The organism is Leptospira noguchii serovar Panama str. CZ214 (assembly GCF_000306255.2).
Taxonomy (GTDB): Bacteria; Spirochaetota; Leptospiria; order Leptospirales; family Leptospiraceae; genus Leptospira; species Leptospira noguchii.
Genome location: NZ_AKWY02000019.1, coordinates 65,001 through 122,671 on the forward strand (window position 1 = coordinate 65,001; position 57,671 = coordinate 122,671).

The window sequence follows — 57,671 nt, forward strand, 5'->3', positions numbered from 1 at the left end:
TTTGGATATACGGTCATCGCAATGGAGTTGTTAGTCGCAAAACCAGCGCCTAACGTTTGTGCTCTTGAAACTCTTGTATTACAATAACCTCCAGTATAAAGTGGGTCCGCTCCAGCCGCTAAAATTTTAATATGAGTATAAGGCAAATACTGACTATTCGAAATTCCGCCAAAGGCATTGTTCAGCCCACAACCAGGATAAAAAGAAATTACCGCTTTCAATGGTCTTTGATTCTCAGAACGAAATTGCAAAGTAGAATTTGTATCCACTGTTGCCAATACGCTACTCCCTCCATGAGACCAGCCTAATAAAACGATTCGATCTTTATTAACAACCTTGGATCTTTTGACGTAAGAGAGCGCGGCATAAGCGTCTGTTGGTCTGTCAGTAACTTCGGACGTTCCAACACCGGCTCCGTTGTTACATTGATTTTGAGGAGCGTTTCTAGGTGTAAAACTATCGATCAAAAGAGTAGCATATCCTAAACTTTTACCTCGACCGGCCCATTCTATATAAAGAGAAGAGGGCGGTTTGGTAGTATCGCTGTTGGAATGGGCCCCAGCACATCCGTGCATCATCAAGATCAAAGGAAACGGGCCCATGCCAGCGGGTTTTGAAAAGTAAGCTTCTAAAGTCAGTTTTTGAGTCGGATTATAAAGTTTAAATTGATAGTTTGTAAGTTCCGTTTCTTGATCGATCGATACAGGACCGGACATTAAACTTTGAGCTTCAAGTTCTTGTGCAATGATTAAACCAACTCCCGCTAAAAGTAGAGAGTCTTCTTTGTCTGAATTTTTGCATTGTAAGATCAGTAAAAAAAAGATGAGTATTAGATGAATTTTAATCAACGACTTCATAAAATATATAACAACGTAGAAGTAAAATCTTTCTACTGAAAAGAAAAATTATTTTAGATGAAACAAATATTAGAGTTTTCGTTTCGGAATAAAAATTTTATCTTTACAGTTACGTTTTTTAAAATATGAAATTTCTATCTATAGTCTTACATCCAATTTTTATTTTTCCTTGGGGAATCGTAATCGCTTTTAGCACTGGTGGTAGATACGAACCTTGGCAAATTGCCACAGCCTCAATTCCTATCATATTACAGGGAGGAACGGATTGGGGAGGGTCTTGTTTGTTTGCCGGTTGGATGGCAAACTATCTGTTTTTTTCCTTTGCGGCTCCTATATACGCGATAATTTCTATCCCCGAAATTTCAAAAGTAAGTTTTATAAAAACTCTACAATCAGTAGTAAAAGAAATGAAAGGGTATATATTTTTCTTTTTGTTGTTGGGACCGATTTGGATTTTTGATGATACAAGAATTACTCCGAATGATCATAGAAATTTATTTCTTTTCTTTTTTGTTTATTATTCATTCTTAATATTTTATGTTTCTACACTTGTTTATTTAAAGATCCGTTTTAGGATAATAATCTGCGTTATACCTTCTTTAATTTTATTTTTACTGATGAGTGACGGAGTTACAACAAAGGCAGGACAATGGAACGCCTCAAATGTAGATCCTGAAATTCATGTGCGCGGTATACGCCATCGATTGTTTCTAGATTGGCATAAACTCTGTGATTTTATATTTGGAAATGTAAAAATGGACTTCTATTCTAAATAAGATAGAGATTCTCGATTTCAAAAAGCCGTTCGTAATGGCTACGAACCGCGCCAAAAACTTTAGAATAAATTATTTTTGAATCGTTCCTTTGATTACGAGTTGCTTACCTTCTTTTATTTCCAGCTCTGTTTTTACGAAAAGTATAACCCATGAAATCAGGAAGAGTAACAATAAGATTACAGAAACAAAAAATACTTGAAACTGCCAAAAAATTAGCGTTATAGAAGAAAAGACGGCAATGAGGAAACAACTTGAGTATGGTCGGTAAATCTTGTTTCTTATGATTCGAGTTTCATCACTTAGCAAATTTTCAATGTAATAAATCATTTTAATCCGAATTCTTAAACATACATTTTTCCCAAAGATCGAAATAAAGAAATACGTTTCCTGTATTGATTTCTTTGGGACGTTCGCGCTCGCTTAACCAATTGTGACTCTAAAAATTGTTTAGGAGAGGCAATTATATCGTTCCAGGTATGTCCTGGAAAAACCGTCAATTCATAATGGCTCATGTCCCAAGAACCATAAGTATTCAAGTCGGGTAACCAAACCAATATTCCATCGGGCTCATAGCTTGTTGATGCCAAAAGGATATCTAATGCAAGCAATTCATAATATCCTTCTTTTTCTTTGTTTGGATCTATTTTATGAATGATTTCTGCAATGTCCATTTCGTCACTGAAAGGGGAAACGAAAAGGTTGATCCACTTTAATTGTTCAATTTTTCTTAACAAAACAGTATCTGGAGCGTTAGGGGTATCGCCTAGGCTCCAAATAATATTATTATTTTTGCAAGTTTTTAAATATACAATCAAATCCGTTGGAACGTCAGGAAAAGATTCGCGATTTTTTGAATCATAAGCTGATCCGGAAAAGTAAATTATTTGGTCTTTAAAAGCCATGTTGGATCCGGATCAAGAATCACTGATAACTTTCAATCGGAAGACAAGAACAAACTAAATTTCGATCTCCGTATACGTTATCCACTCTTCCAACGTAAGGCCAAAATTTATGATCTTTTAGCCAAGACGCGGGATAAGCTGCACGTTCTCTTGAATACAAATGGTCCCAGCGATCCGAAGTTACCATAGCTGCAGTATGAGGAGAGTTTTTTAAAGGATTATCAGTTTTATCTAATGTTCCGTTTTGGACGTCTAAAATTTCTTGAAAAATCAGAAGCATTGCCTCGCAAAAACGATCCAACTCCTCTAAGGATTCGGATTCGGTAGGTTCTATCATCAAAGTTCCAGGGACAGGAAAGGACATCGTAGGTGCGTGAAAACCGTAGTCGATTAATCTTTTGGCAACGTCTTCCACTTCGATCCCCGCGGACTTTTTAAACGGTCTTAGATCTAAGATACATTCGTGAGCTACAAAACCATTCTTTCCTTTATAAAGAACAGGATACACTTTTTCCAAACGTTTAGCGATATAGTTCGCGTTTAAGATAGAATTGCGGGTTGCGTTCGTAAGACCTTCTGATCCCATGAGGGCGATATAAACCCAAGAAATCAAAATGATACTCGCACTTCCCCAAGGAGCTGCGGATACGGCTCCATGTTCGTTCCCTGTTTTGTTATCTACCAAAACGTGTCCCGGTAAAAATGGAACTAGATGTTTAGCGACTCCGATTGGACCGACACCTGGACCCCCGCCTCCGTGAGGTATGCAAAAAGTCTTATGTAGATTGAGATGACAAACGTCTGCACCGATTTCACCAGGACTTGTTAAACCGACTTGTGCGTTCATATTTGCTCCGTCCATATAAACCTGACCACCACAAGAATGAACAATCTGACAAATTTCTTTAACGGACTCTTCAAACACTCCGTGGGTAGAAGGATACGTAATCATCAAAGCAGCGAGATCTTTTTTATGTTCTTCTGCTTTTGCTTTTAAATCTTCTAAATCTATGTTTCCATTTAGATCACAAGAAACAACTACAACTTGGAAGCCAGCCATCGCGGCGCTTGCGGGATTGGTTCCGTGGGCAGAAATAGGAATTAGACAAACATTTCTATAAGATTCGTTTCTGCTTTCATGGAATTTACGGATTGCTAAAAGACCGGCGTATTCACCTTGAGAACCAGCATTTGGTTGTAAGGAAACTCCTGCAAATCCGGTAATTTCACAAAGCCATTTTTCTAGTTGTTCAAAAATGATTTTATAACCTTTCGTTTGGTCTGCAGGAGCAAATGGGTGAATTGCACCAAATTCCGGCCAAGTGACAGGATACATTTCTGTGGTCGCATTAAGTTTCATTGTACAAGAACCGAGAGGAATCATAGAAGTAGTAAGTGAAAGATCTCTAGATTCTAATTTACGAATATAACGAAGCATTTTCGTTTCGGTATGATGCGATTGAAATACGGGATGTGTAAGATAAGAAGTTTTTCTATTTAAAGATTCTGGAATATTTTGAGCGTCTGCGAAAAGTTTTTCTATGTCTGTATTCTTCACTTCAAAAATTTCTAATAAATCTTTTAGATCTTCGGAGTTAACTGTTTCGTCTAATGTAACTCCGATCCTTCCGCTTTTATATTCTCTAAAATTGATTTTTTTAGAACGGGCTCTGTTTAAAATTTCCTGAGTTTTGGTTCCGGTTTGGATCGTAATTGTGTCAAAGAAAGAATCGTTTGTAATTGTAAAACCCGCCGACTTCAACGCGTCTGCAAGGATTGCGGTGAATTTATAGACGCGCGTTGCGATATCTTTCAAACCTTCTGGTCCGTGATAGATCGCATACATAGAAGAAATGACAGCAAGTAAAACCTGAGCCGTACAAATATTACTAGTCGCTTTATCTCTTCGAATATGTTGTTCTCTGGTTTGTAAAGAAAGTCTAAGTCCTGGATTTCCTTGAGAATCTTTAGAAACTCCGATCAGTCTTCCTGGCATACTGCGTTTGAATTCATCTTTGGTGGCAAAATAACCTGCGTGTGGTCCGCCAAATCCAAGAGGAAGTCCGAATCTTTGAGAAGAGCCAACCGCGATATCTGCTCCCATTTCTCCCGGAGATTTAAGAAGTGTAAGGGCTAAAAGATCGGCAGCGATTGTAGAAAGCGCGCCTACGTTATGTGATCTTTGAATAAAAGAAGTATAATCAATTACTTTTCCGTTCGTCGCGGGGTATTGAAGTAGAACTCCGAAAAAATCCTCGTTGAGTTCGATAGATTCATGGTTTCCAATTTGAACTTCGATTCCCAAAGGATTAGCTCTTGTAACGACAACGTCTATGGTTTGTGGATGACAAAGTTCCGACACGAAGAATTTTTTAGCGGTTTCATTTTTACGAACAGAGTAGGCAAGAAACATTGCTTCTGCAGCTGCGGTTCCTTCGTCCAAAAGAGAAGCGTTAGAAATTTCAAGACCGGTCAGATCAATGATCATAGTTTGAAAGTTTAATAAAGCTTCTAGACGGCCTTGAGAAATTTCCGCTTGATAAGGAGTGTAGGCTGTATACCAACCCGGATTTTCTAAAATGTTTCTTTGAATTACACCCGGAATAATACAGGAATGATAACCCGCGCCGATGTAAGAACGAAAAACCTGGTTTTGAGAAGCAATTCCTTTTAAGTCTTGAAGAATTTTATGTTCGGTGGACGCCTTTGGAAGATCCAAAGATTTTTTCAGTCGAATACCAGCAGGAACAGATTTATTTATCAACTCTTCTACGAAAGAAAGTCCTAACTCTTTTAACATTTCGGCGGTCTGTTGTAAATCTGGTCCGATATGTCTTCTTGGGAAAGTATCCAAAGGATCTGCTCCTACTTTTTCAAGATTGGTTTTGGTCTGGTTTTGTAGAGTTGAGTTCATATTGCCTACTTCTAAATTCTTTATATTAGACTTTCTTGTTATTCTAATCCGGCTACAAAGGCCTTATATTTTTCTGGAGTTAAAAGTTTGTCCAGTTCGGAAGTGGAAAAACCTTTCACCTTAATCATCCAAGAATCGAACGGTTTAGAGTTAATCTCTCCGGGATTTTTAGAAAGAGTCGGATTGGATTCGATCACTTCACCGCCAATAGGAGCGTATAAGTCTTCTGCTGCTTTTACCGATTCGATCGTACCAAAAGTTTCAAATTGTTTTATGTTCTTTCCGGTTTTTGGAAGATCCACGAATACAATATCACCTAACGCGGATTGAGCAAAATCCGAAATGCCGATAAGAGCCGTGTCTCCTTCTATTTTCACCCATTCGTGTTTTTCGGAGAAAAAATAACCTGTGGGGGCCTGTGTTTCTGCCATAATTTGTTTTTCCTAATTTAGTTTTTTCTAATGCTACCTGGAATAAAAGGTTTCATCGTTACGATGGCTTGTTTTAGTTGTTCCCGGATTTCGATCTGAATTGGTTCTCCGTCTTTGATTTTTTCAGACCGGATTAAGGCCAAACCAATTCCTTTTTTTAACGAAGGAGAAAAAGTTCCCGAAGTAGTTTTACCAATTTCGTTTCCTTGAGAATCTAAAACTCGAAAATTTTCTCTTGGAACACCTGCTTCCGTTAATGCAAATGAAACGATTTTAGAAGGAACTCCGTTTTTCTTTTGAGAAAGAATTTTTTCAGAAGAAAAATAAGGGTTTTCTTTTTCCTTAACGATCCAACCGATTCCGGATTCAATCGGAGTCCATTGATCGTTTAGTTCGTGACCGTAAAGAGGATATTTCGCTTCGATTCGCAGGGTATCTCTCGCGCCAAGTCCACAAGGAAGTAGTCCAAAAGGTTTTCCGAATTCCAAAAGTTCATTCCAAAGTTTTAAACCGACAGGAACGGAAGAATAAATTTCAAAACCATCTTCTCCAGTATAACCAGTTCTAGAAATGATGATTTCTTCTCCTTGATAAGGAGATAACATAAAACGATAATATAGAATCGAATCCAAATCCCTTCTCAAAAGTTTAGAAAAAATTTCGTTCGCTTTGGGACCTTGTAAAGCAATTTGGTGCCATTGTAAACTTTGGTTATCTACTTTCACTCCCGATATTGGAAGGTGTTTGAGTAGGTGTTCTGTAACTGCTTCATAGTTAGAGGCATTAGAACAGATCATATATTTTTCGGAAGAGAATTTATAGATTGTTACGTCGTCAACAAGTCCGCCGTTTTGGTTTAAGATTGCGTTGTACTGAACTTGAAAATCGGAAAGAGAAGTGACCGAATTGCAAGTGATCGATTCTAAAAAAGAAAGGATCGATTTAGGATCTCCAGTAATAAAAATTTCACCCATGTGAGAAACGTCAAAAAGTCCGGCAGCCTCTCTGGTTGCATTATGTTCTGCAATGATTCCAGAATATTGGACTGGCATGTCCCAACCACCGAACGGAATCATTTTGGCGCCCAAATTGCGATGAGTTTCGTAGAGAGGTGTTTTTTTATCTTGGGACATAAGGTTTTCCATGTACCAATTTTTATCAGTTCCATACAGGGACAAATTGATTTTTAAAGAAAATTTCCGACTTGGAGTATAATTTTCAAACCTCGAAAGAACTATTAGATGAGTTTAACTCCGCATCATTGGACGACTTTTAAGACAAGTTTTTTAGTAAAGAACGCGATCTGTGTGAGTTCCCACAGGAGGTTCAGTCTGTGCTATTTTTAAAAAACTTTTTTAGTGTTAAATTTGATTTATCGTTCATATAAACGAATGTATAGAAAATTTTACAAATTGCAATAGTCTTTTTGAGAGGTCCTAAATTCTAAATTTTGAAACAAATTTATAGTATGGTTTTCATAGTAAGATCAAGTCTTTATAAAAAGATCTTGTTTAGTGATTACCATCTAAATAAAAATTTATTTGTAGTTTACTTTAGTTGAATCCACATTAGTTATAAATAAATAACTGATGTTATTTGTATCACAAATAAAACTTATCAAACAATCTATAAGTTCAATCGGTACATTTTTTATAAATCAGCTTTGGATAATTTTAGCGGAATGGATTGTTGAAAAATTCCATAGTGGCGATCAACAACTCTAATTTTTATGAGTCGGGTTAATCAGTTTTTTTCATAAAATAGAAATAGATGGAGAATTCATTTTTCAACAACTCTAATTTCTATGAGTCGAGTTAATCAGTCTTTTTTCTCTGGATTTATTTTTTATAGATAAATTAAAACCTAAATTGTTTATGTAAGTTCTTTTATAAAAAACGTGAGTTCGATGTAAGATATTGGGTTTTATAGAATCTAATTTTTCTGCAAAGATAACATGTGGGAACTCATACGAAATGTTTAAAAATTTGTAATGAGACTTAATCTATGGGAGCTACCACAAATTAAGATTTCGCAGTGAAACTTTGAAAAACTCAGCTGTTCCCAATCACCGGAGTTCGCGTTAAGAGCTTGTCTATAACCTCAAAGAATTTTACGCGATCATTCTTTAGAAATTTTTAATGAAATGTAATTAAGTCGCATTTGGCTATTTGCGAACTTTCGAGCAGTTCTAATCTCGTTAAATTTTCGTAATAGTTTCTTACATTTTTGTGAAACTAAAGCACCTCGCTTTTAAAGCCCCGTTCTTATATTTAAAGAATAAATGTAGCTCTCTTTTATTAAGAAGTTTTTCTAAACGGGATGATTCTATATTTTACGGTCACATGATTATGTCCTAATGGACTTGGATTTAAGACATTAAACCTAAAAAGTTCTGTAAAACAAATTCAAAAGGCGTTTCTATACAATCTTCTAAGAATTTAAATTTTATATTTCGAATTCTAATATTGTGATAATTTTATTGTATTAAAATCTCTGCTTAAATTATTGTATTTTTATGAAAAAATTTCATATATTTGTATTGGTTTTAGTTGCAACGTTATTCGCATCTCAGTGTTCCGAACTTTCCCCTCGTCAAAAATGTTACGAGGATAATTATTGTAAATCTGCAGATGCGGATTGTATTGCTGCTTCTTTATTGATTTCTTCGTTGTTTGAAAATAGTAACTCAAAAGGAAATAACGGTACAACAAACGGTGGTAATACAAATGGCAATGCCACAACAAATTCTAATTCTTCAAGTTCCTTATTGAGTCTTTTTTATAACCCTCTGTTTTGTATAGGTTCTAAGGCGTCTTGTGAAGCGGATTGTGATAAAAAACATCCGTATTGAACAAAGAAAACTTTCTTTTCTCTTTCTTAAAATTGGTGAGAGTGAAAGAACTACTCAGAGCCAATTATTTGGTATTTTACATTTAAATCGCGCTTTGTTATAACAATTCAAGGCGCTCATTTGTAGGTACAATAACTCAACAAGGTTTTCTATGAAACCCGAAGACTAAGATCTTAGTATTAAATTTCAATATAAAACCTCTGTTATGAAATAAAAAATTATTTTTTATATATTTAATATTCGTAAACAATCATATACAAGATACAAATAAGGTTTAAGTAGCTATGAATAGGAATAGTTTATTCATAGTTAGGCGATTTATAATAAAATAGTTTTAAAACTTTTTGTGTTACTATAAGTCAATCTCAAAGATATCTTAAAATTCGGTATTTAAGCAAAGATAAAGTATTTTTGAGATAGTTTGTAATCTCTATAAAATGGAGTGTCTTAAATTTTTATTAGAGTTGTTGAAAAATTCTATAGTTCAGTTTAACAAAATTGCTTCAATTGACCGCTCGCTCCCATCAAAGATAAACTGATGGAGAATTCATTTTTCAACAACTCTATTGTAAATACTCTTATTGTTTCAGGAAAAACATTAGTACTTTATTATATACCTCTGCGTCAGATTCTGCCCAACCCTAAAAGAACTATTGTGTTTTCTTTTAGAGTTTTTGAGGGCGAGTTTTTACTAAGGTTTAATTTTTTTAATCAGTTTCAAATCGGCTTTGTTAAAAACCGTAATCTGAATATTACCCGAACTTTCTTCTTTGCCGGTAACATAAATCTTTTCTCCGTAGAAAGTTACGTTCGAATTTGGACTAATTTCTTCGGAAGACTTTGCTTGTTTTTTAAGATCTTTGCCAAAACGAGAAAGATAATATTTCTCTTCCACTTCTTCGAACGCGTAGATCTCGTCTCCTTTGATGATCATAGGAGATCTCCAAAATATATTGTCTTCCGCAAATAAGACCGGCTTTAAAGTTTCTTGGTCGATTAAAATCAGTTTATGATTAGAAGAGTGACCGTCTTCGAAACCAATTACGAGAGCCTTTCCATCTACGATCTCAAACGTTCTACCACAGATTTTGTTAAAATCTCCTCTGATAATCGTGTCGTCTTTGGTAGGATCTAACACCTGTAATTCGTTGTTATAATGTCCTTTGTCTAAATACTTTAGAGTTTTTAAGAAAAGAATTTTTCCTCCGACGACGTTTTTATCGAATTCTTCTTTTTTCTTTTCTTCTTCTTTTTTTGTTTCTAATTCTTTTTTAGTATCTGCGAGTTCTTTCTTTAATTCTGCTTCTGATTTTTTGTCATCGGAAGAAGATTTGTTATCATTTCCCGATTTACTGCTGCTCGAATCACTTTTAGAATCGGATTTAGAAGAACTATTATTGTTTTTTCTTTCTTCGTCTTTCTTTACGACTTCCTTTTCTTTTTCCTTTAACTTTTGTTCTTCTTTTTTAGCGGCTTCTTTTTCTTTTTGAATCTGTTCTTTTTCTTTTTTCTTTTCTACGATTTGAGTTTTATTTTTTACTGGATCTTTATTGAGTTCTTGAAGTTCTTTATCTGTTTTAGTTTCCTTATCGGAAATTTCTTTCTGCTTATTTTGATTTTCTTCTTTTCTACGTTTCAGCTCTTCTAATTCTTTTTTATTCTTTTCGTTTTGAAGATCTCCGAATTTATCCTTTTCTGATTGTCCGTCTTTTTTCTTATCTAATTCTTTATTTACTTCGTCTTCCAATTCGTCCGTATGAACGTCCTTACCCAAGATGTCTTCTACAAGGGGAATCAAAATCTGAGTTTTTCCGGGCCATTCCGAATAACGTTTCGAAATTCCGATTGAATTGGGAGTTACGAACTTTATTACGGAATTGGAATATTTCTTGGAGATATAAGCCTTATCTTTTCTATGAATGGCGTTGTAATACAAAATGTAAGCGGCAAGAATATCCGAATTTTTATCATCATAACCAAAGTTGAGTTTTACAAAACCTGCCAGAATTCTCTGGATAGAATTGATATGACCAAAATCGGAATCTTCTAAAACCGCGATTACATCCGCTCCGAATTTTTTTTCTTCAGGTGCAATTCTGGTTACACTGATTCCACCTTGTGTATGGGTTTTATTGGGTTCCTTTTTTAGAATTTCTGCAAGTCCGGAGCCAACTTTTTCATTGGTTCCTCTAACTTCTTCTCCAGCTCGCGCAGAAGATCGATTGATAAATCGAACTCTTTGAGAAGATCGAATTTCTTTTTCTCCGAGTTTAGAATTTTCCTGAGAAAATAAGGATAAAGAAAAACCAAAACATAAAAATACGATCCAGATCCTGAGCATTCTAAAATTCTCCTTTTTATCTCTCTAAGTAAAGAGTCGTTTGACCCGGAAATAGATTATCCTCAAGCACTCTATTGAGACAAGGATTTTTCCCCGTTCGTAGTCTTGTTTGTCGGAAGAAAGTTGATTCCTCACCTCCCTTTTGCAACCTTATCCCTTATGTATTTGTTCCAAGAAAGAATCTACAATTTTGGCGCTGGGCCCGCGATGTTGCCCAATGAAGTAATGGAGATCGCAGCGGCTGAGTTTTTGAATTATAAGGGTTCAGGAATGTCCGTTATGGAGGTCAGCCATAGAGAACCACTTTTTGAAGAAGTAATTACGGAAGCGGAAATACTTTTACGCAAACTTCTAAATTTCGGAGAAGACTATTCGGTCGCTTTTTTTTCGGGAGGGGCTACGTTACATTTCTCCGCTCTTCCGCTCAATCTTTTGAAAGAAGGAGAAGGTTTTGACGTAGCTCATACTGGGATCTGGACTAAAAAAGCTTGGGAAGAAGGTCTTAAATTTAATGAAGTCAACGTCATCTATGACTCGACTAACAATCATTTTACGGATGTTCCAGTTCTAACCGACTCTAATTTATCCGGAAAAGGAAAATATCTTCATATCACATCCAACAATACGATTTACGGAACCCAGTATCCTGAAATTCCAACGATTAAACAAATTCCACTGGTGGCCGATATGACGAGCGAACTTCTTTCCCGTAAAATCGAAGTTAAAGATTTTGGGGTTATATTTGCGGGCGCTCAAAAAAACATAGGACCTTCCGGACTCAGTCTTGCAATCATTCGAAACGATCTGCTTGGAATTTCGGGAAGAAAAATTCCGGTCCTTTTAGACTATTCTGTTATGGTAAAGAATCGATCTCTTTACAACACGCCTTCCACGTATTCCATTTATATCGCCAAACTCGTGTTTGAGTGGCTTTTAAAGTTAGGCGGAATCGAAGCGATCGAAAAGGTTAATGAACAAAAGGCAAAACTAATCTACGATTTTATTGATTCTTCCTCCTTGTATGTTTGCCCGGTTCAAAAAAGAGCACGTTCTAAAATGAATGTGGTATTTTTACTCAAAGACAAAAATTTGGATTCTAAGTTTTTAGACGAGGCGGAAAAAAACGGCTTACACGGTTTAGGCGGTCATAGGTTGGTGGGAGGTTTTAGGGCTTCTATTTATAATTCTATGCCTCTCTCAGGAGTTCAAAAGTTGGTTTCCTTTATGAAGGATTTTGAATCTAAGATTTGATGAAATTTTCTTTCTTTAAAAAATTTTTCTTAATTTTGGTTCAGATTATTACGTTAGTTGGAATTGTATCCGGAGGTCTTTCGGCTTCGGGATTAAATTTTAATACACAACTTTCAATTAAGGAATGTTTTGCAAACGAGACAACTTCTTCCGAACTTTCAAATTTATACAAATCTACTCTTCCTCTGGAAGAAAAAAAAAGAATTGCGGAAACGATTGCATATAAAGAAGGAAAATCTAGGTTTCAGTCGATAGTTTGTATCCAGAATAAGAACCTGTCGGAAGACGATCATTCTCAACTTTTTATGGATTGGAACCGTCATATATTTACATATACGGAACTGAATTCTTATTATGAAAATTATGTTCTTTCGGATGAAAAAACGAGATCTCTCAATTCGATTGAGTGGGAACTTCTCACGACACATCTCAAACAAAAGAAGGAACTTTTAATCAGATTGAATGACGCTACTGGTTTTGCTCTGAACGGGGAAAAAATTTCCGAGGAAAATTTTTCAATGATCTATCTTTCGTTATTCCTCTTACAAGTTGAATTTTGGGATGCGATGCCTAAGACGTTTCGGGATTCTATTCTTTGAATAGATTTTGTTTTGTTAAATAAGGTTCTTTGCAAAATCTATTTTCTAAAAAATAAATTTTTTATTGATGATAGTCGTAAAACCTTATCTATACAGTTTTTTGATGTTACTTGTGGTTGGATAATAAATACCTAAGTCCCTACAAAACTCGGTCTGATCTTTGTCCTTTCTCCGCGAACTTATACTATTTTGAAATCTACTAAGTTTATTATCTAAGAATTAATGTGATGCGAAAGAATTCAGCAAACGCTTGGCAAATCTCCTTCTATTGAAACTAAAGACGATCGTTGTATCCTATATACGATTTATTGACCAGAGCTGGGAACCCGGGTACGCCTGCCTGAACAAGTCGGATTCGCCCAGATTTTTTTACGTCGAACTCACGTTAAAAATTAATAAGATTTAGATTTTATAAAGGTTTCAAAAATACATTATTTTTGCTTAAAATGCCGAATTCTAAGATATTTTTGAGATAGTGTAAGAGTACTACGTTTAATTACGAAATAAAAATTTTGTGAGAGTTCCTTCGAAAACTTTTTATTCAAGTTCATAAACCAAGTGCGTTTCAAATTATTTGCTTGAAACCTAAATCCAGTCGGAACATAACCAATTTAGATCATGAAAAAAATTGGAATCGCCTCTGATCACGGAGGTTTTGAGCTAAAGGAATTTCTTCGCAAGTCACTTGTGGGAGAATTGGAAATTATAGACTATGGAACCAAGGACGAAAGTTCCGTGGATTATCCGATTATTATCTCGGACGCTTGTAAAAAAGTTCTTTCCAAAGAAGTAGAAGGTTTGATCGCTCTTTGTGGAACCGGAATTGGCGCCTCCATCGCTGCCAATCGTCTGAGTGGAATTCGCGCCGCACTTTGCCACGATCAATTTACTGCAGAAATGTCTAAACGCCATAATAACGCGAACGTTCTCGTTTTGGGTGGAAGGATTATCGGTAAAGAGTTGGCTCTCAATATAGTTCGCACTTGGATAAATACTTCTTTTGAAGGTGGACGTCACGAAAGAAGAGTGAATCAGCTCGAGACTCTAAATTCTTAACAAACTGGATGAGATCGATTTCAATTTCTAAAAAGTTTGTTCTAAAACTTCAAAAGAAATCACGACTTATGATTTCAAAATTCTTAAAAAAATGTAATAGTTTCCACGGATTACGTAGTATTGCGGACAACATTTTAATGTTTGTGGATCGTGTATTTGTTGTTAGTTCCTATATTTTACGTAAAAATTTTGATTTTAGCAGTGGTTCTTACACTTTAAAACTTTGGGATAAAATCAAAATTTTCTTTTCGCCTACGATTTTATTTTTCTTTTTTTATTCTTTGCCTCTTTTTACAGAGACCAAAGTTCTTCCGTTAGACGATCTACAAAAAAGCGGATTGGAACTTTCTGGAAAAAATACGGAGAATAAAATTCTGAAATTGCAAACTAAGAATCGAAGTCTCGGCTCAGAACTTTATCTGAATTTTGAATCTGAAAATTCTTCTGATTTGAAGGATACATCAGGAAATTATAAAATTCTAATGTCTTCTTATTTGCCAGATTCGGAAAACGTTTTTCATTCTAAAAGAAGTGCGCGTTTTTCGGGTAAAAGAACCGGAATCAAAATCGCACATTCTAATTCCGGCCTTTTGACTTCCAAAGATCTAACAAAAGAATTTTACATCTCTTTTAGTTTTCTTCCTGGAACGGTCGAAAAAGACGCGACTCTGATTTCTAAAATTTATGAGACATCTGGAAATAGTTACGGTTGGGATTTAAAGATTACGGATGATAGACTCAAAGCAGGTTTTTATTCTTTTTTTGAAACGGAAGAAAAACGATTTCTTTCTTTATATCTGACTTCTAACACGACTTTGAAAAAAAATCAATGGAACCGGGTTCTTCTTTATTTCAATCCTAACGATCGGGAAGTTGTGCTTTATCTCAATGGAAAGGAATCGGCAAGAGCTGCTATTCCTGCCAATCAAAATTTGACTCGAATCGGTTTTCATTCCGACGATACAACTTCGTTTCGAATCGCGAGTTCTTATTACGGCTGGATGGAAAATTTTTCTGTCTTTCCGGGAAAACCGAATCCTAGTTCCGAAAATACTTCCTTTCCAAGCCAGAATTTTGATCCGGAAACTCATACTTCCGAATCCAAGTTCGGAATTGGAATTTCCCCCGTTTATAAAAGTAAGTATTCCAGTTCTTTTTTAGAAGAAGTTCAATTGAAGGCCGTAGTTCCGACTTCTTCCGCTATGGAACTTTATCTGAGGGTGTCTCCGACTCCGTTTACTCCAAATTCAGAATCTCCCGCCTGGATTGCCATTGACTTAAGAAAATTAGAAAATTCTAAAATAGATTCTCTTGAGCCAGATATTTATAGGGTCCCTTTAAAATATTTTCTAAAAAAGTTTTTGGGAATTACGGAAGACAAAATTGACCTTCTTCCGTTTCGATATTATCAATGGAGAGTTAAATTTAAATCCGATCCTAGTGGAAATAAAACTCCGGAATTAAAAAATATATCTCTGACCTTTAGAGAAACAAATCCTCCCGTACGTCCTCTCGGTTTAAAAGTTGCTGAAAATGGTTTCGACGATAACGGTCCGAGTGTTTGTCTAAATTGGAAATCCAATCCAGAAAAAGATGTTATTAATGGAGGTGGATATTTCATTCACTACGGAATTCATCCAGATCGAATGGTTGGAATTATTCGAGGAACTTTGTCCGAATCGGATGAAATGCCTAATAAAAAAAATCGTCCCAAACATCCAGCATCGGATTATCTAGATCCGATTTCTGGACTTCCTACAGGAAAAAATTACATTCATATTCAAGAATATTATAATAAACTTTCTACCTGTATTGATAATAGAATTATTTCTTTGAATTCGGAAATACTTTTAGAAAAAAACCAGTTATTTTTAAAGAAAGGAACAACTTACTTTTTTAGAATCAGCGCTTATAATAAATTTTACCATTTTCAAAATGGAAAAGACCAGGTTTCCGCTTTAAGTGATCCCGTTGAAGTTTATTTTCTGAGCGAGTAATACTTTGATCATTTTTTGATCCGGAAGATTTTTATCCACTGTAATAAAACCGTCCAAATCTTTTTGGATTGCGATCGATATTTCGTTCCAAACCCATTCTATGTTTCCAAACTCTTGGGAAAGTTTTTGAGCCAAAGAAAGGTTTTCTGTTTTAAAATCCAAAATTTCCAAACAGAGACGTTTGGTCTGACTCCAGATGATTTCCTTTTGGATCGGGTCTTTTTCTTTTTCTAACAAAGGAAGGATGGAGATCGTGCCGGTGTAAAACAGATGTTGTTCTTTGATCAAACCTTCGATCGATTCTACTACGATCGCTTTTAGATCGGAAGGATCTTGAACGATGATTTCCAATAAGGATTTAGAAAGATAGTATTTCATTTTGATTTTAAGTTCGAGAGAATTTTAAGAGCTTCTAATCTTTCGTAAGAATCGGATCTATATACTTCATTTCTAAAAGATAAACGCAACATTTCTCCCGCGGATAGATTTCTTTTTTCTGCTTCTTTTTTAAGAAGTTTTAATTCTTCTTCTGTCATTAGAAGTTGAAATCGTTTATCTACTTTTGCCATTAGTTTTCTTCTCTCATTTCTTTATCGTTTTTCAGATAAGCTCTAAAATAAATCTCTGCGTCCTTCAATTGACCTAAAGTTTGATAGATACATGCGATATTGTAATTCGCTTCGTTAAGTCGAAAATCGTATTTAAAAGATTTCTTAAAAACCTGGATTGCTCTATCTTCTCTTCCTGCGTACCATTCTGACATGGCCCAAAGAAAATGCCATTTTCCTAAATCCGGATCTCTAGGAGTTGCTTGAGAAATATATTTTAAAACTTCTTCAAACGTCTTGGCTGCTAAAAGATAATTCGTTTTGATCTTTTTTAGTTTTTCCGTTCTAGAAAAAATATCCTCTGAGTGTTCGGGGATTTCTAAGTCTTTTCGATAAAATAAAGCTCTTGCATACCAAAGTTTAACAGTCAAATCCGCTGGATTTTTTTCCACGAACTTTTCTAGATAAGGAATCGATTCGGTTTCTTCCTGGGCTTCGCTCATCTTGAGAATTTTTTCTTTGACGGCTTTGTTCCATTCTTTTCGGTTTTCCTCGGTCGCCAAAAGAGAAGAGATACAAAGTACAAAATATAAAAACCAAATTGATAAGCGAACAAAATACATGATAAAATTGGAATAAACTTTAGAGATATATAAATAGGTTCTTTCCGTTTTCTGGATAAATGTCTTCTATAAAATCGTAGGAGTTTCCAGTTTGATCTATTAAAGAACGAATTTGTTTTTCTAAATTTTTTCTAGTATGTAAACCAAAAGCACCGATTCCAATTCCGAAACATATATCTTCTGGGCCAATAATTTCAGAAATTTGGGACATCGTTTTTTTCCGAAGTGATTCGAGTGTTTTAAAATCTTTTCCATGAAATTCAATTTTAAAGGATCTAGCAAGTCCCCTTTCTCCGTCCGTGGCGATTCTCATTAAATGAATTCTGGAAGAAACTACGTCTCGTTTATCTCTGAATAGTTCTCCTAAAATTTTTCGATCGTATTCCTCAAACGCTGGAATTACCGGTTCCAAAGAATGAAAGATCAAGTTTTCTATTTCCTGAGCGTTTTCTTTTGTCAATGGATCTTTAAAAAATAGAAAAAATCGAAATGGAATTCCAAAATTGGACAATGGAATTGTAAGGATTGAATTGCAAGTTTCAAGATCGATTGGATCAAACTTTTTTCTGAAAAAACGATCCATTTTCCTCTCGTCCGTAATTTCTATAATAGAATACGTTCCGGATTCTTTTCCTATGTATTGATCATCGTATAAAAAAATCATGTTTCCAGAAGTACGTTCTCTAAGTCCGTGGGTTACAAATGGATTATAACTTCCGTTTCTTCTGTCGTAGTAATGGATTGCAAACCCCGAAAGTCTTAGATCTAAAAATACGGATATATAGTATTTTAGAATAAATGAATATTCTGATTCTAATCCGTAACGAAGTTCGTCTAATACTTCCAATATTTTTCTTCGTTCTCGGATTGGAAGAGTATTTAACCATTTCATATAACCAGGGCCTAATTCCGTACGATCTGTAGAAATCTGTTCTGATTTGATTTCCTGTTTGGCGATTGGTATATTCGGTTTTTCGCGAATAGGTTCGTTTACCTTGGATATTAAGTTTTGTAGTTCGGGAGTAAAAATTTCGGAACGTTTCTTTTCTATTTCTGGCGGTATTTGTTCTGGTTCTTTGAATTTTTCAGGGTCTCTTAAAAAGGCTGGAGAAACATAACCTTCTTTTTTTAATTCGAAAGGTAAAACAAAAATGGAAGGCCCGTCTTCCCGTTTCACTTCTTTCATTGGGATCGGAACACTTTGTAAATCGAAATCTACTTCTTCGGAAGTTAATGTTTGTATTTCTTCTACTTCGGTTTTTTGGCTCGATTCTATTGCTTTTTGTTTAGCGGTTTGAAGCGCGTCGATTCTTTTAGAAATCTGGGCAATGATTTCTTGGATTTCTTTTCCTTCTTTATGAGTAAAAAAATTTCGTTTGATTCTTAAGATTCGAATCATGAAGTCAATTAAGAACAGTAGGATTAAAAACCCAGAGAGAAATAAAAAGAAAAGTCCGTCGTTTCCAGGTTTTAAGATGAGAATTCCTTTTAAAAATCCATATGAGTTTTCGGGTGTCGCATAATAATATCCGATAAACGGAGAGGAACCGATTTCAATCCGATTGACGGCGTTTTCGGATCGACTCAATTCTTCTATCAATAGGAAAGAGATTCTTCCTTTGTTAAAACTTCCCGGTTCTGCATATCCTCCAAATTTTAAATCGGGAATTAGCATAGATTCTACACCCGAAAAAGAAACTCGAAATAGATCTTCTCTGAGTTCTGCTAAAATCAATTTCTTCTTTTCAGAATTGGGAAGACAAAACACTAGGGATGGTTTTAAGAAAAATAGACGACTGGTTCCATCTTTTAAAGTTTCTTTAAGTAATTTTCCTTCCGGATCTTTACGGGAAGATAGATCGGATTCTGTTACGAATTTTAAACCGGAAACAATCGGAAATTCCAACTGTAAATTTTCTAATTCCGAAGTTGAATTGATTTGTCCTAGTCCGATTTCAAGACGGCGGAGTTCTTCGTTTAGATTAGTAAAAGCAGAATTCATTCTGTTTTTATAATATACTCCGTCTGGAAAATACGGCACAAATCTATAATAAAAAAAAGAAAGGACCGATAAAATTAAAATGGCGATTCTTAACTTGAGTCCGGTCATGATAAATCCCTTTTTAAAAGTTGTATGATCCTAAGAAAGACGTCCCTCATTTTGAGAACTTTTTCTTTATGGTCGAATTCTTTTTCCACTATGATGGAATGTACCAAAGTAGAAGATAAGATTCCTAAACCGCAGGTTCCTAGTAGGAAAGACAAAAATCCAAATATCAGGATCAGTTGTTTGGTTCTAGAACCTCTATCATAAGAAAGAAAAATGGTATGATTTCCGATTTTATTTTTTTCCCAAAGCGGGCGTTCCTTCCAGCTGATAGTCGGTTTATTAAATTCTGCTAATATTTCTTCCAGGTTTTCCGGATAATTTAGAGATCTTAAATCGTTAGAACCGATTAAAGAATCTTGTCCTATTTTTTCGGATTCGAAAATCCAATAGATTTGTTTTTCCCTGATGTTAAAGGGAAGGGACACGTGTGTCCCCAAAGTAAAACCATTCATCCAGAGAAACCATTCTCCGTTTTTACTTCGATAGATTGGAATTCCAGTTGAATCGAAATTGATCCCGGAAGGTAAAATTCTCAGATCTCCTAAACGAAGATCTTTATTAAAAATTTCTTTTGTATTTTCGCTGGAATAGACTAGACGATAAGAAGAATCGTATATCTTGATTGACCTAAGTTCTAAATTTTGAAGTAAACTTTCGCTAAGTTCTTTGGCTTGTTTGGGTAAAGAAAAATTCCGAATCGAGTATTCTATTTTGGGGCCTGCTTCAAAAAGAGGGGCCTTTTTAATATCTGACCAAACTTTTAAAAAACTTTCTCGTTTTAAAATTCCTTCATTTCCGGCAGGGTTTAAAGAAAACACCATAGAAGATTCTTTCCATTCTTTATTGAAAAAAGGAATGGAAATAGGAATCAGCCCTAATAGAATCAGTGTTAAGGCGAAGGCGATTTTTCTGTAAAGATCGAACGTCACTGTTCTTAGTATCGGTTCTTTGGGTTCAACCGAGAAGTAGAAAACCTGCGACTTGTCTTAAAACTCAGGTCGTCTTTTTACAAAAGGTAGGAAGTTTCAATTATGATCTTCTATATGTTTATTGACGGGATTGGATTTGGTCCGGATGATCCGGAAACAAATCCTTTTTCCAGATACGCAAAGTCGTTTTTTTTACCACTCGCTGGAAAATCAATCCCGCAAAATGCTACTTCTTTTTTAAAAAACACGGTATTTCTAAAGACGGATGCAAGTATGGGAATCAAAGGCCTTCCCCAAAGTGCCACTGGTCAGACTTCTCTTTGGACAGGGATTAACGCTTGTAAGGTGCTTCAAAGACATCTAAGTGGATTTCCTACGTTTACTCTCAAAAAGATTATCAGTAAATATTCGATCATTCGAATTTTAGAAGAACACGGCTTTAAAGCTGATCTTTTAAATTGTTATACTCCTGCGTTTACGGAGTACGTTAAAAAAAATCCTCGCCACGTTTCTGCTTCTACTTTGATTCAGATGGCGAGTGATAAACCTCTCAAAGGAATGGAAGATCTTCGTCGGGGTAAAGGGCTTTACATGGACATTACTCACGAGTATCTGAAAGAATTTTCCAGAGGTTATTTAGATGAATCTGACGAATTGTTTCAAATTCGAGATCCGTATTTAACCGGGAAGTCCATTGTTCGGAATTGTAAAGAGGATGATTATACTCTTTGTATTTATGAGTTTTTTTTAACGGATAAAATTGGTCATAAAATGAATTGGGAAGCGGCTGAAAAATATATCGGCGAATTGGAATCTTTTTTAGCAGGAATATTAGAAGAATTGAATCCAGAAGAAGATCAACTAATAGTTACTTCTGATCACGGAAATTTGGAAAATTTGAGTGTGGACGTTCACACTCTTAATCAGGTTCCTACGGTTCTTTATGGAAAATATACTTCGAAGATGGAACAAAAAATTCGTTCGATCGTTGATATTCCTTCTGCGATCTACGGAGTTTTAGGAATCGATATTGAACTCAAAGATGAAGAATTTATTAAAAGTGAAGTAATTTAAATTGAATTAGGTGTAAGAAAATTGGGCGAATCTGGCTGCTACGGCCGGCCAGACCGGGTTCTCAGTTCTGGTTAATGAATTGCATGCAGGAAAATTTATATAATAATATTCTTTAGTTTTAATATAGAAGCGAGACGCTGAATTTGAGTGAGCGTTCTGCCGAGTTTGAAAGAGTGTTCTTCTGGGCTACCTTCGCATCGATCCCTTTCGCGTTTGTTTAAAAAATTAGAATTTTCCACAAAGGTTAAACAACTCTGAGACGAATTAATTTTTGAGAACTTCTGCATCTTTGGTAAAATTGCTTATTCATTTTGAGTACTATTTTTATACGCTTGAGTAGTATGCTATTGAATGAGACAAAATTTGTAGGAACTCTCACAATCTATATTTTACAGTAAAATTTTGAAATGTGGGAACTACTGCAAATTACGATTTTATAAACGAATTCTGAAATTTAGGAACTCCTTAGAAATTGAATCACTAAAAAATTTTTTCAAAAACCAGCAAATTACTGTAATACGACAAAATCTGTGGGAACTACTGCAAATTACGATTTTACGAACAAATCTTAAATGTAGGAACTCATATTTTTAAAAAATCTTTTCTTACGCAGAACTAATTCACGTTACTTTATATTGTCTAAATAAATTCTTGGATCTATTTAGACGATACGATTTAGCTTTGGGGCAAATTCTAAAAACTTCAGAAAATAAATTATTGGCAAACGGATCTCAATCCAATCTTTCGGTTTCCAGATCTTCTTTACTTTTTTCCTTATCTTCCTGTTTGTAATGAAGGTTATCTTCCACTTGATCCAAGGATTCTTTTTTCCAAGCGCTTGCCTTTCTACCAATTGGAGAATCCGGATATTTATCCGTGGCTTCTTGGAATAAGGCTGCAGCCTTTTCATACTTACCGTTTTTAAAGTAAATTGTTCCTTTCCGAAAAAGAGCCGTCTGGTCTAAGGAACCGTCTTGATTTCCTAAAACTCGATTAAGGTATTGAAGAGCGGAGTCGGGTTTACCGATTGCTTCATAACTTTCTGCAATATAAAACAAAGCTTGTTCTTCTGCTTTCGAACTGACACCCATATCAAGAGCCTTTTTGAAAGTATCGATAGCCCCGTAGTATTGTTTACGAACGTAGAGTTGCCTTGCTTTTTCTAAGATACCACTTCTAAACTCGGAACTTACTTTTTCTTTTTCAGGATCAAAGTAGAACCCGGCTTGAGCGTAGTCGTCATAGACGTCGTAAGCGGACCAATCCTTACCCATTCTACGTAAGGATTTACCCCAACGAACTCTGGCCTTTACATTTTCAGGATCTTCTTGAAGAGCAAGAACATAGTTTTTACGGGAAAGATCGTAATTTCCCTTCTTCATATAATAGTCTGCAATGGCAGATAACGCGTTGGAACGAAGTTTAGAATCTGCTGAAATTCTAAGGACTTCTTCTAAATGACCTTTTCCTTCTTCGTCTCGATTGAGTTGTAAAAGAAGATTTCCCATAGAATACGCAACTCTTGAGCGTTCGTCTCTGGAAAGACCTTCTTTCTGATTTAATTCTCTATAGATTCCGAGGGCCAAAAGGCTGTCTTGATTTCTTTCAAGCGCTCTTCCCATATCATATTTAACACGGAAAGAATGTTCTTCTGGGACTTCTCTCGCAGAAAGTTCCGAAAAAATATCCACGGCTTTTTCCGCAGCTTTTGAATTGGTCTGTTTTAAGTATTCTTCGCCTTCTTTGATTTTTTCCAGAACGTTTTTTCGTTTAGAGTCTTCATCTTGAACCGTGGTTTGATATACCGCAGTTAAAAGGCCGGCGCAGATAAATAAGAATCCTGTAATTAAAATAATAGAACGGTTCATGGATTTCCTCCGGAGATCCGAGACAGACAACGCTTCGACCAAAACTCAGAGCGTTCGGTATTGTAAAATTTACTATCTTTATTGATGAAATACTTAAGTGCTTCTTTGTAATTCCCTTTTTTGTAGTAGGAGAGTCCAGTGAAAAATTTTGCTTTTCCTTTCATGTAGACTGAATTTCCGTTTTTTGTATATGGCTTCAGATCTCTAATTGTGCGGGAATATTCTTTTTTCCAGTAGGTCTCTCTGAGGATTTTATCTAGTTCGTCATTATTTCCGGAAAATTCTTCTTCTTGTTTTGTATCTTTAGAAATCTCTTCACTTTTTTCCTGTTCTTTTTCTTGACCCGAAGAAGATTCTTCTTCCTGATTTTCCTGAACCTTCTCTTCCGTACTTTCTTCTGAATTTTCTTCCTTGGATTTCTTCTCTGGAGAAATTGCAACAAAAGATTCATTTTCCACAAGGTTGAAACCTTCTTTGTCCTTGTGTTTTACAGTAATTCCAAAATAAACTTTCGCATCCAAAGATTTCATTCGGATTTGTGCTTCGGTATCCGGGTGATTGATTTCTCCGAGTTTACGCACGTTTCCGCCTAAAAATGTAGCGGTTCCGCCGCTTAAAGGTTTTAACGCTTGATAGATCGTATAAACCGTATTAGCGTCCGCTTTTTCGGGAGCCTTCCAAGATAGTTTTACGTTCAGATCTTCCACTTCGGCGGTAAGATCTTTTATGCGCATTTCATCTTCTGAATATTCTGGATCCTTAATGTTTTCCGAGCCACTTTTGTTTGGGTTTCCGATGTAAAAATATCGGGTAAAAGATTGTCCGTTGATTAGAGGTAAAACTTCTTTAGCGCCGGAGCGAACGCTGACACCGTAGTAAATTGTCTGGGATTTGTTTAAATCTTGATCCAAAAAAGTGGATTCGGGATGACTGAGTTCGGTGAGTTTTTCCGCCTTTCTCATCAAAGATAAGGAAGACATAGGTTCCGCGGAACGGTAGACCGTATAAACGGTCGCGTTTGGAATCGCCTTTTCGTAGGGAGTCCAATTCAATCGAAGATATTTGCCTTCTTTTTTAACCGTCAGATCGATCACTCTTGCGTCGTCTGGGATTTCTGGGATTTTGTTTTCCGCAGGGGTTAACGCGTGTTCGATGACGACCGGAATTGTAGTGAAGTTTCTCCCTGGAATCAGTTTGACTGTACCATTTTTAACTCGATGAGCCAAAATGACCGCGTAGTAATAAGTTCCTGGTTTGAGGTTGTAGTCGAAGATCTGAGTTACTCCTCCGGCAATTCCGCTCGGATATTTTCCCAAGGAATCTGCAACCATACATTTTTCAGGAGTGTCAATCATGGAAGAGGAACGAGCGATTATAATTTCACCGGTTTCTTTTGGGGCGTCCCAAAAAACCCGGACTGAATTTTCATCCTTTTTTAAAATTTCTGCATGAATGGAATTTGCTATACTATAGTTTTCTACCTGATTTTGATTGAATGTATGGTCCTGAGCTCCCGGAAAGGAAACGAGTATCACCAAAAAAAATAAGAGTAATATCCGGGTACCAATTTTCATAGGATCAACGTCTTTGGTACTTACTATCGGCAATTTGTTTCTTGTTATTTAACATCAAATCGGAGAATGACTTATTACTCGGATGTATTGAAAAAGTAAGCTTGTTTCAAAATTTAGAATGTAGATCTCCTTCAAAAAAGCTGACAGTTCTGGATTAAACTCAATTTTTGAGAATTTTCGTATCTTTGGTAAAATTGCCAGTTAACTTTGGGTATCATTTTCATACGTCCGAGTGGTAAGTGAATTAAAGGAATTATTGTAGGTTAGATTCTATCTTAGAAATTAAAGTAGGAAGAGAATGAAATTAGTTTTAGGTTTTATCAAAGAAGCTAGACTTTTTTGTTAAAATGTGGGAACTATCACAATAAAGATTTCTGATTTGACATTTCTGAAAGAATAGATAGACATAATCCCAATAAGAAAATGAGCGAACTGGATTATTACGAAAACCCAGAATATCAGAATTTCCTGATTTCCAGTAAACGTAGAGAACTCACACCTCCAGAAATAGTATTCAAACATTTCAATTTAAAAGAAGTCATGAACCTAGTCGATTTTGGAATGGGACTAGGTTATTTTACTTTGGAACTTAAAAAACAATTACCCAAGGATGCTTGGCTTTGGGGGGCAGAGTATCAACAAGACTTACTTGATGAAGTGCTTCATTGGAAAAATAGAGAAGAGATTTCAAATTTTACGCCGTTCTTTATCGAAAAATCGGACCATCCTCTATTACCAGAATGGATACCAGCACCCGATGCAGTATTTGCGTCTTTGGTATTATCCACGTTTCCCGACCCAGGTCTTGCAATGGATGGACTGATACGTTCCATAAAGAAAGGAGGTAAGTTGATCGTATTAGATTGGATGAAAAATGAATATTCGATCGGACCGAAAATCAACGATAAGATTTCTTTAGACAAAATGAAATTCTTAGCCGAACTTTATCATTTAGATATAGTTAAAAACGTAAGAATTTCGGAACACGTATATGGTCTCGAAGTTGTAGCTGGAAAAAATTTCGAATATAGTTTTTATGATCTTAGAGAGGAAGAAGACACGACGGAAGAATTTATACGATCTTAAGAACAAATTTGTAACTTTAAATTTTAGGGAACTTCTATAAGATCCAAATACAAATATAACACTTTAAGATTTTATCGTAAAATCGCTATTTTACGACTAAAAGCCATCTCAAAAATACTTCATTTTTGCTTAAAATGCCGATCCGATGATTCTAATATATTTTTAAAGATAGCTTGTTAATCATTAGAGTTGTTGAAAAATTAATTCTCCAATTGTTTTCTATCTCATGGAAACGGTTGATTGAAGCAGTTTATTCAGTTGAACTATGGAATTTTTCAACAACTCTATTAAATAAAAATCGAATATATAAAAATAACTTTTCTAACATAAATTCTATCACATTAATTATTATAGAGTATAATAATTAATGTGAGTTCAACGTAAGAAAATCTGGGCGAATCAGGCTTGTCACGGGTAGGCAGCCGGGTTTTGTTTTGGTCAATAAATTACATATAGGAAACGTTATACAACACATCGTTTTTAGTTTCAATAGAAGCGAGACGCTGAGTTTTCTCGTATCGATGATTTCTTTCGCGTTAATTAAATTGGAATTTTTAGAAGGATCCATTTTTAATTAGACTCATTTTAAAATGTGCCAAAAATTATTTTGAATAGGGTCATAACCAAAATGGTTTCCGTATTGATCGGATATTTCGATAATTTGAGAATGTTCCCTATTGCTTTCGACAAAATTTACGCTTTCCCAAACCGGAAGCCAACTTTCTCGAATTCTAAGATCTACGTCCGCAGTACAACTACGGCGAATGACGAATAACGTTTTAGGATATTTCCCGATTGGATACTCGGTGATTTTATCTATGTTACATCTGGGATCTTCGGCTTCTCCCAATTCGTTTAAAATGAAAATGAAAGAAAAATAAAAAAGGCCCAACATAGTCAAAGGAATTATCAAACAAATCGTTACCAACTTGGATAATTTCCAAAAAACCTTTCCAACTTGAAATACAATATATGAGAATAAAATAATATTGATTATGAATAGAGAATGGTTAATCCATGTGAAAAAATTCTTCCAAGATGGGATGAAATGTAAAAAACGCAACATTATCATCATAAAAAGAAAAAATACGATCAAAACGATGATTATCTTCATTTTATGATCTTTCATACATACCTCAAAGGAAGGAAGAATTCATTTGGTCTTAATAATACAAAGTCGCTTAACAATACCGGGCGGGGAGTTGCCGGGATCTTAGTTGAATTATTTTAATTGAAAGAGAGTATTGAGCCCACTGCCCAAATACGTATCGGGATATTTACTGTTCCATTTTTTGATTCGTTCTATACCATCATCGGAGTGAAGAAGTTGATTCCTTCGCTGAGAATCCGGTCGGAAACAGAATTCAGATTTGTAACGACCCCTCTATTGACTAGTTCCGAGACAAACGAGTGGATTGAAGATCAAAACCAAGCCGAATTCCTTGTCTAATGTTTTTTAAGAAACGTCAAAACTTGTATTTATAATACCTCTTTAATTTTTGGATAATACATATGCAAATGATTCCAAAAAACGTAAACAAGTTTTTTTGATACGATTTAAAAAATTTTGGGCACCTTTATGAAATAATCTTTTAAATAAGAAATTCGTTTTAAAAGAATTAAATTAACCTAAGAGCCGGTCTCAAAACTACCTATCAAAAAAGTTAAAAGCAATGATAGAGCTTGCGAGATAAAGAGATGCAAGATAATTTTCAGATTTTCTTTCCCAACGAATTAGGATAGCCCTGAATCGATTGTGCCAACTGTTAGTTCTTTCAACGACCCAACGTCTAGGTTTTCCTTTATATTTACCGATGAGAGGCTGTTCACCTTTTTTCCGAATATGAGATTGAATGTTTCTTCTTTTGATTAAAACTTCTATATCTTTGAAATCATAACCTTTATCTAAACAAATATGTTTTGGCTTCTTTCTTCTTTTTCCGGAAAATATTAGGATTGAATTCAACGTATCTTTTACACCGTGTTTGTCATGAACGTTAGCTCCAGTCAATGTAATTGCCAAAGGAATTCCATTTCCATCTGTAAGAATATGCCGTTTAACACCTAATTTGGCACGGTCTGTAGGGTTTTTCCCAGTTAAGCTCCCCCTTTGGGAGCTTTAACCATTGCCGAATCCATCGAAGCCCAGTCCCATGCTATTTGATTCTTTACATCATAATATTTTAAAATAGATTTATAAATCTTTTTGAATACTCCTGCTCGTTCCCATTCTTGAAATCTTCTGTGACAAGTTTGGCCTGATCCAAACTCATTCGGAATGGCACGCCACTGACAGCCTGTTTTCATTCGATAGATGATACCTGACATTACTACTCGTGTTGGTACTCGATTGCGACCTCCTTTCGGATTTACATTTTCTTTCGGGATTAATGGGGCTATTTGTTTCCAAAGTGCATCCGGTATCTCTGAATAATATTTGTCCATTTCACATTGATATTATTACCCTTTCTCTCTACAAACAGTTTTGAGACCGGCTCTTAGTCTTAGATTTAAAAGTGTAACTTACCTTAAGTTTAGCTCGGGTTCTTAAAAATAAATCTATAGACCAATAATTTGAATATTATAATTTTCTTAAACACAGAGCAGTTTATACCCACATCTTTTATTTTGCAAATATTTTTCAAAAGTAGAAAAAATTCCTCCCAAAGAATTATATGGTTTAATATTACTAACGGATCTTTGTCCATTGATAACGAATACTAAATCAAACAAATAATTTTTTTCGTTACATATTGATTAAAGTTGTTGAAAAATTCTATAGTTCAGTTTAACAAAATTGCTTCAATTGACCGCTCCCATCAAAGATAAACTGATTAAGAATTAATTTTTCAACAACTCTATTATATCGTTATTCATTTTGTCTCTATTTTTCTAAGTTTTAGAAAGATGCCTTTTTTATAATTATTTTTATGAACGAAAGGTCTGGTTCAGTTTCCAATTCAGACCCTCAATGATAAATTCTTCAGTTGATTTTGCGATCTCTTGAAATTTCAGAAAAGTTTTCCAATTAGAAATTCCTAATATACGAAATGTATTACTATGATCCAAGATTACAGTAATACAAGCCGCAAACGCGACAAATCTCCATAACAATTTAAAAACTAATTTTGTAAAAATGTTTCTGACTTGAATTCTAAAAAAATTACCGTGAAATTTAAGATGTTTTTCTTCGTCTTTTACAATTTCAAGCAAAGCAGATTTTATAAATCCGTTCGGAATTTTTTCAGAAAGTTTTTTATAAAAACAGATTCCTACAACTTCTGCGGCAAGAAGAACCATTAACTTCAAACGAATTCCGAGCAACCTTCTACCAAGATGAAATAACTTTTCTGTCCAGTTGGATTTAATCAATTCTCCTTTGAGTGCTCGAATACATTCTCCTAAAATCCTGGCGTGCCTGCCTTCTTCTTTTACAAAAAGTTTTAATGCTTCTCTATAAAAATCGTCAATTCCAAAAAGAATTGTTTTATCTATTTCTTTTGCGATTTTACCTTCTCCAGATTCACCTAACTGAAATATGGCGAGGGAGTAGGCTATTGATCGCATTTCATTGGTACTAAGTTCTAAAATTTCGAAGTCGATTTTTGGCAAAGCGCGATTTTTGTTTCTTTTAAAATGATTTCTCCAATGTTTCCATTGAACTTTGTTTTTTCTAGTTTTAAGTTTTGATTTGAATTTTTCTCGGATTTTATTCTTACCAAATAAATTCATAACAAAAGTTGCTAGAACAATAAGAACGTCAAGACCCAGGTTTTTTGATTTTAAGTAAAAACGATCGAAACAAAAAGAAATACGTGCTCCCATACCGGAATACAACTGCGAAAGCCCTGTGATACCTGGAGGAATGGACCAACGCATTTCATGAAATTTTCCGTTCCAATTTAAACGATCTATGTCAAATTGTGTGAGAGGTCTTGGACCGACGATTCCCATGTCTCCGATTAAAATGTTCCAAATTTGAGGAACCTGTTAAATCAAATAACAAATCCCTTAATTTTAGATATTTGGACTAAATCTTTAAACTTAGCTTCATTTTCTAGAATTAGCTTAAAGTCAGAAAGTTTCATTTAACCTCAATAGATTTTATTTTACGATTAAACATATTTTTGAATATTCAAAAAGTAAAACTATAAAGAAGTTATTGTATTGAGTTTCACTTCGCCAAGATTTTATTACGTGGAACTCACGTTATTTTAAGACTGAATCATATTCCAAGGATGACGTAGTATAAACCAAAGCAAAAATTCGAAAATGACGACGAAAATAAAAAATATAAACTTCAAACGCAACGCTTTCTCCTTCCAAAAACCTTCCGTAAATAAAGCGAACAAAGTAAATCCACTACCAATAGGACCAAAAAAAATCGTGTTCAATGGAAGCCCGGATTTATCTCGTATTTCTCCGTAATAAAACGTCGATCCCCAATACATCTCAGTCCAGGGCAAAATCGCGGCTACAATGATAAAGACTTGCAACGTAAACTTTGGAAAATTCATACGATTTCTTATGGCAATTAAAATCGGTATGAAAATCGAAACTACGACGCTCAACCAGAACAACACAAGAATACCCAAGTTCTGAAAATAGATTGAAAATGGATCATTCCAATCGTTTTCTTTCCAATATCGCGCTATCCATAAAAACACAGAGGCAAAAATCAAAAAAAGACTAAGAGTTATTGTAATAGGATGAGATTTAGCCATGTTCTCGTAGATAAAAAGTCTTTTGGAAATTGAACGCAATAAAATAAGAGTTATACTAATTTACGGCGCGTTCCAGAACCTTATTTTACTTTTCAAAAAGATCAAGCTGTAAGGTTATATCCCTCATCACTTAGTGAGGGCTTGCAGTGTTAAAAATGATGAGGACAGGTTCTTATAGTAAATATTCCGATCTAACGAAACACACGTCCGAAAAACATTCCCTCTTTATCCGGCTCGCTTTCGTATTCTAAAAGTTCCACGTTTAAAAACTGACCTACTTTGAGATTTCGTAGTTCGGCTTCTTCTAGTTTTACTTTGAGATAATTATCGGTTACAGCAACGCCGCCTTGTTCTAAAATCGCTTCCCTTACTTGGCCGATCATTGACAAAGAATAATTTTTATGAAGTTTTTTCGAAAGAGTATTTAAGGTTTGAACTCTTTCCTTTTTGATTTCCTTACTTACCGAATCTGAAAACGTTTCGGCTAACGTGTTTTTTCTTACGGAAAATGGAAATGCGTGAATTTTGGCGAATCCTAGATCTTGAATCATTGTTACAGAATCTAAGAACATTTCTTTGGTCTCACCAGGAAAACCTACAATTACGTCCGTTCCTAAAAACAAATTTGGAATTTTTTCTTTGGCAATTTCCACACGTTTGCGAAAAGTTTCTGGGGTATAAGTACGTTTCATACGCTTGAGGATTTCCGTGCTTCCACTTTGTAACGGAATGTGCAGAAACGGAGTAAAACGAGGATGGGCCATTAAATCCGCGAGTTCTTTTCCGACGTCTGGAGGTTCAATGGAAGAAATTCGAATTCTTGAATATTCTAAAATACTTAATATTTCTCCAAGAATTTTATTGAACGCCTTTTTGTTTTCGGAATCTCTATACCAACCAAGATTAACACCGGTCAAAACAATTTCACCAACGCCGTTATCCTGTAGAAAACGAACCTGATCTAAAACGTCTTGATAATTGCGGCTGACTCCTAGTCCACGAGCTTGAGGAATTTTACAATAAGAACATTTACGATTACAGCCATCTTGGATTTTTAGATAAGCGCGTGTATGACCGTTTGGTAAAACGTCAGAATAAGAAAAACGATCATAAGAAACACGGATCAATTCTTCCGAATCGATCAGACCTTTTTTTTCCAAAATCATCGCCGGAAGTTTGGACTTTTCCGTATTTCCTATAACACCAGCTATACCTGGAATTGCTTCGATGGATTCCTTGTCCGTTTCCGCATAACAGCCAGTAACCCAAATCTGAGAACCTGGGAATTTTTTAATCGCGTTTCGAATTGTATTTCGATTTTTAGAATCTGCTTTGTTAGTTACCGTACACGTATTGATGATTACTATTTCGGGATGTTCTTCCGATTTTGCGGAACGATAACCGTGTTTAGAAAGAGAAGCGAACAAGCCGTCCGACTCGAAAAAATTAAGACGACATCCAAGCGTATTGAATAAAACGGTTTGTTCAGCTATTGGAGAGCGCATTGAGTTTGGCTTCGATTCTTCTTAAATTATCTTTAAAATGAGAATTTTCCGGCTCTAGTTTTAAGGCAGATTCGATCTGTTCTTTTGCGGAATTCAAAAAATTCTTTGCGTTTCCGTATTTGCCTTTTTTATTTTCTTGATTGGAGGCCTTTTCGTAAACCAAAGCGAGATTGTTCAACACGTTTGCGTTATTCGGAACAAGAGAGTTGGCCCATTTCAAACTGACTTCTGCTTTTTCTATATTTCCGAGATAATAATAAATCTGACCTTCTAAAACCAAAGGGCGATAGTCGTTGGAATCCTCGGCTTTTAATTTTTCGGTGATGTTCAAAGCGTCTCTTGCTTTGCCATTATAAAGAAGAGCCGTTCCAAAAAGAAGACGAATGTCTTTATTTCTCGGATTGAGTTCATACGCGCGAGCGATTACTAATAGACCGTCGTCTTCTCTTCCGTTATTTAAAAGAAATCTGGAATAATCTAAACTGACCGCCGGATCTCCCGGTTTCACTGAAAGAGCCTCGGACCAATGTGAACCTGCGGACTTAGTTCTTCCCAAAGCAAAATGACAATGTCCTGCGAGGTAGTGTGTTTCGTAAGAACGTTTGCCTTGTTCATGCAGAACACGAATGATTTCGAGAGATTTCTCGTAGTTCTTGGCTTCGAATTCTTTGAGTGCGATAGAATAGTCTTCGTTTGTTTGAGCAATAAGAAGCGAAGAGTGGGTTGAAATCAGTAAGCTCAATAAAAGAAATAAAAATGGATTCCAAAAGGAACGAAAGATACCAGACGTTTTGTTTCCAATGAATCGTTTTATAGATTTTAGTAGTAAAAATGAAAATCGAGGCACGCGATTATGGAAGCGACTTTCACACTTTAATATCATTGATAAAAAGTTTGTCCTATTCTGGAACGGAGTTAAGGTTAGGGTGTGTTGTAAAAATCGAAACTTGCAAATCGACATTCTGGTACTCTTCTAAAATTTTTAGGCGGTCATACTCATGGATTTCGCATTAATACAATCAATGAGAGAATGAAACGGTTCCACAGGATCAATATAAACAATGATACTCGGATACTTTTGCATTAGAAAATGCTCAATCTGTTCTTCCGAAAGAACGACTTGATCCTCCGTTTCAAGAACGGGAAGACCATCCGCATTTCGATAGATGGAATATTCTTCCTGACCGATAAAATCAGTCAAAAGCATATATCCGGAGCCGTAATAAACCCCGCCTTGAAAGTAATACTTATAAAAGACTCGTACTTCGGGAAGAAATAAATCAGGATAAAAAACACAGAGAGAAATTTTCTCGATCCCTGCAATGGTTCTAATTTTCCTAAGATGAAACCAAATCTTCCGAATTAGAAGATAGGAAATCAGAATCAATACAGGGATGAGTATAGGCATCCTTAAACTAAGGCAATTTCTTCCGACCTTTCAGGATTGCCGGAAGAATTGTCGTTCCCTCCCGTTTTAGGATCAACCGGTTTATAGTCAGTCCACGGAGATTCTAGAAATTCAAGTTTTCCTTCTTTAAAATCGATTTCGATTTTTGTAGGTTCCTTATAAGCGCCTTTGAGAGTTTGGACCGCCATGTGGTCTTCTAGTTCTCTTTGGAAAACTCTACGAAGAGGTCTTGCTCCAAATTTTTCGTCGTAGCCAATGTCCATGATATGGTCTTTTGCTGCTTGAGTAATGGAAACTTGAATCGTTTTTTCACGAAGCCTTTTGTTCGTATCGATTACCATAATATCTATGATGGACATGATATTTTCTTTGGTAAGAGATCCAAAGTAAATGACTTCGTCGACACGATTTAAGAACTCTGGGTTGAAATATTTTTTCAACTGATCTCTAGTTTGATCAGACTTGTATTTCAACGCTTCGTCTTTACGATCTTCAAATCCAAGTCTTCCTCCGGCTTGAATTTCTTTTGCACCTATGTTGGAAGTCATGATGATGATCGTATCTCTGAAATTGACTTTTCGTCCTTTTGTATCGGTTAAGTTTCCTTCTTCCATAATTTGGAGTAGAATGTTGAAAATGTCGTGGTGCGCTTTTTCAATCTCATCCAAAAGAATGATGGAGTAAGGTCTTTTTCTAACGAACTCGGTCAATTGACCTCCATCGTCATAACCTACATAACCGGGAGGGGCTCCGATCAAACGACTTACCGCGTGAGGTTCCATGTATTCGGACATATCCACACGAAGCATAGCATCGTCGTTACCAAATAGGAAGTTTGCGAGAGCTTTTGCGAGCTCAGTTTTACCGACCCCAGTAGGTCCTAAGAAAATAAAAGATCCAGTAGGACGTCTTTCGCTTTTAAAACCAGTTCTAGCACGACGTACCGCTTTCGCAATTTTTTCGATCGCTTCGGTTTGGCCAACGACTCGTTTTTTAAGTTCATCTTCCAATCTGAGAAGTTTATCGGATTCGGATTCTTCCATTTTTTCCAAAGGAATACCGGTCCATAAAGAAATTACGGAAAGAATATCGTCTTCTTCGATGTTAACCGCAAAATCTTCCATCTTCTCTTGCCAAGAACGGAGTTTTTCTTCCATAGCTTGCTTTTTACGATTCACTTCGTCTCGAACTCCGGCGGCTTTTTCGTATTCTTGAGCACGAACCAATTCTTCTTTTTTAGTCGCGAGAGATTTGATTTCTTCTTCCAGATCCTTGATCGTTTGTGGACGAGCACAGTTTGCCAAACGTGCTTTAGCTCCTGCTTCATCGATAATATCAATCGCCTTGTCAGGTAAATAACGATCGTTGATATATCTGTGAGAAAGTTTTACGGATTGTTCTAAAGCTTTGTCGGAATATCTCACCTTATGATGAGTTTCGTAAGCTTTTTTAAGTCCTTGTAAAATTTGAATCGCATCGTCTACGGAAGGTTCCGCTACTTTTACGACTTGGAATCTTCTTTCTAACGCGGAATCTTTTTCGATGTATTTTCTATATTCAGCGCTTGTTGTCGCTCCGATACATTGTAATTCCCCTCTTGCTAAAGCGGGTTTGAGAATATTGGCTGCGTCAACTGCACCTTCCGCAGCACCCGCTCCAATTAAAGTATGAAGCTCGTCGATAAAAATGATAATATTCGTGGAAGAAGTAATTTCTTTCATGATCTTTTTCAGACGTTCTTCAAATTCTCCTCTGTATTTGGTCCCAGCGATCAAAGACGCAAGATCTAAAGAAAGAACTCTTTTTTCGAATAAAAGATCGGGAACACTTTTGTCAACGATCGCAAGAGCCAAACCTTCTACGATTGCCGTTTTACCCACTCCGGATTCTCCTACGAGAACGGGGTTGTTCTTTGTTTTTCTAGAAAGAATCTGAATCACTCTTTGGATTTCAATAGCTCTTCCTACAACCGGATCTAACTTTTTGTCTCTTGCAAGTTGAGTTAGATCTCGAGCAAATTCGTCCAGGATAGGAGTTTTAGTTTTTTCCTGACGAGGTTGGGGCCCTGATTGTGTGGTGGAACTTACGCCTACGGAACTTGTGGGAGGAGCCCCTAACAAACGCAAAATTTCGCTTTTTATAACATTATAATTTACGCTAAAAGAATAAAGAGCTCCACCTGCAATGTTGTTATTATCTCTCAGCAATGCAAGAAGGATGTGTTCAGTTCCCACGTAGTTGTGTTTGAGACGTTTGGCTTCTTCTTTGGAAAGTTCGATGATTTTTTGATAACGATCCTGGCCACCAGCTACGTCCATGAGTAGGGCTCCGGAAGCTTCTCGTGTTCTTCTTTCTACCTCTTTACGCAATTCATTGAGGTTAATGTTGAGGTTGTTCAGGATTTTGATAGCGACCGAATCTTCTTCTTTCAGAAGACCAAGCAGAATGTGCTCTGGTCCAATGTAGTCACTACCAAGACGCTTCGCCTCATCCTGAGCAATCTCGTTGATGACTCTTTTAGCTCTTTTTGTAAATTCCAGCATATCAGCGCCTTTATATTTGATTTTTAATGATTAGACTGAATTCGCTTTGAAATTCCCACCTATGGGAACTAGATCATTGATTTTAATTTAAGTATCGGAACGTTTTCAAAAAAGAAGCGGAAGTTAGTTTAAATTCCGGGCTTAGGCCGGTTCCACTTGTAAGGCTAAATAATAAACTAAATTTAAAAAGGAATTTTTTTGAGAAAGAGCAAAATTTTTCAGATAAAAAATGGCAAATTCGGATGAATTTTCGAGATAAAATTCTAAAAAACCAGGTATTTTAAAAGAAGAATTTTTTCGATTTTCCCAAGACTTTGTAGAGAGTTTAAAACTGATTTTGATTCCAGTACCTGCGTTCGTAGGACAGGACGTGACATAACCTAATTCAGGATCATAATCAAAATCGTTTTGATTTTCTAATTTTTCTAAAGGAGAATTTTCAATTTGTCGGAATAGTTCGGAAACGGTAGAAGTTAGAATTTCCCAACGAATATGTTCTTCATCTCCGAAAAAGAAATTTCCTTCCCCCCAAGGAATTCTCTGAGGTAATTCTTTGGTTTTCAGAAAACTGGGATCTACGTGTTGGGTTAAAAATTCTTTGAGAATTTGGGTTGGAACTCCAGAGACAATTGGATAAATTCTGCCGGAAAGATTTCGACCAATTCTTAATCTGTAGGTAAATGGAGAAAAATTTTTATCCAGTTCGAGAATTTTTTCTGATTCGGAAAGAGATTCAAATTTAAGAAAACTCTCAAATTCTTGGCCTTGCAAAAATTGAGAAGAAATCATAAAGTCTTTTTGTCTTATGTGAGTTTGGTATTCTTTTCGAAATAATTTGAGACAATGAATACAACCGATTTTTCCTTTTTGATTCCAGATGATTCGATTGGTTCCGCAATAAATACAGATTTCGGAAGACATAGGATGTTTTTTCAAAAAAATCCTACTGCCTTTTTTAGATCCAATCTTTCTTGGTGAATGAATTATTTTGTTTAGTTTTTCTATGGCTACTGAGAGTTATATAAAGAGTATAAATGATAATACTTTAGGAATTTCTAATGAAATATTGGAAGTTCCCACAGAAACCGTCCCATCCGGCCGTTGATAACTTTTCAGAGTTTTTCCGTTAGCAAACTTCGTAATCTTTTAGGTTTTGGAACAAATTTTTTATTGGATCAATAATAGAGTTGTTGAAAATTCCATAATTCAAATTAACAAAACTTCTTTAATGGACTGTTTCCATGAAACAGAAGGCGATTCATTTTTTAACAACTCTAATATATGACGGTACAGTTATTCTATATTGGAAAGGTTGATTTGTAGTATTTTTGATTACTATAATTTATTACTCGGATGATAAAAATAATATTATGTTTGAATTTGTTTCAAAACTTAGAATGTAAGACTTACTTCAAAAAAGCTAACAATTTTGAGTTACATATATTTTTGGTAAAATCGACAGTTAATTTTGGTGTTAGTCCGAGTAGTAATTAACGTGAGTTCGTTGAGAAAATGAGAAATGGTTTTCCAAAAATGTGAGTTTCTGCAATTTTAGAATTTGTTCGTAAAATCGCAATTTGCGGTAGTTCCCACAAATTAAGTCACATTACAAATTTTTAAACATTTATTTTTGTATGAGTTCCCACATTGCAGGAATTGATCCATAAAATCTAAATCCAACTTTTTTCACAGAAAAATAAATTCCTTACGTTGAACTCATGTTAATTAAACTTTTTGGATAGGTGTTTTGTTTCTCTGATTATACAAAATCGGTGAAATACCAGATCGACATAATTTGTGAAAACTCACTCCTGAGTAATATTTAGAAGTGTTCTGCTTAAGGGGATTTTTACACTTTGCTTTGGTTCTAAGTTCGAGGTATTTGACTTAATACGACGTAATCCGTGGGAACTCTCTTGTAAATCTGGGTTTTACAGAGAAGTTTTGAAAATGTAGGAACTCCAATCATAAAAATGAATATAGTTATAGGCCGTCAGAGTAATTATTTTGTGGGAACTCTCACAGTTTCCAAAAAAATGATTTCGGATTCTTTTATGATTTTAAAACAAATACTGTGTTTCGTATAATCTTTGTTTTATGTCCCTATAAATGCGGGAACTACTGCATTCAAAGGAACTCTATGAAATCCAATGAATTTTTATATCAAAACTGTCGTTTTCGACCAAGATGAAAATTAAAAAACTCCGCATAGAAGTCGTCTCAAAAGGAACTTTTTGAAAAGAATCATAAATTTATTATAAAAAGAAAATCTAAAATACTTTTTTAACATTAGAGTTATTAAAAAATTCTATAGTGTCTATTAACGAAACTGCTTCAATCGACCGTTCCCATAAAACAGAAACTAAGTGACGAATTAATTTTTAACAATTCCATTAAATATTCTATAACAGAATATTTAATGTTTTTTGAATATTCATTAAATTTGTTATATAGTTAAAAATATTTTCTTAATGTAGTCAAAAAAAGTAATTTTGGTTGTCACTATTTTTACGTAAGTGGCAAAAAATGAATTTAAAAAAGGAAGGTTCTGAATTATGAATCTTAAGAAAGAGAGTTTAGAAAAAGAAAAATTAAAAACTATACTCACCGATCTTGAAATTAGAAGTTTGATAAATGCGAGTAGAGATAAATCCGATCATTTTGTTAGGATACGATCTCTGATCATGTTTGGACTAAAACCAGAAGAACTGATTTCCCTGCGTTGTGGAGACGTTGACTTGGAAAATAAATTACTGATGATTCGAGGAGTTCGGGGAGGAAAGGATAGACATCTAAAGATTTCTCCTTTTTTACTCGGGGATTTTTACGGAACGGTTCGACATAAAAAACCGGAAGAGTATTTATTTCCTGGAAGGAAAGGTAAGTTACATCCTAAAACGATACAAAAATTTTTCGAAAAACTAAAGCGTAAAACTGGGATTCAAGCGAGTTGTTCTAAAATTCGAGAAACGATTGCAGTTCAATTGAGTTCCAAAGGATATTCGATTCAATTTATTGCGGATTTTCTTGGACTAAAAACAAGACGAGCTGTTTACCAGTTGATCGGGAAAAAATCGAAGTTGAGACCAGTAAAAAAATTTTCTTTAGATGAAATTCTGGATCTTGAAACTTAAAAATGAGTTGTAAACGCGTTTCGAAAACTTAAGTTAGTCCTAATACTCCAAAAGGAAGCCATCTTTGGAAATCAAGACGAAAAAGATCGGTAAACATACTCTGGTAGCACTCAACGGCAGGCTGGATATTGGACATTCAGACGAAGTAGAAGCGAAGTTACTGGATGATGTTCAATCTGGGCAGGGTGATATTTTAATCAACCTGGAAAATATTTCTTACATTTCATCTTCTGGGATTCGTATCTTTGTAGGTATGGTAAGAGAATTGGAAAAGCAGGGAAGAAAATTGAAACTTTGTTGTATCACTCCTCCTGTAAAAAAAGTATTTGATGTAGTCGAATTGCTGGATCTGTTTGAAGTTTACGAAACAGAAAGTTCCGCTCTCGATTCGCTTGCCTAAAATCCGGGTTTTCCCCGGATTATCCCTTGGGTTTTATGTCCCGTTTTCTTCCTGCCAAGACAACCACTTGGTTCATTCTGGCTATTTTGATCTTTTTTTTCCTATGGACTTCCTATAACAATCGACTTGAGTTCCCTCCTGTTTGGCCGGATGAGGTATTATTTTTTTCTCCTTCTCAAGATTTTGCAGAGTTTGGTACTTTTCGAACTCAGGTTTTGGAAGGATTGATTCCTGGAATGGAAAAAACAACTTTGTGGATGCCTCCGCTGTATTTTTTTTCAGGCGGTCTTTGGATGAAGTATGTGTTTCCAGGAATTGTAGGACTTAGAATGTATACGCTTGTAGTTGCAGCGTTTTGTGTTTTTGTTTTTTGTGGGATTTTATTAAGAATCGGATTCTCTTCTTTGTCCGCTTTGTTTTCCTGTTTGTTACTTGTTACGGATCTTTTATTTTTGAGAGTAGGGACAATGGCAAGGATGGAAATTCTTTGTTTGTTCTTTGCGTTAACAAGTTTATTTTGTATAGCCCGAACCGCCTTGGATGAAATTCCAAAACCTGTTGGAACAATAGAATCTTTGTTCTCCGGAATTTTTTTAGGGCTTTCCTTTTTATCTCATCCATTTGGTTCAGTGTTTGGAATTCCGTCCTTGTATCTTCTTTGGAGAAGGAAATCATTATCCTCTATTTTATTTTGGATCGGAGGAATAATTCCGATCTCAATTTGGATCGTTTGGTTATTACCTCATTGGGATTTGTTTCTATTTCAATTTGGATTGCAGTTTGGCAGAAAGAAGGAACTTTTCTCCGTTTTTTCAATTTTGACTAAGATCAAAATTCTAATCGGAGGATATGAAAATCCGGGAGTCAGAATATTATTTTATATTTTTCTTTTGGTGGGAATCGGAATCAATCAAAGGTTGCTCAACGAAAAAAAGGAACAATTTTTATTTCTATTGGTTTGGATTTTAGGAACGGTTGTGTTCTTATTTTTAGCAACGGAATTTTATTACGTGATGTATCTTACTCTTCCACTTTCTGCGTTAGGCGGAATACTTTTGGAAGAATCTGATCGAAAGAGGGTAATTTATACAGGCTCAGGATTATTATTTTGTAATCTAATTGTATTGTTTTTAGCGTATAGAAAAGTCGGTTTTATCAATCCTGAATTTGATCTGGGAAAAAAGTTTTCACAAGAAATCGCCGCAGAATTAAAATATTCTAAAAAAGTTTATCTTCAAGCGATACCTGACCCGTATTTTTACTTAAAAGAAAAATATCCAAATCAAAAAATTTTAGAATTCATTCCGGGAGAACTACCGGTTCCTTCAGAAATGTTTGTGAATACTTTGGATACTATTGACACTTTTGTTTTTAGCGAAGGTACTAAACGAAACGAAGGTGTCGAAAACTATCTGAAAGAAAATGCATCTTCTTTTTATAAGAGAAGTGTATCGGTTTCACCTTCTACAACCAGAAAACTAGTGCGCGCTCAGGCGGAAATTTATCTTCGGAAGAAAAAATGAAATCTTATCTGCGTAATATAATATTTAAATTTCATAATATTCTATTTTTATTATTGATTTCTTGTGTAGGAAAAGAAGGCGAACAACATGGGCTTTCTTCTTTATTACCTTTGGTCGGTCCTCTTTTGAAAGTAGGAATTATAGGGGATTCTTTGTCTCAGAGATCAGATGGATTTGGTCTGAGACAAAAATTGGGATTTAGATTTACCGTCACGGATTATTCGGTTTCGGGAATGGATGTTCCAGACTGTACTCGTATGATTGGATCCGTTTTAACAGAACGTCAAGATTTATTGATCTTAGAATTAGGGACAAACGATGCAATTCCGGGTTCGGTCAATCAGTTTCCCGAAAACTACGAAACTCTTCTTAGCTCTATTCAAGCTCGTAGTAATGCTATAATCTTAGTGACAATTTTACCGCCTACGATCAATCCAGGTTATCGAGAGAATATTTTTCAGATCAATTCCTATTTAAAAAGCCTAAATTCCAGATATCCGACCACGGATATGGAATCGGTTTTTTTAGAAAAAGAAAAGTCCGTTTCTTTATATTCACAAACGGACCCAGTTCATCCAAATCCGGTTGGATATGATTTAATGGGGACTGCTTATGCAGATACGATTCTTAAATTTTACTTTAAATAAATGTGAATTCGACGTAAGAAAATTGGGGCGAATCGCTCGCAAATTTTATAGTTAAAATGGCTCACGACCGCGCTTTTCGCTCCAATTCCTTCGGAATTTCCGCTACAATCGCTTTCGCATTTGTTATGCCGAACTCACGTTAAATAAATGTGAATTCGGGATGTAAAAATTTCCCTAAAATAACGTGAGTTCGGCGTAAGGTGGGAAAAAAGAGAAAGATCTTGTACTCAAAAGCGCCAGATCCATATTGAACCAAACTTTCAGCAAAAAGGAGTTCAATATGGATCTGACATCAATATTTTGTGCAATAGACGATTATTGTACACAACAAAAAATAAATTGGAACGGGAAAATATTGAGTCCCGTGGCAGGAAAAAGAAATCGTAAATTTCAGCTCAGCCTGAGTGAGGTAGCAACAATCGTAGTTTATTTTCATCTTTCTCATTATAGAGAATTTAAAAATTTTTATTTGATAGAAATAAAAAAGAATCTGAAATCCGAATTCCCAAAAGCGGTAAGTTACAATCGTTTCGTTGAACTGATGCCTAACGTGTTAGCTGTTATAGCTTCCTTTCTATCCAACACTTGTATGGGAAAATGTTCCGGAATATCGTTCATTGATTCTACAATTCTCAAAGTATGCGACAACAGAAGAATTCATTCTCATAAAGTATTTAAAAACATTGCACAACGAGGGAAATCAAGCACAGGCTGGTTTTACGGCTTTAAATTACATTTAATCGTAAATGATCAAGGTGAAATATTATCATTTATGGTCACTCCTGGAAACGTCGACGACAGAAACTCGAAAGTGATTTTCCCACTTGTTAAACAGATTTACGATAAACTTTTCGGAGATAGAGGATACATCAGTCAATCTCTATTTGAAAGTCTTTATGAAAAGGGAATTCAACTCATTACAAAACTTAAAAAGAATATGAAAAATAAATTAATGCCCTTGGTTGATAAAATTCTTCTAAGAAAAAGAGCTATCATTGAATCGGTTAACGATGAACTTAAAAATATCTGCCAAATTCAACATACTAGACATCGGAGTTTTTGCAATTGGGCCGTTAATCTTTTAAGTGGTTTAGTTGCATTTTCATTCTTTCCAAAAAAACCGTCTTTGAATTTGAGATCTAAAGACAATTTACAACTTTTAATCTCTCCTTAGACCGAATTCACGTTAAGAAAGTCTGAACGACCCCGACTTACCACAGGAGGCTGCTCAGTTCTGATCAATAAATTGTATACGGGAAAAGTTATACAATAATCGTCTTTAGTTTCAATATAGAACACGATCTATCGAACGACCTAAAACGCGACCCGTAGGAAAGCGTTTTACTGAGTTTCTTCGAACGACCATAAGAGTGAGACACTGAGTTTGAAAGAGCGTTCTGCTAACTTCCTCGCGTCGGATCCTTTTCGCCGTTATACCGAACTCACGTTAAAATAATGGAGTATTGAAGATTTCATATCTAACATGAGTTTGACGTAAGAAAATGAGAAGAGTTTTCTGCAATAGAGTTGTTGAAAGACTTCATAGTGACGATCAATAAAACTACTTCAATCGATCGTTTCCAGGAAATAAAAACTAAGTGGCGATTCATTTTTCAACAACTCTAATTTTAGAATTTGTTTGTAAAATTGCGATTTGCAGTAGTTCCTGCAAATTAAATCACATTACAAATTTTTAAACATTTACTTTTTGTAAGAGTTTCTACATTTGAGGAATTGATCATTAAAATTCAAATATTAACTTTTTTCAGAAAAATGAATTTCTTACGCTGAACTCATGTTATCTAATATTAGCGAAACTGGATTATTCGTTCACGTTTAATAGAGTTTTTGAAAAATTCCATAGCGACGATTAACAAAACTGTTTTAATTACCGTTTCCAGGAAACAAATGGAGAATTAATTTTTCAACAACTCTATAAACTATCTTAGAATGATTAAATCGGCATTTTAAACAAAGATAAAGTATTTTTGAGATTAATCTCAATTTGTATTCAAGGCGTGTTTGTTTCGCTCCAATTTTATTTTTTTGAATATATTATTGAAAAGGTCAATATAAAATTCGTTTTATAAAAATATGATATAGCTGCGGGAACTCATACGAAAATTATAATTCTAAAAAGTCGTAAATCATGCAAGGCGACTGTTTTTATGGATTCCCTACTCGAACACATGAAAATAATATTATGAATTTGTTTTCAAAAAAATCAGAATGTGGAATTTCTTTTAAAAAAGTCAATAAATCGGAGTTAAATGCAATTTTTTGAAAACATCACATCTTTGATAAATCGATCTGGAACTTTTGATACTATTTTCATACACCCGAGTAGTTTGAATTTTATTATAAGTTTCTAATGGGTTCGTTTATATTTTTCTATATTTTTGGACAAACTCGAAATTAAAATTTATCATTTTAATCTGAATTAGTATATTTACAATTTAGAATATACGGATTGAATACTTGACCTATATATAATTTCCCTTCGAAAGGAATTGCAGTGCTTCCGGCTGAAATTAAATCTCCCGGCGTAGCAAACACTTCCTTAAAGTTTCCGTCTGAAGAAATTCGAAATATTATAGTTGGGGATAAATAGTCTGGATTGCCTATGTGTCTTAAAAATTGATATCCAGAACCGTGGGTGACCGCAAAAATTCTACCTTTTGAATCTATTTCTAGATTGTCAGGTCCAAAGTTAATTAGAATCTTTTTTGGTTCTCCAAGTATCGGCTTTCCCTGTTCTCTGCGGATTTGAAATTGAAATACACTTTTATCCATATAGCCAGACCGATATAGAAATTCGTTTCCTTGTGAATCTTTTGTATATAAAATTCCGTTTCCGAAAGAAAGGGGATTACCTAGGTTTGACCAAGTTTTACCGTCATAGTAAGAAATTTCTGAGCGTTTGATTTGAAACAGATCATCCCAAAGATACTTTGGGATGTTTCCTTTTCCATGATCATTGGAAAGATAAATTTCACTTTCTGATACTACTGAAAGATCGTTTGGACTTGTTAGTAATGGGTCTGTTAGAGTTCCTACATGAGCCCATTCTTTTCCCTTTCGTTCAAAAATTTCGATTGTATGAATCTTAAAAAATTCTGGATGAGAAATTACGTAAAGTCTGTAAGTATTTTTGGTTTTAAGAAGACTCATTCCATGGGGTCGAAAGTTGGGAGGATATTTTACCGAAATTTCTTCAGGAGTTGCAGAGGGATTCTTTAAATCGATCCTAAAGATTTTTCCGGTTTGGTTTTTAATTCTTCTTTCGTGACTTGAAATATAGAGAATTTTTTCTTCCCGATCGATCGCCAAATCTTCGGGACCTGGAAGCCCTTCGATCCTTTTACAGTCCGTTCCGGAAGGGCTGATTTCTACTCCACAATTTAAAAGCCCAAAGATGACAAATAAGATTATTCCTAAAAAAGAAAGTAAGTAATCCTTACTTTTTTCTGTCTGTTTTAACAATGTGTATTGCAGCGTCCTTTTTAAATTCTTTGAACTACTAAAAAATGGGGAAGTAGGTAAGAAAAAAAGGAAAAAAGTATTTGCCATTTTTGTGCAGTGCATAAAAGTAGAGGACGAGATCCTCGAAAGCAAACTGAGAGGTAGTTATAAATGGAAAAAAAAAGATTAAATGACATAATCAACGTAGGGATTGGAGCCGTTCAGACTTCTCGTGAGATTTTCGATAAACTCGTAGATGAATTGAATGAAGGCAAAGAGAAGATCGAAGCAAGATTTGATCAATTAAAAACACAGGGCGAAAAAGATATGAGTGACAACGCCCTGAAATTAAAAGTCAATTTAGCTTGGGGACTGGTTCGTTTCGAAGAGATTCGAGATAATATCCTCAATCATTTTATCAAAAAATAAAATTTTTGCTAAGTTAAATAATTTTTATTTTTTGCTCTCTGGATTTTAAGGAAATCCATTCCAGTAAATTTGCCGTCCTTGAGAGTCTTCTTCCCGAGTTTTCGGGAAGAAGGAGTTTCTTAAATAAAGTTTCACATATTCAAATATTGAACTTGTTCCAAAACCTCACAAATCCATAAATTATAATCCTTTAGAGATTTCTAATAAACTGTTATAATTCCGCGGTTGCGCTATCTGAACGTTTACAGATTGATTCTTTAAATGTGAGAATTACCACAAAAAATAGAAGTTTATAACAATTGAATCTGTCGTATTCAAGTTTGAGAATTCAAAGTAAAACTTAAGTTTTTCTATAAAATGATGTGGGAACTACTGCAATCCACAATTTTACGAACGAATTCTAAAATTGTAGGAACTCATACGTTTAAAAAATTTTTTCTAAGTCGAACTCACGTTAAAATGGGATTTCAATTTTGATGATGGCCGCAAAACAGTGGTTTTATGCAGAAATTTGATTGGACGAGATGATTTTTTTGTAGTAGTTCCAACAATTTCCAAAGTTTAGCTGCAGATCCACGATTTGTGAGAGTTCCTACATTTATTTTTTTACGAAAAAATTGACCTAAGATAAAACAGATTTCTTATACCGAACTCACGTTATTTTACTATTTTAAATCTAAAAACTGAGCTTTCTCGATTTTAAAAGAGAATTCTGCAAATGAATTTTTTATTCAATGGGATCTCGATAAAATAGGATTTAAATTTTGATGATGGTCGCAAAATAGTGGTTTCATGAAAACATTTAATTTTACTCATCCCTATAAAATTAAATGTTTATCATAAAGTCCTGTTTCACGTAAGTTTGATAGACTCCAATGGAAAAGTAATTGAAGAATAGGGGAACTCAGCAGAACGCTCTTTCAAACTCAACGTCTTGCTTCCTGAATGCCCCCCTCATTAGAAGTACATTCGCTGAGTTTCCGGAGTTGCTCTGCAAGTTGTTCAACAGATCGAGTTCTATAATAGAATTGTTGAAAAATCAATTCTCTGCCTGTTTGTATAAAATAGAAAGAGGCAATTGAAGTAGTTTTGTTAATCTGCACTATAGAATTTTTCAACAACTCTAATAAATTAAAACTAAAAACGAAATATTGCATTATGTTTCTTTCATGCAATTTATTGATTGGAGCTGAACGCGCAGTCCGGCGACGCTCAGGTTTTCTTTTTCTGTATTCATATTATTAAAGTATAAACGATTAAATTAGATACTTATTGTGTAGTTCTGAACAATTATTTGTTTTGAAATTTTCCCAAAGTGAAAGTTATGTGAAAATAGATTAGAAAAACAGTATATTTTATTTTTCTAAATTGCTTGAAAAAAGGACTGTGTTTCGAAGAGAATTATTTGTAAACGCTTTTAAAGCCGATTTTTGTCAAAAAGTTTTGGTAAATTTTGAATCTCGGAGTGACTGGATTCGAACCAGCGACCCCTTCCCCCCCAGAGAAGTGCGCTACCACTGCGCTACACCCCGATTCTTTCTATAACAGTAAGAATTTCCTAAAAGGCTCTTCTGTAAACTTAAAAAAGAATAGATGCCTGTGTAATAGATACCTGTGAATTTCGAAATCAATTTCCGTTTAGGGAAAGAATTTCAGACGTAGTTTCTGGATCAAAAAAAATTAACAGAGAAAGTCCGGACAAACAAACCAAATGATTTGACCGTCGTGAAACTTTTCTCTAGGAACGTTGATTGCAAGTGCAGAACCTGGAGAAAAAAGAAAACTTTTTCCAACTCCGCTGATTCCTAAAAGTTTTTCTGCAAATATGGAAACGTCGGGGCTATGTCCTACTAAAAGAATCGTATCAGAGTTTGAATATTCTCGAATTATTGGACAAACCCGAGACATATCTTTACCTGCTTCTAAATAATTCAACGATTCTGTTTCTTGTTCGGGTTGAAGAATGTCCGTATAAATTTTTGCGGTGTTTTTTGTTCTTTCATAAGGACTATGATAAATCTTTGTAATTTTGAAACCGGTTTTAAAAAAGTTACCCATCTTTCGAACGTCCGCTTCTCCTTTGGCTGTGAGTGGCCTCGAACGATCCGTTCCGTCTAGAGAAGTTGTTTCCGCTTCTCCATGTCTTGCAATTATAATCTTCATGTCTTATAGAGAATTGACAGAGAATGATTCCTAAAAAATCATTGAGCCTTCTTAAATTGGAACCTAAACAGGGTCCAATAAAATTATGTTCTTCCGATTGTCTCTAAAATTGTACGTAAAAATTTCGCATTACGGGTCCGAATATCTTATAAAGAATACGGATTCTTTGAGACGATTTTAGAGAAGGCTTTAATTCCAAGGAAAAGTGCATGTCTGAATTTGCAATTGAAATCGATTCGATTCAAAAAAAATACAAGGAACAAAAGGCTCTTAAGGGCGTCTCCTTTCAAGTTCCTAAAGGTTCCGTTTTTGGTCTTCTCGGTCCAAACGGTGCGGGAAAAACGAGTTTGGTTCGAATTCTGATGGGATTTTCCAAACAAACCGAAGGTAACTTTCGTTTATTTGGACTTCCGTTCTCTATTCGATTGAGACAAAAAATAGGTTATCTTCCGGAAAAAATTTCTATTCCAGGATTTTTAACGGGAGAAGAATTTTTGACCTTCAGTGGAAAGTTAGCTGGAATGAAAAACGATTCGATTCGGCATAAGTCTAAGAGCCTTCTAGAGAAAACAGGTATTGCGGACGCGGCTTCTAAAAAAGTTTCTGGTTATTCTAAAGGGATGTTACAAAGATTAGGACTTGCATCTGCTTTGATCAGTGATCCCGAACTTTTAATTTTAGACGAGCCAGGTTCCGGTTTGGATCCGAAAGGTTATATCGATTTTCGGGAAACTCTCGTAGAAGAAAATCGGACCAAAGGCATAACAGTATTATTAAATTCTCATAGACTTTTAGAAGTGGAAAAAGTTTGTCACGAAATTGGAATTCTTAATTTAGGAACTCTTGCCGCGATTGGTCCTTTGGAATCTTTGAAAGAAGGAAAAAATAGAATCCTTATCAAATTAGAATCTATTACGTCTGAGTTAGACTCTTACATTCGTAAAATTTCCTCGGAGCAAAAAATTAAAGAAAATCAAATCGAGTTTCTTCCAATAGATAGAATTGATCTAAGAAAAATTCCAGCCGAACTTGTTGCTTTAGGAGCAAACATTTTAAAATACGAAAGAACCACGGAATCTCTTGAAGAAGTTTTCTTAAGAGTAACTGGAGGAAATGATGAATAGTTTTTCTTGGATTCAAAATCAGATTCCAAAAGTTTTTTCAATCGCATTTCTAACTCTAAGAGAAACTCTTCGAAAAAGAATCGTATATTTCATTTTTATAATATCAGCTTTATTTTTATTTCTGAATTTCACGTGTCAGATTCAGATCGGCGGTCAGAATCAATCAGGAAATCCGGATTTTCAAGTTTACGTAACTTTTCTTTTTTTTGCATTTTGGAATACTGTGCTCGCTTTGTTTCTTCCGGTTTCTCTTTTGGGAGACGAGTTGGAAAATAAAACTTATATTCCGGTTTTTGCAAGGCCCGTTTCTGCTTTGACTTATGTAGGTGGAAAATCACTGGGAGTTCTTTTACTCGTTTTTGCGAATGGAATTTTTCTGATCGGGACTTATCTCGCCAAACAACAAATTGGCGGAGGAAATTTTTCCTGGGATCTTTTGAAAGCATGTTTTACCATGTTTTTCGTTTTTTACTTTCTGATTCTTTCCGGTTTTGTAATCGTTTTAGGTTTTGGTAAAAACGTAGGTTTTTTTGGAGGACTTGCGCTTCTTGTTTTTTCTACTTTTTTAGATTTATTCATCTACGAGTCAGCGGCTGCCAGTATGGTTCAGACTTCGGATTTAAAAAAACAAATTTTAGAAGTGATTTATTGGATTCTCCCTCAAGAGGGAACTGTGTTTTTCTTTTCAAGTTCTATTCTCGCAAAAAGTCTTTCGCAGGTTCATTATTATGGAGAATATTCACTCATTCAGATTAGTGTTTGGATTTTTCTTTGTTTCGGATTTGTGAAAGTGATTCTAGATAGAAAAGAACTCTAAACGTAATACAGATTGACAAACTTTGGAAGAATCATAATTCTGTCTTGGATCTAACGATCCAAACGGAATTTGGAAATCCGTAGATGAAAATTCAGTGGTTTCATTATGAAAAGGAAGGATATTATCTTTCCGCTAAAAATCTAAACGAACCGATTGAATCTCTTAATCCTCTCTATTTAAGAATCACTCATTTTAATCAGAACATCGATAAAATCATCGGTTTTATTTTAGATCGTTATCTGCAATATCTAGATATTGGTCCTCTTCGAGAATGTATCTTTTCCATCTTAAGAGAAACTCTTATGAACGCGATAAAAGCCAATCAAAAGAGAATGGTTTTTAAAGAAGCCGGTTTGGATATTAAAGATCCAGATCAATACTTGATTGGGATGGAAAGGTTCAAGGAAGAATTGATTTCAAAAAAAGATCTCTACGCAGATCTTCTCGAACAAAACGGATTGTATGTTCTCATTACGTTCGGTTTTAATCAGAATAGTTTTCTTTTAAAGGTTTCGAATAACGTAGGAATTCTTCCCGAAGAAGACCAAAGGATTCAGGAAAGGATTTCAAAGGCTCGTTCTTATAACGATCTTTCGGAGGTTTTCGAAAATCATGGAGACGAATCGGAAGGTGCCGGTTTGGGATTAGCGATGTCGCTTTTGATGTTGAAAAACGAGGGAATTGAAGGGGATTCGTATCGGATCAAATCTGAGGAAGGAATTACTTCTGCTTATATCAAGATTCCTTTTGAATTTAAAAAAAGAAATATCAATCTCCAAAAAACTGGAGATATTTTTGCAGAGTTAGACACACTTCCTACGTTTCCAGATAATATCAATCAGATTATGAGTCTGATCAATAAACCCGACTCTTCGATTCAGAATATCACGGAACTTGTTAGTAGAGATGTATCACTTTCTACGAATATTCTAAAGTTAGCAAATTCTGCTTCATTTTCTCAAAGAACGAGAGTAGAGGACTTGGAAGATGCAATCAAGGTGATCGGACTTTCAGAATTGAACAATATCCTTTTGAGTTTGGGAACAAAAAAAATTCTAGAAGAAAAATACGATGAGTTTGAAGCGATCTGGGAAAGATCCAGTCTATCCGCCTTTATCTGTAGACGTCTTGGGGAAAGAATGGGTTGGAAAAAGCAGACAATTACAGTTTTGGTTTGTGCGGCTTTGTTACACGACGTGGGTCGTGTAATATTACTTTCTATTGATCCGAGTGTTTCAGAGAAGATATCGGAGATTTTGGGGAATAGACTTTATCCTTCTCCTTTGACCTTGGAGGAAGCTGCATTAGGGATTTCTCATACGACTTTGGGCGGAATGATTTGTGAAAAGTGGAATTTTTCGGATACAATTCGAGTTGCGGCGGAAATGCATCATAGACCTCTTTTGGTAAAAAGAGAATTTCAAGATACTGTATTTGCGATTTATCTTTCGGATATGATCATTGATATTTCCCGAGGTCTTTCCGATTATTCTATGATACAATCTGCGGTCCTTCAACATTTTGGTTTTAAAAAAGAAGAAGGTTTTGTAGAATTTATGGAAAAAACTCTTTTAGAATATAAAAACTTTACTTAAGATATATTCAATATCTCTGATATGTAAATTGAAAGAATTTTTGCGGCTTCGTGAAAAACTTGCGATTTTAGTTCTTCAGGTCTTTTGTCTAAGTTTACATCCACATGTTTTAGGGCTTTGAAACATTCGGCGCGAAATATTTGTTCAGAAAAATTTTTGGAAGAATAAACTTCCAAAGGTAAAGACTCGACCGGAGCATCTCTAAAGGACGAAGTCAGCTTTTTTCTTTTTCCCCAGAAAGCGGTTCTACAGATACATTCGAGTGCAATAAATCCGGATTCGTTTTTAAATACAGGTGAAGATTTATATTCTAAAATGGAAGAATCTACGTTTGGTTTTGGATAAAAAGCACCTGCTTTTACATCTTTTTTTAAATTCCAATTTCCGTATGCGGAAAGATAAAATTGAATCGAAGAAGGTTCGCTTGAAATCCTTTTTGCAAATTCTTTTTGTACTAAAAATGTCGCACCTTTTAACCCTTTTAAATTTTTAACTGAGTTTAGGGTAAGTTCGGAAGAAATGTAATAAGGAAGATTTCCAAAAAGGTAGGTTGAATCTTTTGAATATTCGGATAAAAAGTTGAGAGCGTTTCCTTCTCTAAGCTCAAATTCTGGAAGATATTCTCTAAGCCAATTTGAATAGATGGGATCGATTTCGAATAACGTGACTGGTTTTTGGAAATCGAGTAATCCGTGAGAGATTGCGCCTAATCCAGGACCAATTTCTAAAATTCGATCGATTTTAGAAAGAAGGTCTGAATTCAGACAATCTAGAATGGATCGGATCGCGTTCGGATCGATTAAAAAATTTTGTCCCCATTTTTTTAACGGTGCAGAAGATCTTGACTCCAGAAACTTACGGATCTCAGAAACTTTCCGAAATGGGTATTCTCTGTAACTCATCTTTTTCCAGAAACACCCAACTCTCCGTAAGCCCAAGCAGTTTTCGATTTCGATTCCAGACTTTTGAATCTTCCTTGTTCCCAAAAGGAGTTTCTAAAAGGATCCAACCGCTGCTTGTTTTTGTTTTTTGAATGAGTTGAAAGAGGGAATCCTTTTTAGTATGAAAGAATAATATTTTAGATCGATGCGAAATGGAAATCTCTCGAATCGGCTTTGACTTGAGAAAATGAAATCTGCTCTTTTGGCTCCAAGCCTCAAAATCTAAACCGGAATAAAAAATTTCTGTTTGAGGGTGATCTTGTAAACATTGAAACGCCCAGTTGAGGCAGGATTCGTCTTCTACAAAAACTTTTTTAAGAGGACGTTCTTCTGTGGAGTCGCAGTAGATTTTTTTAGAGGATCTAAATGTGTTTGAAATCGTTTTGAATCCATATTTACATTTTCCCGAAAAAATTAAAGTATCTCTGTTCCGGAATATAAAAAAGAATTTATTGTTGATGATTTTGTTTTTTTGAGGAAACCAATCCGGAGATTTGTAAAGTAATACGTGGATTCCTAAAGTTATAAGAAAAAATAAAATACAAAAAATTGGATACCATATTTCTCTGAAAGTTTTAGTTTTATATAAAGTGGAATATTCTAGATTTTGAATTTTATGATCTATATTTTTTGGTTTGTTTATCTTATCTTTGAATATTTTATTTATTGAATTTAATAAGTTGTTTTGATTTTCCCATGTAGTTTCTTTTATTTTGGTCAGAATTGGATTTTGTAAACTCGGTTTCTCTCTTTTTAGTGTTTGTGAGTTTGGCGTTTTACTTTCCATAAATGGTTCGCGTAAATTCAATACATTGTTTTCTATAGATTGTTCTGTATCTTTGAGATAATTTTTTTCTATAAAATAAGAATAGTAGAATATTTTTATACAAAGTAAAATCCAACCTGCAATTCCTATCCAGGCTGTGTCTTTCATTTCCTTATAAAAACCAAGCGGTTTGGATAAATTTTCTGATAAGTAGATTAAAATTTGAATTAAGAATTCCGTGATAGACCAAATTGGTTCTGTTAATAATATTAGTTTTGTCTTTTGTATAAGCAGGGAAAAATAAAGAATTGGGAGAAGTATTCCCGCCAAAGGAACCATGATTAAGTTGAGTAAAACAGATCCGAAACTGTAAGACCCAAACGAAAAGAGTAGGACGGGCATTGTGCCGAGTCCGGCAGAAAATGAAATCGATAAATTCTCTTTTAAAAAATAGGATATTTTATTTTCGTTCGAAAGAAAATGACAAGCGATCTTAATTGGATAAGAAAAAAAGAATATTCCCGTTACCGCTCCAAAAGAAAGACAAAATGAAACCGAATAAAATCGAGTAGGATCTACGAGCCATAAAATCCAGGCGGAGCCGAGTAATAGATCAACCGGTCGTAATTTACGAAAGAATAATCCTTGAAATAACAACATTCCCGCAAATATCCAAGCTCTTGCGAGCGAAGTCGGATAACCCAAAGCGGACAAATAAAAAAAGCCGGTAAGAAGTGGAATGATTCTAGGTATGTTATATCCTAAACTAGGTATCAAACTTAATAGTCGGAATTGAACTCCCATTAAAATTCCAAGATGTAATCCAGAGGCGGCAAACAAATGTAGAATCCCTCCTTCTTTTGCTTTTGTTTTAAATTCTTGAGAAAGTTGTTTCGATTCTCCGAAAATAAGTCCTAAAGCGATTCGATTAGAATTTTTTTCTAGTTTTGCTTCTTTTAAATCCAATAAAATTTGTTCTCTGAATTTTTCTTGGAAAATCTTTTCTGGTTTTCCAAACGGATTTTTTTGGGAAATGTTGAAAGAATTTTTTTGTGTATTTTTTTGAAATTTTTCTGGAAAAGAAGTTAAAACATATAAAAGAAATAATATTCCAAAAATAAAATATTTTGAAATTTGAAATCGTTTTTTAAAGAACCTACCGAGTGAAAATAAAAAGACTATCAAGCCAATCCAAAGTAAGGCCGTTCCGGGAAAAATTAGATCTAAAACAATTCCTGTAAGGGTTCCGAGTGAAAATTTTGAAAATGCGGAGCAGGGGATCCAATTTCTAATATGTTTTTCCATACCTTTTTACGGTTATTGGTCCAGTCGTTTTGGAAGTATTTTGACAGATTTTTTTTACTAAAAATGTGGGAACTGATAGTTGTTGCGGATAATTTTTAAGAATGTAGGGCTCTACAAGTTATCTTGAATCATCGAAGTCGGCGTTTTAAGCAAAGATGAAGTATTTTTGAGATGGTTTTTAATCACAAAAAAGAGATATTTAAAATCTATAATGTGATTTAATTTGTGGGAACTATTGCAAACCTGAGATTTTACGGTAAAAACTGTCCAATGTGGGAACTACCACATTTTGTTATTACTCGGACGCATGAAAAGAATACTTATGCTGCGCTTGTTTCAAAACTTAGCATGTGAGATTCTTTCAAAAAGCCCACAATTCTAGGTTTGGCGTAATTTTACGAAGAACTTCTAGATCTTTAAAAAAATTACCCGTTAATTTTGGATACCATTTTCATGAGTCCAGTAGTAAGGCTTTTTTTGAATTTTCAATAAAATATTAGTTCCCACAGAAACTGTTCTGCTGAATGATTTATAGCTTTTGAGATAGTTCTCACATCCATTTTTATCTTTTGTGCGAAACTTACTTTAATAAAACAAAATTTATTCTTACATTGTTGAATTATAATCCTATTCGGAACTACATAATAAATCACTTATTTAGTGGTTTACACTTTAATCATTTGAATTCAAAAAAAGAAATTTTAGGCAAATAAAAAAATTAAATGCAACAACTTCTGAACTCAACTCAAAGTTTTCTTCCTATGGGTTGTAGTTGTAGCAGCTCGCGACCGTGTTTTTTGCTCTAATTCCTAGGAATTGAAACTCAATGTTGCGGGTGCTATAGAATAATTGCTTTTGCCTTGATTATATCAAATGCACGTTAATTTAATAAAGTTCAGTAATGAGGTTAAGGTCCTGACTGTATTTTTTTAATTATAAAATTAAAATATATTTATAATCTAAAATTGATAGATTCCTAATTCTTTACGAACTCTATCTAGGACATTTGAAATTGTTTTTCGAGCTTTTGTTTGTCCTTTTTTCAGAGATTCTTCTACAAAACTTTTGTCGGCCCCTATTTTTTCTCGTTCTTTTCGATAGGGTGCAAAATAATCCAAGGTATCCTGAAGAAGTTGTTTTTTTAGATCGCCGTAACCAGTTCCTGGAGTTAAAAACTTTTGTTTAAGGTTTTCTTTTCCTTGGGCATCTAAAAATAAAGAATGAATCGCATAAATATTACTTTTAAAAGGATCTTTGGGCTCATTGATTCCGGCGGAGTCAGTCGTAATAGACATTATGGATTTCTTAAGTTCTTTTTCGGAGTCGAAAAAGTTAATCGTGTTTCCATAAGACTTAGACATCTTTTGACCATCTACACCCGGAACCAAAGCAGTCGTTTCGTCGATTTCCGGTTCGGGAATTTTAAATACCTGACCAACTTCTCGATTGAAAGTAGAGGCAATATCTCTAGCAAATTCTAAATGTTGTTTTTGATCTTTACCAACTGGAACTCGATCGCTATCAAAACCTAAAATGTCCGCCGCCATCAAAATCGGATAAAAGAAAAGCCCACCTCCTGGATGAAAACCTTTTGCCACTTTATCTTTATAAGAGTGTGCTAAACTCAATTGATTGACTGAAATAGAATGACTCAGATACCAAGAGAGTTCTGTTACTTCAGAGACGGAAGATTGAAGCCAAAAAGTACATCGATCCGGGTCGATTCCAAGTGCAAGAAAATCACAGGCGGCGTTAAACGTATTTTCTTTTTGTTTTTCCTTTGAGGAGAATGTGGTTAAAGAATGTAGGTCAGCAATAAAACAAAATAAGTCCGTCGAATCCTGGTATTCTTTAAGCTTTCGAATGACTGAGAAAAAATTTCCTAAGTGAAGTTTACCGGAAGGTTGGACCCCAGTGAGAATCCTCATGTTTCCTCCGTTCGTTTTGTATCGTAAGATTTACCGGCAAGTCTTTCGTATTCTTTTGTTAAAGATGCAAGTTCTGTATCGATTTTTTTATGTAAGGTTAATTTAGTGATCGTGAGTTTATCTTTGTAAATTACGGCGTAGTTGTAGAGAAGTTTTGCCATTTCCAAAAAGGCGAACTCCAATGTTTTTCCGTTCAGTCGATTTCCAGAAACGATCATAGAATCACAATAAGGAATAAACCTATGAAGGATTTTGATTTCTTCGATTACCTTCTCTTTAGAAACTAAAACTCTTTCGTTCAATTTGCCCGAAGTTTCGTATTGTTTGGCGAGTAAATGGTTTTCAACGAGAATATTTATCTTTTCCGCGAATTTGCCCATAAAACCCGCAGCGTCTCCGATCAATTTTAAAAGATTTTGAGTGATCTGATCTTCTACTCCTACTGTTGAAGTCGTATGTTCGTTGTAAGTCGCAAAACTATACTGAAAACTAGGATATTTTTTATTGAATGCATCTAAAAGACGAAGCAAGTTATTGATTTGTTCTATATCACTTTTAAAAAGACCGGGAAGCATGATGATTACGTCTCTACTTTGATTTTTAGAACCTACTTTGACCGTTCCTTCTAAAATTGGAGCGAACGAGGCTTGAAAATCTCTAAGTAATAAATACATCAATTTATGAGGCGTTCCTTTAAAAGAAGATTTAAGAGATGCAGACTGCATGTTTTCAGGAACGTGATTTTCGAAATAATCATCTACGATTAGATTCAAAAAGTCGAAATTCATTTTTCCTTTATCATCGATTTTAAAATATCTTTCTCTTAGACCTTGCAATTCTTCTTTTCTATTGAGCCTGGTCTGAATATCGTCTGCAAGACGAATCAAAGTAGTCTCTACTTCTTTGATAATATCTGGAGATCCTTGAAATTTAGTTTCGTTAATCGGAGGAATGTTGAGTTGTTGAACGACTTCATCCCAAGTGATCATACGTTTGGTGGCAACGATATGAAACGCTCGGATCGCATCGGACATTTTAGGTCTTCCGTCTTCTAAGTTTACTCCGTAAGTAAGTCCCGCCATAATTTGAGGCATTTTAGGAACCAGTTTTTCGTCTTTGCGAATCAGTTCGGGAACTTCTGTCATAACGATGTCTTTACAATCCGCTCGGCTCAAATGTCTTGCATAATAAAGTTCTAATTTAGTTGCACGGTTCAAAAATATTTCAGGAGAAATTTGGTCGATAAACAAACTATCCAAAGTAATAATACTGTTGAGAAGTTTATTAAAATTTAATACTACGTTGTATACGAGAGGTTTCCAATATCTCCAACCTTGTTGTTCGCAAAATCGAAGCGCTTGGATCGTAGCAATGATTTGATCTTCTTTCAAAAATTTGAATAGATTATGAACTCCCGAAGAAACTTGTAATTTTCTACCTAAAAAACCTACGTCCATTGTTCCAGATTCT

General features: G+C 35.0%; 43 protein-coding genes, 1 tRNA gene and 4 pseudogenes (2 of these 48 cut by a window edge). 18 read left to right on the forward strand and 30 right to left on the reverse strand.

Features of this window, described 5'->3' with window-relative positions; genetic code table 11:
• Nucleotides 1–857 carry the 5' portion of a dienelactone hydrolase family protein gene (locus LEP1GSC059_RS07850; RefSeq protein WP_017213853.1) on the reverse strand. Its footprint begins 121 nt before the window's first position, so 857 of the gene's 978 nt are visible here — the first part of the coding sequence; the start codon lies at nucleotides 855–857; its stop codon lies beyond the left edge, outside the window.
• Between the two features lie 125 nt (nucleotides 858–982).
• On the opposite strand from LEP1GSC059_RS07850, the gene LEP1GSC059_RS07855 reads away from it, so the two are divergent.
• Nucleotides 983–1,633, forward strand: coding sequence for a hypothetical protein (locus tag LEP1GSC059_RS07855; protein WP_020980623.1), 651 nt, complete (start codon nucleotides 983–985; stop codon nucleotides 1,631–1,633).
• A gap of 328 nt (nucleotides 1,634–1,961) precedes the next feature.
• Here LEP1GSC059_RS07855 and LEP1GSC059_RS24645 read toward each other — a convergent pair.
• The 4 genes and pseudogenes from LEP1GSC059_RS24645 to gcvT all read right to left on the reverse strand — a co-directional run bounded on the left by LEP1GSC059_RS24645 (nucleotide 1,962) and on the right by gcvT (nucleotide 7,013).
• Nucleotides 1,962–2,145: pseudogene (locus LEP1GSC059_RS24645) on the reverse strand (hypothetical protein).
• A 409-nt stretch (nucleotides 2,146–2,554) separates the two neighbouring features.
• Nucleotides 2,555–5,449: an aminomethyl-transferring glycine dehydrogenase gene (gene gcvP / locus LEP1GSC059_RS07870; RefSeq protein WP_017213857.1), complete on the reverse strand. Its 2,895-nt coding sequence runs from the start codon at nucleotides 5,447–5,449 to the stop codon at nucleotides 2,555–2,557.
• Between the two features lie 38 nt (nucleotides 5,450–5,487).
• On the reverse strand, nucleotides 5,488–5,880 hold the full coding sequence (gene gcvH / locus LEP1GSC059_RS07875; RefSeq protein WP_002179783.1) for a glycine cleavage system protein GcvH: 393 nt from the start codon (nucleotides 5,878–5,880) through the stop codon (nucleotides 5,488–5,490).
• Between the two features lie 17 nt (nucleotides 5,881–5,897).
• Entirely contained in the window at nucleotides 5,898–7,013 is a 1,116-nt protein-coding gene (gene gcvT, locus LEP1GSC059_RS07880) for a glycine cleavage system aminomethyltransferase GcvT (protein WP_002179760.1), read from the reverse strand.
• A gap of 1,382 nt (nucleotides 7,014–8,395) precedes the next feature.
• Here gcvT and LEP1GSC059_RS07885 point away from each other — a divergent pair.
• Complete coding sequence (locus LEP1GSC059_RS07885) at nucleotides 8,396–8,731, forward strand: LA_0364 family Cys-rich lipoprotein (RefSeq protein ID WP_002180090.1); 336 nt, start codon at nucleotides 8,396–8,398, stop codon at nucleotides 8,729–8,731.
• A gap of 691 nt (nucleotides 8,732–9,422) precedes the next feature.
• Here the strand turns inward: LEP1GSC059_RS07885 and LEP1GSC059_RS07890 are convergent.
• Nucleotides 9,423–11,072, reverse strand: a complete 1,650-nt coding sequence (locus LEP1GSC059_RS07890) for a P83/100 family protein (RefSeq protein ID WP_017213858.1) — start codon at nucleotides 11,070–11,072, stop codon at nucleotides 9,423–9,425.
• Nucleotides 11,073–11,231: 159 nt separating this feature from the next.
• On the opposite strand from LEP1GSC059_RS07890, the gene serC reads away from it, so the two are divergent.
• The 4 genes from serC to LEP1GSC059_RS07910 all read left to right on the forward strand — a co-directional run bounded on the left by serC (nucleotide 11,232) and on the right by LEP1GSC059_RS07910 (nucleotide 15,975).
• Nucleotides 11,232–12,323, forward strand: a complete 1,092-nt coding sequence (gene serC, locus LEP1GSC059_RS07895; RefSeq protein ID WP_201028165.1) for a 3-phosphoserine/phosphohydroxythreonine transaminase — start codon at nucleotides 11,232–11,234, stop codon at nucleotides 12,321–12,323.
• On the forward strand, nucleotides 12,323–12,922 hold the full coding sequence (locus LEP1GSC059_RS07900; RefSeq protein WP_002179857.1) for a hypothetical protein: 600 nt from the start codon (nucleotides 12,323–12,325) through the stop codon (nucleotides 12,920–12,922). The genes serC and LEP1GSC059_RS07900 overlap by 1 nt, the downstream gene beginning before the upstream one ends.
• A gap of 618 nt (nucleotides 12,923–13,540) precedes the next feature.
• Entirely contained in the window at nucleotides 13,541–13,978 is a 438-nt protein-coding gene (gene rpiB, locus LEP1GSC059_RS07905; protein WP_002179996.1) for a ribose 5-phosphate isomerase B, read from the forward strand.
• 68 nt (nucleotides 13,979–14,046) lie between these two features.
• Nucleotides 14,047–15,975: a LamG-like jellyroll fold domain-containing protein gene (locus LEP1GSC059_RS07910; RefSeq protein WP_051196101.1), complete on the forward strand. Its 1,929-nt coding sequence runs from the start codon at nucleotides 14,047–14,049 to the stop codon at nucleotides 15,973–15,975.
• Here LEP1GSC059_RS07910 and LEP1GSC059_RS07915 read toward each other — a convergent pair.
• Genes LEP1GSC059_RS07915 through LEP1GSC059_RS07935 form a run of 5 tightly spaced genes read right to left on the reverse strand, consistent with a single transcriptional unit; the run spans nucleotide 15,937 to nucleotide 20,185 of the window.
• A complete protein-coding gene (locus tag LEP1GSC059_RS07915) occupies nucleotides 15,937–16,353 on the reverse strand; it encodes a hypothetical protein (protein ID WP_002179686.1) in 417 nt (138 codons plus the stop codon). The genes LEP1GSC059_RS07910 and LEP1GSC059_RS07915 overlap by 39 nt on opposite strands.
• A complete protein-coding gene (locus LEP1GSC059_RS07920; protein ID WP_002179937.1) occupies nucleotides 16,350–16,544 on the reverse strand; it encodes a hypothetical protein in 195 nt (64 codons plus the stop codon). The genes LEP1GSC059_RS07915 and LEP1GSC059_RS07920 overlap by 4 nt, the downstream gene beginning before the upstream one ends.
• Complete coding sequence (locus tag LEP1GSC059_RS07925; protein ID WP_002179863.1) at nucleotides 16,544–17,146, reverse strand: hypothetical protein; 603 nt, start codon at nucleotides 17,144–17,146, stop codon at nucleotides 16,544–16,546. Before LEP1GSC059_RS07925 ends, LEP1GSC059_RS07920 begins: the two co-directional genes overlap by 1 nt.
• 19 nt (nucleotides 17,147–17,165) lie before the next feature.
• A complete protein-coding gene (locus tag LEP1GSC059_RS07930) occupies nucleotides 17,166–19,256 on the reverse strand; it encodes a hypothetical protein (RefSeq protein ID WP_020980606.1) in 2,091 nt (696 codons plus the stop codon).
• Nucleotides 19,253–20,185, reverse strand: coding sequence for a hypothetical protein (locus tag LEP1GSC059_RS07935; RefSeq protein WP_004419712.1), 933 nt, complete (start codon nucleotides 20,183–20,185; stop codon nucleotides 19,253–19,255). The genes LEP1GSC059_RS07930 and LEP1GSC059_RS07935 overlap by 4 nt, the downstream gene beginning before the upstream one ends.
• 102 nt (nucleotides 20,186–20,287) lie before the next feature.
• On the opposite strand from LEP1GSC059_RS07935, the gene LEP1GSC059_RS07940 reads away from it, so the two are divergent.
• On the forward strand, nucleotides 20,288–21,259 hold the full coding sequence (locus LEP1GSC059_RS07940) for a metalloenzyme domain protein (RefSeq protein ID WP_020980613.1): 972 nt from the start codon (nucleotides 20,288–20,290) through the stop codon (nucleotides 21,257–21,259).
• Nucleotides 21,260–21,990: 731 nt separating this feature from the next.
• Here LEP1GSC059_RS07940 and LEP1GSC059_RS07945 read toward each other — a convergent pair.
• Together LEP1GSC059_RS07945 and LEP1GSC059_RS07950 are read right to left on the reverse strand one after the other, a co-directional pair.
• Complete coding sequence (locus LEP1GSC059_RS07945) at nucleotides 21,991–23,127, reverse strand: tetratricopeptide repeat protein (RefSeq protein WP_002179858.1); 1,137 nt, start codon at nucleotides 23,125–23,127, stop codon at nucleotides 21,991–21,993.
• Entirely contained in the window at nucleotides 23,124–24,701 is a 1,578-nt protein-coding gene (locus tag LEP1GSC059_RS07950; RefSeq protein WP_051196102.1) for a fibronectin type III domain-containing protein, read from the reverse strand. The genes LEP1GSC059_RS07945 and LEP1GSC059_RS07950 overlap by 4 nt, the downstream gene beginning before the upstream one ends.
• Nucleotides 24,702–25,124: 423 nt before the next feature.
• Here LEP1GSC059_RS07950 and LEP1GSC059_RS07955 point away from each other — a divergent pair, with 423 nt between their 5' ends.
• Both LEP1GSC059_RS07955 and LEP1GSC059_RS24140 read left to right on the forward strand, forming a co-directional pair.
• Nucleotides 25,125–25,787: a class I SAM-dependent methyltransferase gene (locus tag LEP1GSC059_RS07955; protein WP_002179926.1), complete on the forward strand. Its 663-nt coding sequence runs from the start codon at nucleotides 25,125–25,127 to the stop codon at nucleotides 25,785–25,787.
• Nucleotides 25,788–25,972: 185 nt separating this feature from the next.
• A pseudogene (locus tag LEP1GSC059_RS24140) lies at nucleotides 25,973–26,053 on the forward strand (transposase); the annotation flags it as partial.
• A gap of 314 nt (nucleotides 26,054–26,367) precedes the next feature.
• Here the strand turns inward: LEP1GSC059_RS24140 and LEP1GSC059_RS07960 are convergent.
• The 10 genes and pseudogenes from LEP1GSC059_RS07960 to LEP1GSC059_RS08005 all read right to left on the reverse strand — a co-directional run bounded on the left by LEP1GSC059_RS07960 (nucleotide 26,368) and on the right by LEP1GSC059_RS08005 (nucleotide 36,888).
• The gene (locus tag LEP1GSC059_RS07960; RefSeq protein ID WP_020980564.1) at nucleotides 26,368–26,916 is read right to left on the reverse strand and encodes a hypothetical protein; all 549 of its coding nucleotides are present in this window, start codon (nucleotides 26,914–26,916) and stop codon (nucleotides 26,368–26,370) included.
• A gap of 93 nt (nucleotides 26,917–27,009) precedes the next feature.
• Nucleotides 27,010–27,093 (reverse strand): annotated as a pseudogene (locus LEP1GSC059_RS24855) (prohibitin family protein); the annotation flags it as partial.
• Between the two features lie 342 nt (nucleotides 27,094–27,435).
• Nucleotides 27,436–28,211 (reverse strand): IS5 family transposase gene (locus LEP1GSC059_RS22930; RefSeq protein WP_238323706.1). Its coding sequence is split into 2 segments (ribosomal slippage): nucleotides 27,436–27,887 and nucleotides 27,887–28,211, totalling 777 coding nucleotides; the frame shifts between segments, so codons are not numbered across the junction.
• Nucleotides 28,212–28,715: 504 nt separating this feature from the next.
• Nucleotides 28,716–29,777, reverse strand: a pseudogene (locus tag LEP1GSC059_RS07975) (sugar transferase); the annotation flags it as partial.
• Between the two features lie 224 nt (nucleotides 29,778–30,001).
• Nucleotides 30,002–30,550: a hypothetical protein gene (locus LEP1GSC059_RS07980; RefSeq protein ID WP_036057320.1), complete on the reverse strand. Its 549-nt coding sequence runs from the start codon at nucleotides 30,548–30,550 to the stop codon at nucleotides 30,002–30,004.
• A 152-nt stretch (nucleotides 30,551–30,702) separates the two neighbouring features.
• A complete protein-coding gene (gene mtaB / locus LEP1GSC059_RS07985) occupies nucleotides 30,703–32,016 on the reverse strand; it encodes a tRNA (N(6)-L-threonylcarbamoyladenosine(37)-C(2))-methylthiotransferase MtaB (RefSeq protein ID WP_017213868.1) in 1,314 nt (437 codons plus the stop codon).
• On the reverse strand, nucleotides 31,997–32,899 hold the full coding sequence (locus LEP1GSC059_RS07990) for a tetratricopeptide repeat protein (RefSeq protein WP_081099864.1): 903 nt from the start codon (nucleotides 32,897–32,899) through the stop codon (nucleotides 31,997–31,999). Before LEP1GSC059_RS07990 ends, mtaB begins: the two co-directional genes overlap by 20 nt.
• A 99-nt stretch (nucleotides 32,900–32,998) precedes the next feature.
• On the reverse strand, nucleotides 32,999–33,424 hold the full coding sequence (locus LEP1GSC059_RS07995; RefSeq protein ID WP_002179877.1) for a hypothetical protein: 426 nt from the start codon (nucleotides 33,422–33,424) through the stop codon (nucleotides 32,999–33,001).
• 2 nt (nucleotides 33,425–33,426) lie between these two features.
• Nucleotides 33,427–35,967, reverse strand: a complete 2,541-nt coding sequence (locus LEP1GSC059_RS08000; protein WP_002179771.1) for an ATP-dependent Clp protease ATP-binding subunit — start codon at nucleotides 35,965–35,967, stop codon at nucleotides 33,427–33,429.
• A gap of 141 nt (nucleotides 35,968–36,108) precedes the next feature.
• A complete protein-coding gene (locus tag LEP1GSC059_RS08005; protein WP_017213870.1) occupies nucleotides 36,109–36,888 on the reverse strand; it encodes an ATP--guanido phosphotransferase in 780 nt (259 codons plus the stop codon).
• A gap of 1,634 nt (nucleotides 36,889–38,522) precedes the next feature.
• On the opposite strand from LEP1GSC059_RS08005, the gene LEP1GSC059_RS08010 reads away from it, so the two are divergent.
• The 5 genes from LEP1GSC059_RS08010 (at nucleotide 38,523) to LEP1GSC059_RS08030 (ending at nucleotide 42,845) form a co-directional block, all read left to right on the forward strand.
• A complete protein-coding gene (locus LEP1GSC059_RS08010; protein ID WP_017213871.1) occupies nucleotides 38,523–39,101 on the forward strand; it encodes a tyrosine-type recombinase/integrase in 579 nt (192 codons plus the stop codon).
• Between the two features lie 64 nt (nucleotides 39,102–39,165).
• Nucleotides 39,166–39,501, forward strand: coding sequence for an STAS domain-containing protein (locus tag LEP1GSC059_RS08015; protein WP_000404111.1), 336 nt, complete (start codon nucleotides 39,166–39,168; stop codon nucleotides 39,499–39,501).
• 26 nt (nucleotides 39,502–39,527) lie between these two features.
• A complete protein-coding gene (locus LEP1GSC059_RS08020) occupies nucleotides 39,528–41,024 on the forward strand; it encodes an ArnT family glycosyltransferase (protein ID WP_020980554.1) in 1,497 nt (498 codons plus the stop codon).
• Complete coding sequence (locus tag LEP1GSC059_RS08025) at nucleotides 41,021–41,671, forward strand: SGNH/GDSL hydrolase family protein (protein ID WP_002179726.1); 651 nt, start codon at nucleotides 41,021–41,023, stop codon at nucleotides 41,669–41,671. Before LEP1GSC059_RS08020 ends, LEP1GSC059_RS08025 begins: the two co-directional genes overlap by 4 nt.
• 280 nt (nucleotides 41,672–41,951) lie before the next feature.
• Nucleotides 41,952–42,845 (forward strand): IS982 family transposase, encoded by an 894-nt coding sequence (locus tag LEP1GSC059_RS08030; protein ID WP_017213873.1) that lies wholly within the window; start codon nucleotides 41,952–41,954, stop codon nucleotides 42,843–42,845.
• A gap of 1,256 nt (nucleotides 42,846–44,101) precedes the next feature.
• Here the strand turns inward: LEP1GSC059_RS08030 and LEP1GSC059_RS08035 are convergent.
• Complete coding sequence (locus LEP1GSC059_RS08035) at nucleotides 44,102–45,154, reverse strand: SMP-30/gluconolactonase/LRE family protein (protein ID WP_017213874.1); 1,053 nt, start codon at nucleotides 45,152–45,154, stop codon at nucleotides 44,102–44,104.
• A 150-nt stretch (nucleotides 45,155–45,304) separates the two neighbouring features.
• Between LEP1GSC059_RS08035 and LEP1GSC059_RS08040 the strand changes: the two genes are divergently transcribed.
• Nucleotides 45,305–45,562 carry an LIMLP_16025 family protein gene (locus LEP1GSC059_RS08040; RefSeq protein WP_002179824.1) on the forward strand — a complete coding sequence of 86 codons (258 nt, stop codon included), beginning with the start codon at nucleotides 45,305–45,307 and terminating at the stop codon, nucleotides 45,560–45,562.
• A gap of 1,460 nt (nucleotides 45,563–47,022) precedes the next feature.
• Here the strand turns inward: LEP1GSC059_RS08040 and LEP1GSC059_RS08050 are convergent.
• A tRNA-Pro gene (locus LEP1GSC059_RS08050) sits at nucleotides 47,023–47,094 on the reverse strand.
• Nucleotides 47,095–47,242: 148 nt separating this feature from the next.
• Nucleotides 47,243–47,725 (reverse strand): phosphohistidine phosphatase SixA, encoded by a 483-nt coding sequence (sixA, locus tag LEP1GSC059_RS08055; protein ID WP_004419694.1) that lies wholly within the window; start codon nucleotides 47,723–47,725, stop codon nucleotides 47,243–47,245.
• Between the two features lie 209 nt (nucleotides 47,726–47,934).
• On the opposite strand from sixA, the gene LEP1GSC059_RS08060 reads away from it, so the two are divergent.
• From LEP1GSC059_RS08060 to LEP1GSC059_RS08070, 3 genes are all read left to right on the forward strand, one after another.
• On the forward strand, nucleotides 47,935–48,849 hold the full coding sequence (locus LEP1GSC059_RS08060) for an ABC transporter ATP-binding protein (protein ID WP_002180060.1): 915 nt from the start codon (nucleotides 47,935–47,937) through the stop codon (nucleotides 48,847–48,849).
• 121 nt (nucleotides 48,850–48,970) lie between these two features.
• Nucleotides 48,971–49,666: an ABC-2 family transporter protein gene (locus tag LEP1GSC059_RS08065; protein ID WP_337587747.1), complete on the forward strand. Its 696-nt coding sequence runs from the start codon at nucleotides 48,971–48,973 to the stop codon at nucleotides 49,664–49,666.
• 83 nt (nucleotides 49,667–49,749) lie between these two features.
• Entirely contained in the window at nucleotides 49,750–51,261 is a 1,512-nt protein-coding gene (locus LEP1GSC059_RS08070; RefSeq protein WP_002179855.1) for an HDOD domain-containing protein, read from the forward strand.
• Here the strand turns inward: LEP1GSC059_RS08070 and rsmA are convergent.
• From rsmA to LEP1GSC059_RS08090, 4 genes are all read right to left on the reverse strand, one after another.
• The gene (rsmA, locus tag LEP1GSC059_RS08075) at nucleotides 51,258–52,163 is read right to left on the reverse strand and encodes a 16S rRNA (adenine(1518)-N(6)/adenine(1519)-N(6))-dimethyltransferase RsmA (protein ID WP_002179728.1); all 906 of its coding nucleotides are present in this window, start codon (nucleotides 52,161–52,163) and stop codon (nucleotides 51,258–51,260) included. The two genes, LEP1GSC059_RS08070 and rsmA, sit on opposite strands and share 4 nt — an antisense overlap.
• A complete protein-coding gene (locus LEP1GSC059_RS08080; protein ID WP_020980582.1) occupies nucleotides 52,126–54,273 on the reverse strand; it encodes a ComEC/Rec2 family competence protein in 2,148 nt (715 codons plus the stop codon). Before LEP1GSC059_RS08080 ends, rsmA begins: the two co-directional genes overlap by 38 nt.
• Before the next feature lie 959 nt (nucleotides 54,274–55,232).
• The gene (trpS, locus tag LEP1GSC059_RS08085) at nucleotides 55,233–56,201 is read right to left on the reverse strand and encodes a tryptophan--tRNA ligase (RefSeq protein WP_002179805.1); all 969 of its coding nucleotides are present in this window, start codon (nucleotides 56,199–56,201) and stop codon (nucleotides 55,233–55,235) included.
• Nucleotides 56,198–57,671, reverse strand: the 3' portion of a protein-coding gene (locus LEP1GSC059_RS08090) for a hypothetical protein (RefSeq protein WP_017213880.1). The gene runs 344 nt beyond the window's last position; 1,474 of the gene's 1,818 nt are visible here — the last part of the coding sequence; its start codon lies beyond the right edge, outside the window; the stop codon is at nucleotides 56,198–56,200. Before LEP1GSC059_RS08090 ends, trpS begins: the two co-directional genes overlap by 4 nt.

Coding starts and splice junctions, on each gene's coding strand:
- LEP1GSC059_RS07855 (WP_020980623.1), top strand. CDS start 983: ATGAAATTTCTATCTATAGTCTTACATCCAATTTTTATTTTTCCTTGG.
- LEP1GSC059_RS07930 (WP_020980606.1), bottom strand. CDS start 19,256: ATGACCGGACTCAAGTTAAGAATCGCCATTTTAATTTTATCGGTCCTT.
- trpS (WP_002179805.1), bottom strand. CDS start 56,201: ATGAGGATTCTCACTGGGGTCCAACCTTCCGGTAAACTTCACTTAGGA.
- LEP1GSC059_RS07955 (WP_002179926.1), top strand. CDS start 25,125: ATGAGCGAACTGGATTATTACGAAAACCCAGAATATCAGAATTTCCTG.
- rpiB (WP_002179996.1), top strand. CDS start 13,541: ATGAAAAAAATTGGAATCGCCTCTGATCACGGAGGTTTTGAGCTAAAG.
- LEP1GSC059_RS08070 (WP_002179855.1), top strand. CDS start 49,750: ATGAAAATTCAGTGGTTTCATTATGAAAAGGAAGGATATTATCTTTCC.
- gcvH (WP_002179783.1), bottom strand. CDS start 5,880: ATGGCAGAAACACAGGCCCCCACAGGTTATTTTTTCTCCGAAAAACAC.
- LEP1GSC059_RS08000 (WP_002179771.1), bottom strand. CDS start 35,967: ATGCTGGAATTTACAAAAAGAGCTAAAAGAGTCATCAACGAGATTGCT.
- LEP1GSC059_RS07925 (WP_002179863.1), bottom strand. CDS start 17,146: ATGTATTTTGTTCGCTTATCAATTTGGTTTTTATATTTTGTACTTTGT.
- LEP1GSC059_RS07900 (WP_002179857.1), top strand. CDS start 12,323: ATGAAATTTTCTTTCTTTAAAAAATTTTTCTTAATTTTGGTTCAGATT.
- LEP1GSC059_RS07885 (WP_002180090.1), top strand. CDS start 8,396: ATGAAAAAATTTCATATATTTGTATTGGTTTTAGTTGCAACGTTATTC.
- serC (WP_201028165.1), top strand. CDS start 11,232: ATGTATTTGTTCCAAGAAAGAATCTACAATTTTGGCGCTGGGCCCGCG.
- LEP1GSC059_RS08010 (WP_017213871.1), top strand. CDS start 38,523: ATGAATCTTAAGAAAGAGAGTTTAGAAAAAGAAAAATTAAAAACTATA.
- LEP1GSC059_RS08030 (WP_017213873.1), top strand. CDS start 41,952: ATGGATCTGACATCAATATTTTGTGCAATAGACGATTATTGTACACAA.
- sixA (WP_004419694.1), bottom strand. CDS start 47,725: ATGAAGATTATAATTGCAAGACATGGAGAAGCGGAAACAACTTCTCTA.
- LEP1GSC059_RS07960 (WP_020980564.1), bottom strand. CDS start 26,916: ATGAAAGATCATAAAATGAAGATAATCATCGTTTTGATCGTATTTTTT.
- LEP1GSC059_RS08040 (WP_002179824.1), top strand. CDS start 45,305: ATGGAAAAAAAAAGATTAAATGACATAATCAACGTAGGGATTGGAGCC.
- LEP1GSC059_RS08060 (WP_002180060.1), top strand. CDS start 47,935: ATGTCTGAATTTGCAATTGAAATCGATTCGATTCAAAAAAAATACAAG.
- LEP1GSC059_RS07940 (WP_020980613.1), top strand. CDS start 20,288: ATGATCTTCTATATGTTTATTGACGGGATTGGATTTGGTCCGGATGAT.
- mtaB (WP_017213868.1), bottom strand. CDS start 32,016: ATGCGCTCTCCAATAGCTGAACAAACCGTTTTATTCAATACGCTTGGA.
- gcvP (WP_017213857.1), bottom strand. CDS start 5,449: ATGAACTCAACTCTACAAAACCAGACCAAAACCAATCTTGAAAAAGTA.
- LEP1GSC059_RS07915 (WP_002179686.1), bottom strand. CDS start 16,353: ATGAAATACTATCTTTCTAAATCCTTATTGGAAATCATCGTTCAAGAT.
- LEP1GSC059_RS07995 (WP_002179877.1), bottom strand. CDS start 33,424: ATGCCTATACTCATCCCTGTATTGATTCTGATTTCCTATCTTCTAATT.
- LEP1GSC059_RS07910 (WP_051196101.1), top strand. CDS start 14,047: ATGATTTCAAAATTCTTAAAAAAATGTAATAGTTTCCACGGATTACGT.
- LEP1GSC059_RS07950 (WP_051196102.1), bottom strand. CDS start 24,701: ATGAAAATTGGTACCCGGATATTACTCTTATTTTTTTTGGTGATACTC.
- LEP1GSC059_RS08005 (WP_017213870.1), bottom strand. CDS start 36,888: ATGTCTTCCGAAATCTGTATTTATTGCGGAACCAATCGAATCATCTGG.
- LEP1GSC059_RS07890 (WP_017213858.1), bottom strand. CDS start 11,072: ATGCTCAGGATCTGGATCGTATTTTTATGTTTTGGTTTTTCTTTATCC.
- gcvT (WP_002179760.1), bottom strand. CDS start 7,013: ATGTCCCAAGATAAAAAAACACCTCTCTACGAAACTCATCGCAATTTG.
- LEP1GSC059_RS07945 (WP_002179858.1), bottom strand. CDS start 23,127: ATGAACCGTTCTATTATTTTAATTACAGGATTCTTATTTATCTGCGCC.
- LEP1GSC059_RS07990 (WP_081099864.1), bottom strand. CDS start 32,899: ATGATATTAAAGTGTGAAAGTCGCTTCCATAATCGCGTGCCTCGATTT.
- LEP1GSC059_RS08025 (WP_002179726.1), top strand. CDS start 41,021: ATGAAATCTTATCTGCGTAATATAATATTTAAATTTCATAATATTCTA.
- rsmA (WP_002179728.1), bottom strand. CDS start 52,163: ATGAGTTACAGAGAATACCCATTTCGGAAAGTTTCTGAGATCCGTAAG.
- LEP1GSC059_RS07920 (WP_002179937.1), bottom strand. CDS start 16,544: ATGGCAAAAGTAGATAAACGATTTCAACTTCTAATGACAGAAGAAGAA.
- LEP1GSC059_RS08080 (WP_020980582.1), bottom strand. CDS start 54,273: ATGGAAAAACATATTAGAAATTGGATCCCCTGCTCCGCATTTTCAAAA.